At 40.8% G+C, this 57,671-nt stretch carries 55 protein-coding genes, 4 tRNA genes and 1 other annotated feature (2 of these 60 running past the window's edge); of the genes, 16 read left to right on the forward strand and 43 right to left on the reverse strand.

Annotation, left to right across the window (positions count from 1 at the left end; genetic code table 11):
- From ACSBQP_RS13255 to ACSBQP_RS13265, 3 genes are all read right to left on the reverse strand, one after another.
- A protein-coding gene (locus tag ACSBQP_RS13255; protein ID WP_081114786.1) for a TerD family protein crosses the window boundary here: on the reverse strand, positions 1–180 show its 5' end (the start). It extends 1,056 nt beyond the left edge of the window; 180 of the gene's 1,236 nt are visible here — the first part of the coding sequence; its start codon is at positions 178–180; its stop codon lies off the left edge, out of view.
- 373 nt (positions 181–553) lie between these two features.
- Positions 554–1,993 (reverse strand): 6-phospho-beta-glucosidase BglA, encoded by a 1,440-nt coding sequence (gene bglA / locus ACSBQP_RS13260; protein WP_236810509.1) that lies wholly within the window; start codon positions 1,991–1,993, stop codon positions 554–556.
- A 9-nt stretch (positions 1,994–2,002) separates the two neighbouring features.
- The gene (locus tag ACSBQP_RS13265) at positions 2,003–3,901 is read right to left on the reverse strand and encodes a beta-glucoside-specific PTS transporter subunit IIABC (protein WP_435028486.1); all 1,899 of its coding nucleotides are present in this window, start codon (positions 3,899–3,901) and stop codon (positions 2,003–2,005) included.
- 155 nt (positions 3,902–4,056) lie between these two features.
- On the opposite strand from ACSBQP_RS13265, the gene ACSBQP_RS13270 reads away from it, so the two are divergent.
- Positions 4,057–4,767 (forward strand): GntR family transcriptional regulator, encoded by a 711-nt coding sequence (locus tag ACSBQP_RS13270; RefSeq protein WP_017359955.1) that lies wholly within the window; start codon positions 4,057–4,059, stop codon positions 4,765–4,767.
- Between the two features lie 39 nt (positions 4,768–4,806).
- Here the strand turns inward: ACSBQP_RS13270 and ACSBQP_RS13275 are convergent, their stop codons facing one another.
- Positions 4,807–5,370, reverse strand: a complete 564-nt coding sequence (locus ACSBQP_RS13275; protein WP_081114789.1) for an Imm64 family immunity protein — start codon at positions 5,368–5,370, stop codon at positions 4,807–4,809.
- A 251-nt stretch (positions 5,371–5,621) separates the two neighbouring features.
- On the opposite strand from ACSBQP_RS13275, the gene ACSBQP_RS13280 reads away from it, so the two are divergent.
- Positions 5,622–6,518: a PhzF family phenazine biosynthesis protein gene (locus ACSBQP_RS13280; RefSeq protein ID WP_435028487.1), complete on the forward strand. Its 897-nt coding sequence runs from the start codon at positions 5,622–5,624 to the stop codon at positions 6,516–6,518.
- Between the two features lie 39 nt (positions 6,519–6,557).
- Here ACSBQP_RS13280 and ACSBQP_RS13285 read toward each other — a convergent pair whose 3' ends face one another.
- The 5 genes from ACSBQP_RS13285 to ACSBQP_RS13305 all read right to left on the reverse strand — a co-directional run bounded on the left by ACSBQP_RS13285 (position 6,558) and on the right by ACSBQP_RS13305 (position 9,569).
- Positions 6,558–7,418 (reverse strand): LysR family transcriptional regulator, encoded by an 861-nt coding sequence (locus ACSBQP_RS13285; protein ID WP_435028488.1) that lies wholly within the window; start codon positions 7,416–7,418, stop codon positions 6,558–6,560.
- A 13-nt stretch (positions 7,419–7,431) separates the two neighbouring features.
- Positions 7,432–7,938 carry a hypothetical protein gene (locus tag ACSBQP_RS13290; protein ID WP_393920258.1) on the reverse strand — a complete coding sequence of 169 codons (507 nt, stop codon included), beginning with the start codon at positions 7,936–7,938 and terminating at the stop codon, positions 7,432–7,434.
- A gap of 15 nt (positions 7,939–7,953) precedes the next feature.
- The gene (locus tag ACSBQP_RS13295; RefSeq protein ID WP_007497338.1) at positions 7,954–8,460 is read right to left on the reverse strand and encodes an LURP-one-related/scramblase family protein; all 507 of its coding nucleotides are present in this window, start codon (positions 8,458–8,460) and stop codon (positions 7,954–7,956) included.
- 108 nt (positions 8,461–8,568) lie between these two features.
- On the reverse strand, positions 8,569–8,907 hold the full coding sequence (locus ACSBQP_RS13300) for a darcynin family protein (RefSeq protein ID WP_039962871.1): 339 nt from the start codon (positions 8,905–8,907) through the stop codon (positions 8,569–8,571).
- 71 nt (positions 8,908–8,978) lie between these two features.
- On the reverse strand, positions 8,979–9,569 hold the full coding sequence (locus ACSBQP_RS13305) for a Crp/Fnr family transcriptional regulator (RefSeq protein WP_007497342.1): 591 nt from the start codon (positions 9,567–9,569) through the stop codon (positions 8,979–8,981).
- Positions 9,570–9,669: 100 nt separating this feature from the next.
- Between ACSBQP_RS13305 and ACSBQP_RS13310 the strand changes: the two genes are divergently transcribed.
- Positions 9,670–9,918, forward strand: coding sequence for a hypothetical protein (locus ACSBQP_RS13310; protein WP_039962873.1), 249 nt, complete (start codon positions 9,670–9,672; stop codon positions 9,916–9,918).
- 14 nt (positions 9,919–9,932) lie between these two features.
- Entirely contained in the window at positions 9,933–10,175 is a 243-nt protein-coding gene (locus tag ACSBQP_RS13315) for a hypothetical protein (protein WP_017359963.1), read from the forward strand.
- 69 nt (positions 10,176–10,244) lie between these two features.
- On the opposite strand, the gene ACSBQP_RS13320 is transcribed toward ACSBQP_RS13315, so the two are convergent.
- From ACSBQP_RS13320 to ACSBQP_RS13375, 12 genes are all read right to left on the reverse strand, one after another.
- Complete coding sequence (locus tag ACSBQP_RS13320) at positions 10,245–11,093, reverse strand: MBL fold metallo-hydrolase (protein ID WP_017359964.1); 849 nt, start codon at positions 11,091–11,093, stop codon at positions 10,245–10,247.
- Between the two features lie 157 nt (positions 11,094–11,250).
- On the reverse strand, positions 11,251–12,993 hold the full coding sequence (locus ACSBQP_RS13325; protein WP_008347458.1) for a DNA cytosine methyltransferase: 1,743 nt from the start codon (positions 12,991–12,993) through the stop codon (positions 11,251–11,253).
- Positions 12,994–13,426: 433 nt separating this feature from the next.
- Entirely contained in the window at positions 13,427–15,238 is a 1,812-nt protein-coding gene (locus ACSBQP_RS13330; protein ID WP_017359965.1) for an AIPR family protein, read from the reverse strand.
- Between the two features lie 3 nt (positions 15,239–15,241).
- Positions 15,242–16,267 (reverse strand): PD-(D/E)XK motif protein, encoded by a 1,026-nt coding sequence (locus ACSBQP_RS13335; RefSeq protein ID WP_008347462.1) that lies wholly within the window; start codon positions 16,265–16,267, stop codon positions 15,242–15,244.
- A 22-nt stretch (positions 16,268–16,289) separates the two neighbouring features.
- Positions 16,290–18,941, reverse strand: coding sequence for a Z1 domain-containing protein (locus ACSBQP_RS13340; RefSeq protein WP_017359967.1), 2,652 nt, complete (start codon positions 18,939–18,941; stop codon positions 16,290–16,292).
- Positions 18,928–20,406: an ATP-binding protein gene (locus tag ACSBQP_RS13345; protein ID WP_008347465.1), complete on the reverse strand. Its 1,479-nt coding sequence runs from the start codon at positions 20,404–20,406 to the stop codon at positions 18,928–18,930. The genes ACSBQP_RS13340 and ACSBQP_RS13345 overlap by 14 nt, the downstream gene beginning before the upstream one ends.
- A 124-nt stretch (positions 20,407–20,530) precedes the next feature.
- The gene (gene rlmH / locus ACSBQP_RS13350) at positions 20,531–21,010 is read right to left on the reverse strand and encodes a 23S rRNA (pseudouridine(1915)-N(3))-methyltransferase RlmH (RefSeq protein WP_035390089.1); all 480 of its coding nucleotides are present in this window, start codon (positions 21,008–21,010) and stop codon (positions 20,531–20,533) included.
- Between the two features lie 80 nt (positions 21,011–21,090).
- Positions 21,091–21,261 carry a CxxH/CxxC protein gene (locus ACSBQP_RS13355; RefSeq protein ID WP_008360116.1) on the reverse strand — a complete coding sequence of 57 codons (171 nt, stop codon included), beginning with the start codon at positions 21,259–21,261 and terminating at the stop codon, positions 21,091–21,093.
- A gap of 161 nt (positions 21,262–21,422) precedes the next feature.
- Positions 21,423–22,253, reverse strand: a complete 831-nt coding sequence (locus tag ACSBQP_RS13360; RefSeq protein ID WP_081114433.1) for an energy-coupling factor transporter transmembrane component T family protein — start codon at positions 22,251–22,253, stop codon at positions 21,423–21,425.
- Positions 22,244–23,959 (reverse strand): ABC transporter ATP-binding protein, encoded by a 1,716-nt coding sequence (locus tag ACSBQP_RS13365; protein WP_435028489.1) that lies wholly within the window; start codon positions 23,957–23,959, stop codon positions 22,244–22,246. Before ACSBQP_RS13365 ends, ACSBQP_RS13360 begins: the two co-directional genes overlap by 10 nt.
- Before the next feature lie 19 nt (positions 23,960–23,978).
- On the reverse strand, positions 23,979–24,536 hold the full coding sequence (locus ACSBQP_RS13370) for an ECF-type riboflavin transporter substrate-binding protein (protein ID WP_024718471.1): 558 nt from the start codon (positions 24,534–24,536) through the stop codon (positions 23,979–23,981).
- A gap of 14 nt (positions 24,537–24,550) precedes the next feature.
- Positions 24,551–25,411: an SAM hydrolase/SAM-dependent halogenase family protein gene (locus ACSBQP_RS13375; RefSeq protein ID WP_435028490.1), complete on the reverse strand. Its 861-nt coding sequence runs from the start codon at positions 25,409–25,411 to the stop codon at positions 24,551–24,553.
- A gap of 111 nt (positions 25,412–25,522) precedes the next feature.
- Positions 25,523–25,793: a binding site (T-box leader), on the reverse strand.
- 192 nt (positions 25,794–25,985) lie between these two features.
- On the opposite strand from ACSBQP_RS13375, the gene ACSBQP_RS13380 reads away from it, so the two are divergent.
- Positions 25,986–26,675, forward strand: a complete 690-nt coding sequence (locus tag ACSBQP_RS13380) for an ABC transporter permease (protein ID WP_008347476.1) — start codon at positions 25,986–25,988, stop codon at positions 26,673–26,675.
- Positions 26,676–27,557 carry an ABC transporter ATP-binding protein gene (locus ACSBQP_RS13385; RefSeq protein WP_435028491.1) on the forward strand — a complete coding sequence of 294 codons (882 nt, stop codon included), beginning with the start codon at positions 26,676–26,678 and terminating at the stop codon, positions 27,555–27,557.
- A 38-nt stretch (positions 27,558–27,595) separates the two neighbouring features.
- Here ACSBQP_RS13385 and ACSBQP_RS13390 read toward each other — a convergent pair whose 3' ends face one another.
- From ACSBQP_RS13390 to ACSBQP_RS13440, 11 genes are all read right to left on the reverse strand, one after another.
- Positions 27,596–28,060, reverse strand: coding sequence for a GNAT family N-acetyltransferase (locus ACSBQP_RS13390; RefSeq protein ID WP_282900649.1), 465 nt, complete (start codon positions 28,058–28,060; stop codon positions 27,596–27,598).
- 68 nt (positions 28,061–28,128) lie between these two features.
- Positions 28,129–29,316 carry a S1C family serine protease gene (locus ACSBQP_RS13395; RefSeq protein WP_025208320.1) on the reverse strand — a complete coding sequence of 396 codons (1,188 nt, stop codon included), beginning with the start codon at positions 29,314–29,316 and terminating at the stop codon, positions 28,129–28,131.
- A gap of 81 nt (positions 29,317–29,397) precedes the next feature.
- Positions 29,398–30,192: an MBL fold metallo-hydrolase gene (locus ACSBQP_RS13400; protein WP_007497388.1), complete on the reverse strand. Its 795-nt coding sequence runs from the start codon at positions 30,190–30,192 to the stop codon at positions 29,398–29,400.
- 6 nt (positions 30,193–30,198) lie between these two features.
- Positions 30,199–31,062: a two-component system regulatory protein YycI gene (locus tag ACSBQP_RS13405; RefSeq protein ID WP_024718467.1), complete on the reverse strand. Its 864-nt coding sequence runs from the start codon at positions 31,060–31,062 to the stop codon at positions 30,199–30,201.
- On the reverse strand, positions 31,049–32,428 hold the full coding sequence (yycH, locus tag ACSBQP_RS13410) for a two-component system activity regulator YycH (RefSeq protein WP_008347488.1): 1,380 nt from the start codon (positions 32,426–32,428) through the stop codon (positions 31,049–31,051). The genes ACSBQP_RS13405 and yycH overlap by 14 nt, the downstream gene beginning before the upstream one ends.
- Complete coding sequence (walK, locus tag ACSBQP_RS13415) at positions 32,418–34,256, reverse strand: cell wall metabolism sensor histidine kinase WalK (protein ID WP_007497390.1); 1,839 nt, start codon at positions 34,254–34,256, stop codon at positions 32,418–32,420. Before walK ends, yycH begins: the two co-directional genes overlap by 11 nt.
- Before the next feature lie 7 nt (positions 34,257–34,263).
- Complete coding sequence (yycF, locus tag ACSBQP_RS13420) at positions 34,264–34,971, reverse strand: response regulator YycF (protein ID WP_017359978.1); 708 nt, start codon at positions 34,969–34,971, stop codon at positions 34,264–34,266.
- 347 nt (positions 34,972–35,318) lie between these two features.
- Positions 35,319–35,391, reverse strand: a tRNA-Phe gene (locus ACSBQP_RS13425).
- 26 nt (positions 35,392–35,417) lie between these two features.
- Positions 35,418–35,494, reverse strand: a tRNA-Asp gene (locus ACSBQP_RS13430).
- An 81-nt stretch (positions 35,495–35,575) separates the two neighbouring features.
- Positions 35,576–35,647 (reverse strand) — tRNA-Glu (locus tag ACSBQP_RS13435).
- 6 nt (positions 35,648–35,653) lie between these two features.
- Positions 35,654–35,729: transfer RNA gene (locus tag ACSBQP_RS13440), tRNA-Lys, on the reverse strand.
- Positions 35,730–36,061: 332 nt separating this feature from the next.
- Here ACSBQP_RS13440 and ACSBQP_RS13445 point away from each other — a divergent pair.
- Entirely contained in the window at positions 36,062–36,586 is a 525-nt protein-coding gene (locus ACSBQP_RS13445) for a peroxiredoxin family protein (RefSeq protein ID WP_008347497.1), read from the forward strand.
- Positions 36,587–36,616: 30 nt separating this feature from the next.
- On the opposite strand, the gene ACSBQP_RS13450 is transcribed toward ACSBQP_RS13445, so the two are convergent.
- The 4 genes from ACSBQP_RS13450 to ACSBQP_RS13465 all read right to left on the reverse strand — a co-directional run bounded on the left by ACSBQP_RS13450 (position 36,617) and on the right by ACSBQP_RS13465 (position 40,201).
- The gene (locus ACSBQP_RS13450) at positions 36,617–36,826 is read right to left on the reverse strand and encodes a hypothetical protein (RefSeq protein ID WP_024718463.1); all 210 of its coding nucleotides are present in this window, start codon (positions 36,824–36,826) and stop codon (positions 36,617–36,619) included.
- A gap of 15 nt (positions 36,827–36,841) precedes the next feature.
- Positions 36,842–37,975 (reverse strand): DUF418 domain-containing protein, encoded by a 1,134-nt coding sequence (locus tag ACSBQP_RS13455; protein WP_435028492.1) that lies wholly within the window; start codon positions 37,973–37,975, stop codon positions 36,842–36,844.
- Positions 37,976–38,107: 132 nt separating this feature from the next.
- Positions 38,108–39,403 carry an adenylosuccinate synthase gene (locus ACSBQP_RS13460; protein WP_007497400.1) on the reverse strand — a complete coding sequence of 432 codons (1,296 nt, stop codon included), beginning with the start codon at positions 39,401–39,403 and terminating at the stop codon, positions 38,108–38,110.
- A 216-nt stretch (positions 39,404–39,619) separates the two neighbouring features.
- Positions 39,620–40,201, reverse strand: coding sequence for a TetR/AcrR family transcriptional regulator (locus ACSBQP_RS13465; RefSeq protein WP_285891435.1), 582 nt, complete (start codon positions 40,199–40,201; stop codon positions 39,620–39,622).
- Positions 40,202–40,338: 137 nt separating this feature from the next.
- Between ACSBQP_RS13465 and ACSBQP_RS13470 the strand changes: the two genes are divergently transcribed.
- Entirely contained in the window at positions 40,339–41,544 is a 1,206-nt protein-coding gene (locus ACSBQP_RS13470; protein ID WP_017368448.1) for a cytochrome P450, read from the forward strand.
- A 32-nt stretch (positions 41,545–41,576) separates the two neighbouring features.
- Here the strand turns inward: ACSBQP_RS13470 and ACSBQP_RS13475 are convergent, their stop codons facing one another.
- The 3 genes from ACSBQP_RS13475 to ACSBQP_RS13485 form a co-directional block, all read right to left on the reverse strand.
- On the reverse strand, positions 41,577–41,990 hold the full coding sequence (locus ACSBQP_RS13475) for a VOC family protein (protein WP_008347509.1): 414 nt from the start codon (positions 41,988–41,990) through the stop codon (positions 41,577–41,579).
- 128 nt (positions 41,991–42,118) lie between these two features.
- Positions 42,119–43,483: a replicative DNA helicase gene (dnaB, locus tag ACSBQP_RS13480; RefSeq protein WP_003214779.1), complete on the reverse strand. Its 1,365-nt coding sequence runs from the start codon at positions 43,481–43,483 to the stop codon at positions 42,119–42,121.
- A gap of 282 nt (positions 43,484–43,765) precedes the next feature.
- Positions 43,766–44,722, reverse strand: coding sequence for a DUF4885 family protein (locus tag ACSBQP_RS13485; protein ID WP_435028493.1), 957 nt, complete (start codon positions 44,720–44,722; stop codon positions 43,766–43,768).
- A gap of 109 nt (positions 44,723–44,831) precedes the next feature.
- Here ACSBQP_RS13485 and ACSBQP_RS13490 point away from each other — a divergent pair, with 109 nt between their 5' ends.
- The 7 genes from ACSBQP_RS13490 to ACSBQP_RS13520 all read left to right on the forward strand — a co-directional run bounded on the left by ACSBQP_RS13490 (position 44,832) and on the right by ACSBQP_RS13520 (position 52,245).
- Entirely contained in the window at positions 44,832–45,689 is an 858-nt protein-coding gene (locus ACSBQP_RS13490) for a hypothetical protein (protein ID WP_019743428.1), read from the forward strand.
- Between the two features lie 498 nt (positions 45,690–46,187).
- Complete coding sequence (locus ACSBQP_RS13495; protein ID WP_035390120.1) at positions 46,188–47,069, forward strand: alpha/beta hydrolase; 882 nt, start codon at positions 46,188–46,190, stop codon at positions 47,067–47,069.
- A 209-nt stretch (positions 47,070–47,278) separates the two neighbouring features.
- Complete coding sequence (locus ACSBQP_RS13500) at positions 47,279–48,904, forward strand: AraC family transcriptional regulator (protein WP_017359888.1); 1,626 nt, start codon at positions 47,279–47,281, stop codon at positions 48,902–48,904.
- Positions 48,905–49,002: 98 nt separating this feature from the next.
- Positions 49,003–49,968 (forward strand): iron-hydroxamate ABC transporter substrate-binding protein, encoded by a 966-nt coding sequence (locus ACSBQP_RS13505; RefSeq protein ID WP_017359887.1) that lies wholly within the window; start codon positions 49,003–49,005, stop codon positions 49,966–49,968.
- An 89-nt stretch (positions 49,969–50,057) separates the two neighbouring features.
- Positions 50,058–50,846, forward strand: coding sequence for an alpha/beta hydrolase (locus ACSBQP_RS13510; RefSeq protein ID WP_435028494.1), 789 nt, complete (start codon positions 50,058–50,060; stop codon positions 50,844–50,846).
- Positions 50,847–50,864: 18 nt separating this feature from the next.
- Entirely contained in the window at positions 50,865–51,008 is a 144-nt protein-coding gene (locus ACSBQP_RS13515) for a YycC family protein (protein WP_008347524.1), read from the forward strand.
- 22 nt (positions 51,009–51,030) lie between these two features.
- A complete protein-coding gene (locus tag ACSBQP_RS13520; protein WP_017359885.1) occupies positions 51,031–52,245 on the forward strand; it encodes a CynX/NimT family MFS transporter in 1,215 nt (404 codons plus the stop codon).
- Between the two features lie 40 nt (positions 52,246–52,285).
- Here ACSBQP_RS13520 and rplI read toward each other — a convergent pair whose 3' ends face one another.
- From rplI to ACSBQP_RS13535, 3 genes are read right to left on the reverse strand one after another with little or no spacing between them, the layout of a single operon-like run.
- Positions 52,286–52,735: a 50S ribosomal protein L9 gene (gene rplI, locus ACSBQP_RS13525; protein ID WP_007497423.1), complete on the reverse strand. Its 450-nt coding sequence runs from the start codon at positions 52,733–52,735 to the stop codon at positions 52,286–52,288.
- The gene (locus ACSBQP_RS13530; RefSeq protein WP_017359884.1) at positions 52,732–54,711 is read right to left on the reverse strand and encodes a DHH family phosphoesterase; all 1,980 of its coding nucleotides are present in this window, start codon (positions 54,709–54,711) and stop codon (positions 52,732–52,734) included. The genes rplI and ACSBQP_RS13530 overlap by 4 nt, the downstream gene beginning before the upstream one ends.
- Positions 54,712–54,731: 20 nt before the next feature.
- Positions 54,732–55,679, reverse strand: a complete 948-nt coding sequence (locus tag ACSBQP_RS13535) for a YybS family protein (RefSeq protein ID WP_025208334.1) — start codon at positions 55,677–55,679, stop codon at positions 54,732–54,734.
- A gap of 303 nt (positions 55,680–55,982) precedes the next feature.
- On the opposite strand from ACSBQP_RS13535, the gene ACSBQP_RS13540 reads away from it, so the two are divergent.
- Positions 55,983–56,912 (forward strand): manganese-dependent inorganic pyrophosphatase, encoded by a 930-nt coding sequence (locus ACSBQP_RS13540; protein WP_024718447.1) that lies wholly within the window; start codon positions 55,983–55,985, stop codon positions 56,910–56,912.
- Between the two features lie 44 nt (positions 56,913–56,956).
- On the opposite strand, the gene ACSBQP_RS13545 is transcribed toward ACSBQP_RS13540, so the two are convergent.
- Positions 56,957–57,671, reverse strand: partial view of a DUF3298 and DUF4163 domain-containing protein gene (locus ACSBQP_RS13545; protein ID WP_057078787.1) — the 3' portion only. It continues 143 nt past the right edge of the window; the window shows 715 of its 858 coding nt (coding positions 144–858); its start codon lies off the right edge, out of view; the stop codon is at positions 56,957–56,959.

Consider the following 57,671-nt stretch of genomic DNA (forward strand, 5'->3'; position numbering starts at 1 on the left):
AGCACTCTCCGGCTGATTGTAAAAAATAATGCCATTATCTCCTTGAACTAGATCTGAATCTGTTAAGAGAAACGCCGTTAAAGAAATATCAATTGCAGATGACACTTCATAACTGATGAATAATTGCCCCTTTGGAGAGTTTAATACGGTATTGGCACCCATTTGCAGAGTTTGATTCATTTCAACAACTCCTATTCTTTATCTACCATTTATCGTTTTTATAGACCAATTATACCAAATAGTGCAATAGAACCTATTAATATCTTTCTCTCTTTTCATCTCTGCAATGATATGAGACAATGCCACCTAAAAACAAACTACTCTCGAAAGGAGAATCAATGTGTATAAAAAAATCATCCCAGCTGTTACAGTGATATTCGGTTTTTGGATTCTTCTTCAATTAGCATTTAGTATCAATGTCTTCCACAATCCAATGAATTATTTTATTGTGATCACTCTCTTTTTTCTTTGTATTCAGGCTACATTGAAGCATAGGAAATAAAAAAAACCGAACAAGCGCATCCAACGCTCATCCGGGCCAGTCATTTCTTTATTACACTTCTTCACCATTCGTTGCGATGACGTTTTGATACCAAGTAAACGAATCTTTTTTAAGACGCTTCATTGAACCTTTACCTTCGTTATCACGGTCAACATAAATCATGCCGTAGCGTTTTTTCATTTCACCGGTTGTGAATGACACGATATCAATGATGCCCCAAGGTGTGTAGCCGATGAGGTCCACACCGTCATATTCAACCGCTTTTTTCAGTGCTTGAATATGAGAAGCGAGATATTGAATTCGCTCTGGGTCATGAATAGAACCGTCTTCTTCCACTTGATCAATGGCACCAAAGCCATTTTCCACAATGAATAGCGGGATTTGATAGCGATCGTAAAAACGATTCAATGTATACCTTAAACCTGTCGGATCAATGGACCAGCCCCAGTCACTTGATTTGATATACGGATTTTCTACACCATGTGGCAGTGCTCCATTGACAATGTCTCCTTTGTGATCAGATACTGCATCGCTTTTGACCGTTGTTGACATATAATAGCTAAAGCCAAGATAATCTACTTTTCCTTTTCTTAAACTTTCTTCATCGCCTTCTTCAAATGGAATGTGATAGCCTTCGCGCTCAAATTCTTTTAACGCGTAGCTTGGATAGTAGCCACGCACTTGGACATCTGGGAAGAAATAGCGCTGTCTCATATATTCTTCTGCCAGCATGACATCCTCTGGGTTTGAGGAATATGGATAAATTGGCACGTGGGACACCATCGCTCCAATTTGAAAGGACGGATTGATCTCTTTTCCTTTTGCCACTGCCCATGCACTTGCAAGCAATTCATGGTGGCCCGCTTGATACATGACTTCTTTGGCATTTTCGCCTTCTTTGACAGATACCCCTGAATTTGTCCAAAGGAACAACGGGTTGTTGACGTCCATTTTGTTATTGATTTCATTAAATGTCATCCAGTACGTGACCTTGTTCTTGTAACGATTGAAGCATACTTCCGCGAATTTCGCGAAATATTCAGCGACTTTTCTGCTTCGGAATCCGCCGTATTCTCTTGCCAAATGAAGGGGCATTTCAAAGTGAGACAACGTAATGACAGGCTCGATTCCATGTTTAATCAGTTCATCAAACACATCATCATAAAACTGTAAGCCTGCTTCATTCGGCTCTTGTTCATCCCCTTTAGGGAAAATTCGGCTCCAGCCGATCGATGTTCGCAAGCATTTTAATCCCATTTCAGCAAACATGGCGATATCTTCTTTGTAACGATGGTAGAAATCAATGGCTTCATGGTTTGGATAAAAAGTTCCTTCTTCTATCGTTTCCGTGATCTGTCTTGGAACACCATGAGCACCTGCTGTCATGACATCTACAACACTCGGCCCTTTGCCAGCTGCATTCCATCCACCTTCGAATTGATGAGCGGCTAATGCCCCGCCCCATAAGAAATCTTTTGGTAAAGTCATTATCTATTCCTCCTATTTCACAATTGTCATCATGACGTCAGTTGGCTGACATGTCGAACGTTTCTCTACAATCACATCTTCGTATGCTTGAGTATTGGTAATGATAACAGGTGTGATTGTTTGTAATCCTTTGCTTTCAATTGCTTCCTGATCAAATGTCATCAACAATTCACCCTTTTTCACCTTGTCGCCTTCTTTGATATTGAGTGTAAATGCCGATCCATCTAGAGAGACCGTATCAATTCCTACATGAACAAGTAACTCCACACCAAATTCAGAACGCAGACCAATCGCATGTTTTGTTGGTGCAAGCATGACGACACTGCCATCAAACGGTGCAAACAGTTTGTTATCGGTCGGATGAATGGCAAAGCCTTTCCCCATCGCTCCAGAGCTAAATACGGCATCTGGCACTTCAGATAACGAAAGCACCTTTCCTGTAAGTGGAGCCGTAATCATTTCTTCATTGTTCATAGAAGTATTTGCCGTTTCTCCGTCTTGATCTTTAAGAGGTGTTTCACCAGCTGACTGTTCTACTGTATCTTCTCCATATCCGAACATTTGAATAAGCACAACTGGTAAAATCAGCGCAATGGCCACACCAATCAAAATACCAATGATAGACGTTGGATAATCTGCACTGATTCCGTTCACAATGGTCAGCGGGCCAGGTAGTCCTGCATATGCAAAGTAATAAGGCGTAAAGAAGCTGGCTACAACGGCACCGACCGCTCCTGAAATACACCCGAAAATAAACGGCTTTTTAAAACGTAAGGTGACACCGTAAATCGCAGGCTCCGTAATACCGAAGAGTCCTGTGATTCCAGCTGAAACCCCAACTTTCCGTGTTTCCCGATTTCTTGCTTTTAAAATAACTCCCAGCACCGCACCGACTTGAGCGATAACAGCGATGGTTTGATATGCCTGAAAAGAGTCACGTCCATATTGTTCAAAGTTCGCAAGTACCATTGGCGTGATGCCCCAGTGAACACCGAAAATCACGAGTACTTGCCAGAAACCGCCGATAATGGCCCCTGCCAGAGCTGGTACATTTTCAGCTAAGACATTGTATCCGTTTGCAATCCCATTTGCACCTGCTGTCGAAAGAGGACCGATTAATAGTATGGTTAACGGAACCATGACGACCATACATAGAAATGGGACAAATAGCGGTTTGACGACTTCATGAATTCGTTTGTTTAAGAATTTTTCTACATAGGAAAGAATCCATACTAAGAAAAGCGGTGGCAAGACGGATGATGTATAAACCGTTTCAGATAACGCAATTCCTAAAAAGGTCACACCTTCCCCTGATGCTACACGTCCAGCAATCTCTGTCCAAGAAGGACTGACAAGCGCAGCTGTACAAGCAACCGCGATATACATATTCGTTTTGAAATGCTTGGCTGCAGTTATCGCAATAAAAATAGGCAGGAACGTAAACGGTGCCCAAGAAATAAAGCTAAACACTTCATAAGTTCCTGTTTTCGAGAAGCTTGGAAATATCAAATTTATTAAGATAAGTGCACCTTGCAAAATACCAGCTGCGGCTAAAATATACACAAATGGCGCAAACACAGCGGACATGGTCGCAATGACCCGATTCAGTATCGTTCCTTTGTTTTCATTCGGCTGATCATCATCCGACGTTTGGAGCTGAACAAGGTTGGAAAAATGCTCATATACCTCACCTACATGCTGACCGATCACAACCTGAAACTGACCACCGTTTTCCACCACTGTAATGATTCCAGGCATGGCGTTGACTGCTTCTTTTGCCTTTGGATTAGAACGCTTCAACACCAAACGCAGCCTCGTGGCGCATCTTGCGGCACTCACCACATTTTCTTCTCCGCCAACTGCTTCTAAGATGTCTTCTGCAAGCTTTTGATAATCCCTCACTTTTGACATATAAAACCCCCCTTTATCACTACTAGTATATGTACATTATAATTATACCGGTACAATTTATCAATACATATATAATTTGAGTTTGCATATCAAAGAGAAATCGGGATGTGCTATAATACAAAGACAATAAATCGTGAAAACAAAGAGGAATGGCTATGTTAAAGTATCAACAAATTGCGAGCGATATTGAAAAATATATTGTCACACATGAGCTACAGCAAGGAGACAAACTTCCTGTGCTTGAGACGCTCATGAATCAATTTGCTGTGAGCAAAAGTACAATTATCAAATCATTAGATTTACTCGAAAGAAAAGGGATTGTCTATCAGGTGAGGGGCAGCGGCATCTTTGTGAGAAGGCACAGGCGCAAAGGCTATATCAGCCTTTTATCCAACCAAGGGTTCAAAAAAGATTTAGAGGAATTTCAACTGACATCAGAAGTTCTCACGTTAGATACCGTCAAACCGCCAGAAGAAGCTGCGCTGAATTTAAACATTGAACCAGATGAGGATGTTTTCTACCTTAAACGCATTCGTTACATCAATGGACAAACTTTATGTTTAGAAGAGTCCTATTACCGGAAAACCATTATTCCTTACCTCAACACAGAAATTGCAGCCGATTCTGTATTTAAATTCATTAGTGAAGGCCTTGGTCTTAAAGTGGGCTTTTCTGACATGTACCTGCAAGTTGGCAAACTAAACGAAACTGAAGCGAAGCACCTCGGACTTAAACAAGACGATCCTGCCCTCCGCGTCGAGACCGTTTTCCATCTCACAAACGGACAGCCCTTCGACTTCTCGAAAATCACGTATAACTACATGCAATCCCAATTTTTTATTCAGGCGAATAATTATTATGGGTGATGGATGGAAAAAGCCTCCTGAGACATTCAGGAGGCTTTTCTACTGTTCTCTTTTAACCTTTAAATATTTCTTCCCTCTCTCTTGAGTAGTTAGCCCGTCAATGGCAGTATCACCATAAAAAGTGACTAAATAATCCCCTTTACCTATAAGAACAACTGGAAAAGCATGATGTTCTTGCAGACTCTTTTCAACATCATCTGGATGAATCTCGACTTCCATTTCATGACCAATGAATGCATACTCAAACGGAAGAGTATGATAAAGTTCTACAAGACACTGTACGATCTCCTGTTGAATACGAACGACATCATGTGAAACAACCTCTGTCCACTTTAAATATAGAACGAATCCCACAAAACCAGCTTCTTTTTGTATGTTCATGGTTGTATGTTTTAGACATGTTCCCTCCAATTCAAATTCTGTATAAAAACCTTCCAAGTAATTGTTTTTGATTTTAATCTCTTTTACATCATGTTCGATCCATGCTTCGCCATTAGCATCTTGACTAAACTTTACTTTCGTTATTGAAATGCCTTTCTTTGTTAAATAGACAATCAGTTGGTGGAAAGTGGTTGTTAAATGAATGTCATCATAGAATACCAATCCAATATTGATATATCCTCCTAAAGCGATGCTGACCCCCTCGCTTTCTTTTTGTTTTGTTCAAGCATACTACAAAAATCAGATTCTCTTTGAACTGCCTTTTGAACTTTCATTATTTTTTTCAGCCTTACCGCCTAGTTGTTTAATATTACATGAACAATTCCAATTCATCACATTCAAAAGATTCATTTTACGAATACATCCTACACATTTATGATGAACATAACAACATGGTTAGGAGGATTCGTCAGATGAAAGATATTAGGGTGTATCATGTTGATGCGTTTACAACTGAGAAGTTTGGAGGTAATGCCGCTGGGGTGGTGTTGGATGGGGAATGGTTAACGGAGGATGAGATGCAGAATATCGCCAAGGAGTTGAACTTACCCGAGTCCGTTTTCTTGCTGCCGGCACATGATGAGAAAGCCGATTATCGAGTGAAATATTTCACTCCAACGGAAGAGGTCAATTTCTGCGGGCATGCGACGGTTGGAGTGACTTGGCTTTTAGCGACGGAGCTAGGGATGGCTAAAGAAAAATCAGGGGTTGTGTTAGAAACAAAGATCGGCCATGTTCCCGTTATATGGCACGAGGAAAATGGCAAAGTTGTGGATGTGGAGATGACACAGGTCACGCCAAAGACGCGAGATTTTATCATCGATGTAGAAGAGCTTAGTGACATGCTCGGTATAAGCAGTGACAGGATTGATCCATCCTATCCTATAAAATTAGCAAACACCGGAAACTGGCATCTCCTGATTCCGCTGAAACACCAGAATGACATTGATCAAGCAGCACCAAACTTAGCATCTTTAGGGAAAATGAATAAAGCGCAGGATATCACAACGACTCATCTTTATACGTTTCAATCCATAAAGGACTGTGATCTTTATACAAGGGATTTTGCACCTGGCATTGGCATACCCGAAGATCCTGTAACGGGAGCAGCAAACGGGGCATTGGCCGGATATCTGTATTTGGAAGGGATCATTTCTCAGCAAGAAACCACTCATCTGCGCATTGCTCAAGGTGATGCCATCGGCAGACCAGGATTGCTTCGTATCACGGTCATTCCGAATGAAGCAAAGCCGGTCATTAAAGTAGCAGGAGCAGCGGTTATTACCATTCGCGGGGTGGTCACGCTATAAATTGATCAGCTTGAATAGAGACTCTCGTTCAAGATGAATCTATTTAAAATGATCTTTGACCGTTTCAATCCATCTTTTAGTAGAAGGAGAGACTGCGTTAAAAGATTTAAACGCCATACTGATTTCGCGATAAACACGGGTCTCAAGTGGAATTACGTTCGCATGAGGCACCTGAGGCGGCAACATCAACTTTGGAATGATCGTGAGCCCAAGGCCCTCCTGAACCATAGAGATGAGCGTATTGTTGTCCCCAATCTCAAATAAAACATGGGGTTTTACGCCGCTTTCTTTTAATAATTTCTTAATGAGTTGATCACAGCCCGCTTTTGGCATAATAAATGGTTCATCTTGGAACGAAGCCACTTCCATCACCTTCTTTGTATGGAAACGATGACTCTCTTGCATGAGCACCACCAATTCATCTTGAAACAGTGGAACAGTTTCCAAATCTCTAGATGGCTGTGTTAAAAATCCAAGATCAACTGTGCCCGACGCGATCCACTCTTCAATCTCTTCATAGCCGCCTTCGTATAACTCCAATTGGATATTGGGATAACTTTTCGTAAAACGATGAATGAGCTGCGGAAGCATTTTTGAAGAAAAACTAGAGAACGTGCCGATCTTAATACTCCCCACTTCCATCCCTTGAATCAACGCCGCCTCCTGCTCAAGCAATGACGCATGATGAATGATTTGGCGAATATGGGGCATCACTCGCTCACCTGCATCTGTCAGCGACAGCCCGTTTCGATTCCGATGAAGCAGCACAATCCCAAGCTCTGACTCAAGCTTCGCCATATTATGACTCACCCCAGACTGCGTCAGCCCAAGCTTCTCACCGGCTTTTGTAAAACTGCCGCATTCGACGACTGTTTGAAATACTTTGTATGGGAATGTCATTCGTTTGCTCACCTCACTTTAGATCTTGGCAAAACCTACTGCTAGATATGTCTTTGATTTTTCGATTTAATTGTTGTTCGACCAATTGAAAACATGCCTGCTGAATCCATAAACGTTTAAATGTATAGAGTTGTTCTTTTTCATCGCCATGCATCTCTTCATCTTCTTCTAACTGAAAATCTGTTAATTCGATTTTGTCATGAACATGCATATGAATAAAAACATGCGCATTGTGAAAATCATGCATATGCTCTACTAAAGCTGAGATATTGGTGATAAAGTCATCAAATATATCTTCTTCTAGCGTTTTCTTGAGATCTAGATGGCTGTGCACATCCATTGATATGTAATTATCTCTTTCATCCAGTTCTTCTTGAGTAGCCAGAGGGTTATCATGAATCGTTGCTTTTCTATTTAAATCTGTAATCGAGAAATAAACGATGATGTCTTTATTATCGAGAAATTCATACGCCCATATCTCTGCATCTCTTAATCTTAAAATGCGGGTGAGGTTGTCCAACTTTAAACCCTCCAATTAATTATTCATTGTCGTCGACGAAGACCTAGACGCCGCTTCATCCGCTTTCACACAATCAATCGCAACAACCAATGCAATCATCACAGGCTCCATCTCTTCTTTCAAAATATCAACCTTATAGCTGTCACCCCAAGTAAACCATTCCTTCTTCACCTGGCCGATCACTTCGCCGCTTTGCAGCACTTGGAAATTCATATCCCACCAGTTCCCTTGTACTTCGATACCAGCAGCATCAATTGAATATTTGGCTTTGAAGAACGTAAACTCTTTTTTGATCGTCAATACCTCTTGTCCACCGACTTCTACTAAAAACTTCGGTAAAAAGCTAAACATTTTCTTCGTAATTACAGCGATGACGTCTCGTTCTGTATTCAAAATGGTGAACGTCTTTGGCACCTTCATAAAGCTGCCTTCGACCTCATATACATCATTCTCCTGTTGGTCCTTTACCGTAAATCTGCCGCTCAGACTAAATACCTTTTGCTTCATATACAGCTGCTTCATAAGTACCTCCGATTCAGTTCAAAAATTTATCCGTTCTTACCTTACCCCTGATTATACCAAAAAATAGAATGTGCAAAAAACCACCTGATAGCAGGTGGTTTTCGATTACTAATCCATTTTCAAAGATTCTTTTTCATATGTTTGAAAAGCATCTTCCATTCCCATGATGACCTCTTTAATTTTGACATAACCACTTGTGTAAGGAATAGAATCTCTAATCTCTTCCCACATAAAATGATAGAACTTCAGGTCATCCGTTTCACACATCACAAAATCTGTGTAATCCTTACCTGGAAGAGCTTCAGCATCAAAAAAGCGCACCGTCACATGTTCCTCATATTTCTGCATCAATTCTTGCAGCGAAGCCGCATGGGTTCTGCGCTCCTCTCGTGGTAAAGCAAGCCAAGATGGATAGAACTCTAATAAAACAACCATCATATATTTCATCATCAAGCCCCTCGATTCTTCTATGATGTGATGATTGTACGCCAGTTCTAGAGAATGTGCATTAACATAGGTTAATGTTCAGCAGGATGCAGCAGCCTGCTCAGCGAAACTGGGGAAATACCGATATATGAGGCAATATGATATTGAGCGATACGTTGATGTAACCCGGGATATTTCAATAAAAACGCCTGATATCGCTCAATGGCTGGCAAATAGAGCAGTTCCCTCTCACGCTCTTCCTTTCTCGTATACAGCCTTTCTACACTCACCCGAACAAACCGCTCCCACATATGACTGCTGTCCATCAACATTTGAAGTAGATCATACGGAATTTCAATAACGATAGAATCCTCCATCGCTTCAATAGAATAAGGAGAAGGCTGCCCGTTGATCATACTTGCATAAGAAGTAGCAAAATCATCTTCCAACGTAAAAGCCACGTTGTACTCTCTTCCATCCGGTAACAAATAGAAGAGACGGAAGAGACCTGTTATGCAGAAATAGGCATACTTCACTGGATCGTCAGCCTTGATCATGCATGTACCCGCTTTTAATGGTTTAATCGTTGTTCCATCTTTGAAGGCTTGCCAATGATTTTGTTCAATTGGATATTTCGATATTTTGGTTTTGAACGTGTCGTATGGGTTAGTTATTTTGTCCATTTGTAAGTTACCTCTCTAGTAATGGAAGACTTGATATAAAATAGTGTCAGAAAACACGCAAGTTATAATGGAAATATAAGCGATGATGAGAGGAGAAACAATGAAAAACATCACTTTTTTTGACTGGACCATCCATTTACAAGCAGACTTAACAGCGATTACCGATCATCATGAAAAGAAAATGGTCATTTTAGAGCCATCTATTGAACTAAATAGCATCATCTGGTTGGATGACAACAACGAGCTACAAATCAAACCTACTTGGGATTGTGTCATTTCAATTGATCCAACCAATAAATCACTGACAATCCGGCAAACAAAAGAAGTATTCGGAGATGTGTACGAATGAAAATAGGAGGAACTATGAAGAAAACCGCTTTTTATGATTGGACGATTCACTATCCTGAACATTTAACAGCAGTCAAAGATGATACAGAAAAGAAAATGGTTTTTCTAGAACAAACGGTTGAATTTAAAGGAATGATCCGTATTGATGAGAATGATGAACTGCAAATAAAGCCCACTTGGGATTGTGTCATTATTATTAATGCAAAACAGATGTCTGTCACAGTTCGTGATGCAGAAGACTTTGTAGGTTTACCATAGAAATAAAAAAGTCTCGTTTGAGGAAAATCACTCAAATGAGACTTTTTCTGTTTTAGTCACCATAATTATTTAATAACCATTTACAAAATAAGCGATCGTCTCTAACTCATCTTCTTTTAGCTCTCTGTTCACATGTGTTTGATATTCACTCTTGATTCTCTCCTGATCTCCACCATAAAGACCAGTGTATTTCGCAATCGTTCGAAGCTTGTCTGTTTCCTGACGAAACTCCTCTTTTGTCCATGGTCTTTGGTGTGAAGGAATATACGTCTCCGCATCAAATGCATCTAACTCATCTAAAAGACGCAAAATTTCTTTCACCGTATAATGTACTTTTTCTGCATACATTTTCGGATAAATGCAATCAGCAAGAAAAAGAATTTTTTCCTCTTTCACATACACGATCACTGAATCTGCGGCATGATCGCCTCCAACATGCTGCACAACACAAGTCACCCCGCCAAGATCAATCTCCATCCGACGATCAAACATCACATCCGGTAAAACGACCTGAATTTCTCGATGATTCTTATATTCTTCTTTGATGGCCTTCGCGCAAAACTCAATCTCCGTTCCTTCCCTCACCCGCTCATCAATCGCCTCATCTGACCAAGAAAACGGAAGAAGCTTCTCCATTTCCTTTCTGGTTTTTGCAGAAGCAATTGAAACCGCATGGGGCAGCGCAGGCAGACCAAAAATATGATCCCAATGCCAATGCGTGAGGACCACCATATCCGGCGTGGCGTTCTCTTGTTTTAAGGTCTTTTGGATAAAATAGTTCGCATGATCTTCTGAATTACCGGCATCGATCATTAATGTTTTGTTATTGCCTACGACCATGCCTAGGATGGGGCGGTCGGTGAGTGATACTGGTGTGATGTAGGAGAAGGTTTTGCCTATTTTTTTGATTGTGTGCATGGTGTGTTTCCTACCTTATGATTTCTCTTTGGATTTTTTACCCTAACTTAATTCCAGAGAGTAATTTTTTAATTTTAATTATGTTTCACTTTAAAATTTACAAGTTATGTAATGGGAGTATATAAAAAGTTTAAAGGCAAAAGTCTATATCAGACCTTTACCTGCGAACTTTCATTCCAGAATATACACAATTTTCAACAACATGTTTAGGCAAAAGTATTTCTCTAATATTCCCCTCAACCTCTTCACCTAAAGATTGCAAAATTCCCTCTGCAACAGCCCTAGCAAGCAATGGGGGAACCGCATTCCCTATTTGTTGATACTGCGAGTCTTTTGACCCACAGAATTTATATGAATCCTGGAATGATTGTAACCTAGCTGCTTCTCTAATACTGATAGCTCTGTCTATAACTGGATGAACCCACATTGATTTTCTAGCATTAAGTACAGTATCTGAAGGCTCATTATATGCAAGTCTTCTATAAATCGTATTTTGTGTTCTGCTATGATCTGTGTAGGTAGTTTTCAAAGATTCATCCAGATTATGAAAATTCTGACCTTCTTTTAAAGCCTTAAACCTTTTTTGAGCTACTTCACCAGATTCAGTTCTAACATGGTTATATACCTTATCTATATTATTAAGGTAATCATTAAGAGGACTATTGAGTAGCGGTTGATGGGAAGTCTTATCAAGTTCATCATCTTTTACATTTACACCGGGTGATATGTTTTCTAAATCGCCTATTGCATCATAGATTTTGTTATACTCTTTCCTATTATGAAAAAGTGGCTCAGGCGTTTTAACTGCTTCCTTTTTTAAAGAAGTTTCTTTGATGCCCATTAAAATTAATCTGCTTCTTTCCTGCGCCACGCCATAATGAGCAGCATTAAAAATATACTTATCCTCATTTAATGCGTAACCTAACTTGGTAAACTTTCTTTTAATATAATCAAACACATTGAATGATTTAATGATAATCTCAATATCATCATTATTTACTTCTATATCGAATAACAAAACTTTATTTTTAATTACTTCTGAAATCTTGCGTATTACCTTCTGTGCCTCAAGAATGTTTTCAAGGCTATCTGTATATGAAGTGAGATTTTCAGTTGTTTTGTCTAAAAGGTTCTTCAGCTTTTCTCCCAAGTCAGTCCAATCTAATTGGTATAGGCTATTCCAATATTCACAATGCTGACTATGCCATTGCTTGTTTATTACCTTCATAAAAAATTTATAGTTTGCTTCTTTTTCTATAAAGTTCAATAAATCCATAGGCGATTTCTTTTTAGCATGTTTTAAAAGTGTATTTAATTTAGAAAAGAGTTCGTTACTTATTATAAAAGGGGTTAGATCTTTCCGCTGTTTGTAGGCATCCATAAGGAAATTTCTTAAGTTAACAGAATAAAGTGTACTTCTGCCGATCTTAATATGTTCTTCCACAGGCTCAATTTCCAGCTTATCAAGCTCAACTTCGTCCCCTTCACTCAAAAAAAACTTATGCTTTTCTGACTCCATGCTTTTCACGTTTTCCATCACAAAAGCTATGGGACGAATTTCTTCAATCGCCCGCAAATATTCCTTAACAAGATTATTATTCGAAGAAATTAATGTATTCTGTTGCCGATTTGCATTGGAAAATCCTTGACATGGTGGTCCACCTATCACCACATCAATATCACGGAATTCACCAATCTTTTCTCCATTTTTGTCTGTATATTGAAGCTTTGTAATATCCTCATGTAAAATGACGTCATTACGATGGTTTATTTTAAAGGTTTTACGTGCGTTCTCATTAATTTCGACAGCGACTTTCACTTCGAACCTGCCTGTCTGTTCAAAGCCGTTGCTGAGACCACCTGCCCCTGCAAAAAGATCCATTACTTTAAATTTTTTCATTATAAAACCTCACTTCATTAAGAAGTAATCTTTCATATTATATTTTAATAAAAGAACATAAGTTCGTAAATTTGTTTTTTAATTAACTTTTCAATTATATCATAATTATATTTATATCAAATGGTTTATTGTTGGTTTCTCAAGGGAGATTTCAGAGTTTGCAAAAGCCGATTTTTTTATAAGGTATAAAGTATAACAAACCTACAGTGTTCCAATCCATGTCTAATAATGTCTCACTAAGACTCTCTAAAATGACTGCAAAGACCAGCGAGTGAATATAAAAGACTAGTATGTAATAAAGTTAATTTTCATTAAGGAAAATGAATTTATGCATGGCTTTTGACACTCAGTTAATCATATTCACATATTTATAAAACACTATACTTAAATGAAAAACACCCTGAATCTCTGTAGAAGGATTAGGGTGATAATACTAAATCAAGTTTTTTAATTCTTGTGAGCAGGTCTCTTTATACTGAATCCAACATGCTTCTTGCTTCGCCCATTGTGTAACGTTTCGCTCTCCCGCAGATTCCCTAAGATAGGACAATGTCTTTTCTGCGATTATTCGAATGATATCATCCCATTTTTCGGACAAGGATTGTTCTTCCCACACTTTAATTAAATCTATCTGTTCACTATATATTTGATGAAACATCGCAGTTGTATAATAAAGGACATTTGCTTTGTAACCTCTTAGCTTCATTTCATCAACAATTTTCTTTACCCTAAGATTAATAATAGCTCGCGCAATTAGTTTTTGATAGACAGATAATGTTATTTTATCGAGGGTATTTCCGCTCCAAAAGCTCTTATTTAACTCCATGAATTTCTTAAAAGCTTCCTCCCCGCCTTTACTGGAAACATGAGGATAGCCTTCCCATGACATGAAATATTTAGCCATATCAACTTTTGTGAGGACTTTATTTTTCGGATATTGTTTCTTGAAGTCAGTCTGTTCTTTGCCTCTTTTTCGCCTGTTAATATCAACCATATACTGCCCTCTGGCACGTTCAAAGTACCATTTGCTTTCGGACCTTCTTCCATCTATTCCAGGAATCCAGATATTTCTCGAAAATTTTTCAAGGTCAGACATGAAACGTGTATTGGCTAATAAATCTGATTTATTAATCTTGTTTTGGGTATTGGCATATTGTGAAATGCGTGAAATCATCTCATCTTCGATCTGGTGCTGATCTTTTTCAGTAAATTCATTAACCTGTAGGATAGTAAGTTTTGCCTGGACATAGACATCTTTCAAGCTGATCCCATCCTTGTAAGCTTTATGAATGGAAGCTGTCGTTTGACCTCCGTTAACAATCTGCCAGCCACTTAATCCCTTAATCTTAAATTGGTTTACTCCTTCTTTTACTGGTTCAAAGTTACCAGTACGGGCTACTGTTGATATACCATTGTTATAGGCAACAAACATTTTACGCTGAAAAGGGTCCTTTAATGTATCGCGAATGCCTTTGTTGGTTCCGCCCCTTGCTTGAAGGAATGATCGAACATTTCGCTCAACAAGCTTTTGTCCCCATTCATCATATGCTTTAGCTAGTAACTCAGCAGAAATATAACCTATATAACATTCAAAATCCTTCACACCACTTGAGGGGTCCGGGACAAACATCATCTCAAATGTTTCACCGTAGTCCTGTTCAAAATCTATGTAGTCTGTTTCAATAGCTTGCTCAGAAGTGATCAGTTGCTGAACTCGATCAATATCCCATACTTGAACATTAACAGTTTCAATTCCAGGGATGGTTATTTCTACAGGCTTATTGGAAGTATAATACATGTTTGTTATAACAAAAATATTAATCTCATTTAAACTATTCATTACTTCATTGATGATTTTAGCAAGATCGTAGGCTTCCAATGAATGATCAATCGTCTGAAGGAGACTTTTTGAATTTGTAATAAATCGTTTTACCCTATTGGCTACTTCAGTGACAGCAGTCATGTTGATGGAAAGTAAATCTTTTTCATTCTGCTCAAAGTTATAATCAACAACGTAAACATCTAATACTTGATTCTCTTCGTCATAAGAATAGGCATTTACAGCAATATTTTTTCCAGAATCCCTAAAAGGAGGCAACAGAATTTCAGGTTCATCTGGTCTATCCATAAAGGAGATCATTTTTTCCAGGAAAGGAACCTGGTAACTACCAGATTCTATCGCTTTTTCCTCTAACTCTTCTGTAAAATCGAGCAGGAATTCTTTTCTTTGTCTTGTTTCTATCATCTTTTATCCTTCCACTCTAAACATTTGATATATAGTTTCCAGTTGCTTCTCATATGCTGCACAATGAGTCAGATCAATATTATAACTTACATGTGAAATTCCTTTTGGCAGATGTTCCTTTAATAAGCGAGGAAAATTTTTACCAGCCTCATACACCTCTGTTTTTTCCATAAAATAAAGCACATCTTCGTATTCTTCTTCTCTAAACCCCAGATCAGTCAATAAATCGCTATAAATGAGTGCAATTCTTTCAGATCTTTCTGCAAGCTTGATACGAACCTGACCTGCCAGTTCTTGAAGAGAAAGCCCATGTGTACGGCTTTGTTCTAGAAAACATACATAGAGATAAATTGAAGATACAGCTTCATTCAGCTTAAGCTGATTTTCATTTGATATTTTAATCGTTTTTGATAATTTTTCATTAATTGTTTTGATTTCAATTCCACATTTGTTTCCTTTAAAATCAATGCGACCTTTCGTCGGTCCTTCCCAATGTTCAATTATAAGAGGCGGTTGGCCAGGATGCCTTTCCAGCCATTCATTAATAAACCATAATTCCCCAAACAACCCACGCTGTTGCTCTTCTGAAAGCCGCTTAAATCCTCCTCGCTGAAAGAAAGTCCTCCATCGATCAAGTACTTTATAGACTGTTGAAAAAAGAGAAACTTCTTCTTCAGCTACTGCCAGGTGATCAGCGAGATTCTGCAGAACAAATTCAAAGATTTCTGGGCTTTGTTCATCCTCTTGTCGGATAACAAGAAAATAATGTTCCTTTAAGAGGGATAGTTTTTCAAAGTATTCCACCTTAACGGACATTCCCCTCCATTTGGGCAATGCTTTTTCCTGATCCTTGTCCCATCCTTCTGTGCCCAAATCAATGTACAGCTGCCGATGATGATTAGCAGGGTCGATCCCTGCAAACATAATTGGATTCTCATAAGTCAAAACATTCAATTTATATACTTCACTTTCATCCTGGCTTCGAAGTTCTTGTATCATATCATCAAACTCTATTTTTAGGTTCAACACATATACTCTCCTTAAATAAAGGTTATTTAGATATCGTTTTATTTGTCTGATAGACGCCATTCTCTTCAATTTCCGTCGCCGGGAAAGAAAACGCAATTCCAATTGGCACTAGTTTCGAGGAGAATTTCACATCTAAACTCTTAAAGATAGGAACTTCTGGATGCAAAGGATATATTAACATTAGGCCATTTTCCTTTGAACGCACTCCTCGTTTATCTTTACGCTCTTTAATTTCTTTAATTTTATCGAAGTCCAAATCCATATCCTCATGGTTAGGAGACACAATAGCCCCAATGTCTCTAATTTGATACATGTTCTCAGGCGCTTTGACCTTATTTCCAAGTGCAGAAGCAGATTTCAAACTGATTTTTCCTAATTCAACCGGGTATTCTGATAGGCCAAGAGAAGATTTGCGCTGACCTTCTACTATTGAAACAGTCCAATTTAATAATTCTCCTTCTTTGTTCACTCTGTCAATATAGTCAGCAATTAGTGCAGAATTTACAATATTACTGTCAGCCGTTCGATATTCTGACAGAAATCCTTTGATGTGTTCTGCGTGCACACCAGATGTCGAGTAGAAGTTGGTCTTTTTGTATGTTGTCTTTGTTAAAGGAAGTATTTTAACGAGCTTAACAGTCGCATCCATGTTTCCTTTCATTACATCTTCACTTGGATCAAACAGTCTTGTCTGTTGTAGGGTACCAGCATAAATGACATTTGAAGAAACTGCATTTCTCATTTTCAAAGGACTCGTAAGCTTCATTGTTGGATGGCTTAGCATTTTGATCGCATATTCAGATGGTGTCTTCTTCATTGCAGCCAGACGGTCGAATTCCTGTCGAAGTTGAATCATCGCAATAGACAGATGTTCAAAATTTGAAGCAATCTCATTAGAAGTATAAATGCGGCATATATCCATATAACCCTTTTTATAGCCAAACCAGCGTCCCATCTGCATGAGAGTGTCGTACATAAGCGTATTACGGAAATAATAGGTGATACTTAAGCCTTCTAATGTTAATCCTCTGGACAATTTGTCTCCACCTACTGCAATAACATTTAATCCTTCTTCTTTATATTGATGGTAATCTAATGCATCCCGGCTGTTACCATTTATCTCGAAAACTTGGATACTTTCACAGCAATTCATCAATTCTTTATATACTTCATTCCAGCTAAATTCTGGGTGATTTTCATTCGGCCAATCTTTACTTGTTGGGAGAATATCATTATCATAAAGTTCTTGTAGTTCTGCAATCACAGTGCTTTCTGCATTATACTGTAATTGCTTTGATATAGCATCAAACGCCCGCTCAACTGCGTCTTTTACACTTGACTGGACATCTTTAAAACGAGAAGTATGTATGAGCATTGAATTATGTTTATTTCTTTGTCCTCTCAGATTGCGAATAGCAATCACAAGCAGGAATTCAAGTATTGCTTCACGCATTTGAGGAGGAACTTCTTCGAATTTATTTGCGTCAGATTTCTTTTTAATTTTTGTAAATACATCGAGGTCTTCTTGACGCAAATGGCGGATCAGACTCGGGCGAGTATCTTCTGCGTCCTCTTCCACATTAAAATATTCCTCAGGTCCGCAATATTCCTTCGGCTTTGGTAGGCCGACAAGAAAATCTTTTGGATACAGGTCATCTCCTTCTTCATTTGTATTTCCTTCATTGCTGATTAGAAGATTTGCAAAAGGTGTTGCAGTATATCCGACAAAAGCTTTTCGATTAAAAATTTCAAGGATTTGCCTGATCAAGCGATTGATCGTTTTCGGATCTTCATTTTTATCAGGATTGGAAGTATCAACAGATGCCTGATCTGCTTCATCGTCAACAATTAAGACGGGAATATCCAAATTATATATATCCCGATGATAAATTAACTGATCTCGAAGCGATTCTAGTACGGTTTTATTTTTCTTAACGACCATTAATGTTGGTGAGTTTAGGTTAAAAGTACCCCTTTGGCTTGATTTGATATCATGGTCTTCTGTTGTCCAAGAAGAAATGATATGATCAGCTGTATTTGCGCTTATTTGAGCAACTCCTATTGGGTTTCCATCTTTGTCTGTTCGGTTCCCGATTACCTCTTCATTCAAACGGATTTGTGTCTGAGTTCTTAAATCATTATGAATACCTGATAGCACAATTATTAGCATATAGCCAACATCAAAAGCTTTATTGATTAAGCCAGTGAAATTAGCTGTTTTACCTGACTGAACATAACCTAATACAAGCCCACGTTTATCGAATGGGTCTATCGAGCTTGGATTTCCTATAGATGCCATTATCTGATTCGTTGTTTCATCTATTGCAGTAACTGCCTCAAGAGGCCAGTTTTTCGAAGTGGAGAGATATCTACGGTACCTGGACCAGAAAAATCCGCTAGCTACCATCTTAGGCTCAAACCAGCTTTTTTCTTTGGACTCTCTCATTACATAATTCTTTGGAACTTCCAAACCAATTTTGTACTTCATGTACATTTCAAGTGACCACTTTTGAAATGTTGGATCGTCAATAGGGCTCTCGGCCGACGCTAATCCTCTTGCTGATTCCAAGGCTTTTTCTGCTGCCTCTTCCTGATTTTTATAAACTGTTTTTAGGTAATAATAGGTATTTAAAAAGTTCTGTTCAAAAAAATCTTTCAAATCAATTGCTGACATTCAAATTCGCCTCCAATAAAATTACTTTTAAAGTTGCACGGTTTAATTCATCAAATGCAGGTTGCGTTAACAAAATATTCAAAAGCTGTTCTTCGTTTTCAGCTACATTTAACTGCATCATAGAAGAAGCAAATTGGACTACCAATTCTTTCTTGCTGTCTGAAACCTTTTGCAATTCTTCTTCTGGAACTTTAGGAGCATCTATAATATTACTTGGCGAGCCAAGCTGTACAAATTTCAAATATAAGTTTAAGAGTTTTGCATGTTCATCATCCAAATTTTTAAGCAACTCAGAAAGGATCGGATGATTTCGATTTAAAATAAATTGAGGACCATCCTCGTTTCCTGACTGCTCCCATGTATTTAAACTTCCCTTAATCGAAGGATTTCTAGGACCAGACTGTGTCCGAAAATAAAAAATATCCCTTGAAACTTTTCGTGCAATGGATGAAATGGTTTCTAGTCTTCTTTTGGCGTCTTCAGGCAAATTAATGCCCGATTTTTTTATATCAACCTGCCAGTCTGAGTCAGCTGAATTCGGGAGATCGATGCGCACCCTGGCCAGCTGTGAAGCTGCATCCTTGGGAAACAGCCCCATCCAATCACCAAAATATAAAAGACGATTTTCTCTATAGATATATAATCCCTGATGATCACGCCAGCCTTTGTAACCGCCCGCCTTCTTATATTCAGACTCTGTTAAATGGGAGGCATGAGGCAAAATAAAATACTGCACTTTGATTCTATTATCATTAATTTTAAGAATCTGCATTTCGCCTTCCAGTGTATTCGGATGACTCCTCATAAAAGGATCCCATGGATCTATCTCTTTACCGTTGATAAACAGACTTACTTCTTTTTTCTCCAGTATAGAGTGAAATACAAATTCCAGGTGTCTATTAATACGAGAAACTTTATTATAGAAACTTGTTTCTTTTAATTTGCGCTTTCGTCCAACCCCCATAAATCGGTCAAGCTTGTCAATACAGACGATTGTGCCGTTTTCCCCCTTTATATCGTCTAGTTGCAATTTTATTTCTTCAGGAATTTTGGTGAAGAGTTGCCATTCATTACATTCTGATACATGATCAAGATCCCAACATCTCTCAAAATATACTCCATCTTTTTTTGTCAAAACACTCAATCGCTTTCCAAGTGAAAAAGAAGCCGTTTTCAATCCCATACCAAAACGACCGAGCTCGTTTGTTCTTCTACGCTCTCTTGGGTCTTTAGAACCAATGCTCATAGCGATTTGAAGCATATATTCAGTCATACCCAAACCATTATCATTTATGGTAATCATTCCATCTGTATCATTATAGGTAAAATTCACTTTAATAGTTGATGCCTTAGCATCTAGACTGTTATCTACAAGGTCAGCAATGGCTGTACTAGCATTATATCCAATAGAACGAAGCGCCTGAATCACAGGTGCTGCTGATGGTCTTGTCAGAACTATATTCATCTATTAAACCCCGTTTCGCAGCAATATTTATACTAATTATAGCAAATAACTAAAATAAATAAATTTTAGGTAATAGTTTTTCCTTAGGTTTACAAATAGATGAAAAGTTATAAATAGATTTTATCTACTTATGATAAGGCTCCCCCCGAACAATCCGAAACGCCCGATAAATCTGCTCCACCAACACCAGCCTCATCAACTGATGCGGAAACGTCATTTTCGAAAACGACAGTTTCTCATTCGCACGCTGCATGACAGCATCGCTTAAGCCGAGGGATCCGCCTATGACAAAACACACTTTACTTTTTCCGTATGTTGCCAGCTTATCTATTGTATCGGCTAATTCTTCGGAACTTTTCATTTTTCCTTCGATGGCGAGGGCGATGACGTGGGCGTCTGGGTTGATTTTGCTTAGGATCCGTTCGCCTTCTTTGTCTTTGATGATTTTCATGTCTTGCTCGCTGAGATTCTCGGGTGCTTTTTCGTCTGCGAGCTCAATGATCTCGATTTTTGCGTATGCCTGTAATCGTTTTGTGTATTCGGCTATGCCTTGCTTTAAATATTTCTCTTTTAATTTTCCTACTGTGATAATTGATATATTCACAGGTCATCCCCACCTTAAGAACAAGTTATTCATATAAGTTATCAACAATTGTGGATAAAATTTGTGTATTTTGTGTCCGATCATTCGTTCCCCACTATATATATTGCAGGTTCATCGCACAATTCACAGGTTGTGGATAAGCTGTGTGTATGTTCGATTTTTCTGAATTCTGGCGGTGTTTCGTGATCATCTATGTACATGTCTAGTACGGTTTCTATATGTTCTGCACAAGCATAAAGTGATTTGTTCATAAGTTTCTAATTCCTCCAATATATTGTCTGGTTATTCACAAGTGTTTCGCTCATTGTTCAATATAACCGATTTATTCACATGTTAATAGTCTTTTACCATTTTCCACACCTTTTATCCACAAACCAAATAAAAAAGCCTCCACTCCTGTGAAGGCTCCTTCCTATAAAAATGGATTATAAAATCTCGTTCCTCTAACAAATGTAATCACTAGCGACACAATCAGTACCGCTCCAACAAAGATTAACGCCACATAATCTGCTTTTTGAAATTCTTTCGCCGTAAACCATGTGCGCTTTTTATGCTTTCCAAACCCGCGAAGCTCCATCGCATTGCTGATCGTTTCAATCCGCTCTAGGCTGGAGAAAATCAGCGGCATTACAATCGACAGCGCATTTTTAATCCGTTTCCCCAGTTTTTCATTCTTCGATAAATCAATGCCTCTTGCTTGCTGAGAAATGGCAATCGTTCGAAAATCACGCTGAATATCTGGGATGTAGCGCAGAGCAATCGCTACCGCATACGAAATCCGGTAGCTGACCCCAATTCGGCTGAGCGATGAGGCGAATTCACTTGGATTTGTTGTCACGATAAATAAAAGCGCTGCTGGCATCACGGTCACGTATTTTAGTGTAATGTTCAATTGATAGAAAAGCTGTTCAAGTGTGACATTGTACCAGCCTGCAATGTGAAACAGCTCGTGCTTCGCTCCATAGATGGCGACACCTTGCTGAGGCGCAAAGACGTAAATGGCGATGTTATTGATGACAAGAAAAATCGCCAAGACAATCACTACGAAAGAGATATCACGAAATCGCACATTCGACAGTTGAAAGAACACGATACTGGCAACTAGCATAAACACTAATACGCCTGTATCATACGTGAGCATCGCTGCGGATGACCAGAGGATAAAGCAAATGAGTTTGGTTGCACCTGTCAGCCGGTGAATCGGCGACGGGCGGTCGATATAGGACAGCATGTCTACAGCCATGTCATTCGTTCCTTTCTGTCAACCTCAATGAAGCGATCCACGAGTTCATTTGGATTTGGCCAGTCTGCTTTTAGCGCCAGTTCATACAGCGACGTTTCTTTTAAGCTCGCCTTTTGGACTAGCAGCTGATCTGTCAGCACTTTGGCTGGTGTATCATCTGCGATTTTTTCTCCATCTGAAATGACGATGGTTCTTGTCGTGTATTCGAGCATGAGATGCATATCATGGGTGATCATCAAAATCGTGACGCCCTGCTGATTTAATTGCTCTAAAAACGTCATCATCTCTGTGTAATGTCTAAAATCCTGTCCGGCCGTTGGCTCATCTAAAATGATGATTTCTGGCTCTAACACAAGAATCGATGCGATGGTGACGCGTTTTTTCTGTCCAAAACTGAGTGCTGAGATCGGCCAATTTCGAAATGGATACAGCCCGCATACTTTTAAAACCCGCTCTACACGATCCTTGATGTCGTCTTCCTTTACGCCTCTTAAAACGAGACCGAGGGCGACTTCATCAAAAATCATTTGTTTCGAAATCATTTGATTTGGGTTTTGCATGACGACACCGATTCGTTCGGAGCGCTGTTTGATGGTGTCTCCTGTGATGTCATCGCCATTTAAAAGGATTGTCCCTTTTGTTGGCTTTTCAAATGCGCAGAGCACCTTGGATAGTGTCGTCTTGCCTGCGCCATTGGCACCGGCGATGCTGATCATTTCTCCTTTTTTGACGGTAAAAGAGATGTTGCTCAGCGTGTTTGGTCTTGTCGGATAATCAAAGCTCAGCTCACGCACTTCTAGTAAATCCGGCGCTTCATTCTGCTCGACTGATGGCTCAGATGCTTCCATCCATTGCTCGATTTTCTCTTTTGCCTCGTCATTTAAGGTGAGATGCTGTAAATTAGCGATCTGATCTCCTGCTGCAATCGGAATACCTGCATATTTCATCGCTTTCACATATAAAGGCTCACGTAAATACGCCGCTTCTAATACATTTGAGGCGAGCAATTCATCTGGTGTCATATCCGCTGCAATCGTGCCGTCATTGACAACGATGATGCGGTCGACATGACGGAAGAGGACGTCTTCCAATCGATGTTCCACCATCACGACCGTTTTTTTCGTTTCTTTTTGCAGACGGTCAATGAGATCGATCACTTCTTTGCCTGTTGCGGGATCAAGGCTTGCCAGTGGTTCATCAAACAGCAAAATGTCGACATCGTTGACAAGTACGCCTGCGATAGCGACACGTTGTTTTTGACCTCCTGACAGCTCATGCACGGATGATGACAGTTTGCCGTCTACCTCTGTTAATTTTGCCGCTTTCTCGACACGTGTTTTCATTTCTTCGCGTGTGACTTGATCATTTTCAAGTGTGAACGCGATATCTTCTCCAACGGTCAGCCCGATAAATTGTCCATCAGGGTCTTGCAGTACCGTTCCGACGAGCTGTGAGAGGGAGAAAATGTTCTCTTTTTCTGCATTTTTCCCGCCGATGTGAAGACTTCCTTCCATAGAACCTTTATAAGACGCAGGAACTAGCCCATTGATACAATGGGCTAGTGTGCTTTTTCCCGATCCAGACGGGCCTGCGATGAGGACTTTTTCTCCTTCATAGATGGTCAGGTTGATATCTTTCAATGTTGGTTCTGCCTGACTGCGATACTTGAATCCGAAATGTTCGAATTGAATCATCGGTTTCTTCATTTATGTGTTCCACCTTGCTTCATGATGTTTCTTTCGATAGACTGCCGCTTTTGCTTCTTGTTTTCGCATAAGCCGCAATGATGATGGTGCCTAGTACACCGACTGTGATGATGTTTGAGATTCCTGCTACGATGCCTTGAACAAACACTTTATTTGCAGGTTCTGCATAGATCACAATGTCGAGTACCGGCGCAATGACAAACCAGCCTAATGCTTGTGCGCCGGCTTGGACGGCGTTGAAGAGCGTGATTTTTTTCCAGCCAAAGTCGCCCTCTTCTACTTTTAAACGGTTCGAAATGAGGCCGATCAATAAACCAACAACACCCGAAACGATAATCCAGCTCCACCAAGGTCCAAATGTGGTCGCATCTTTAATGAGATGACCAATAAATCCAATCAATGCGCCTGCAATAGGACCAAATAGCACGGCCATTAACGCAAGGAACGCGTACGATGTTTCAATTTGTGTATTCGGAATTCCAGTTGGAATGGAGACGAAGCGTCCTAAAATGACAAAGACGGCTGCGCCAATCCCGATGGCAACGACAGTTTTCGTTGAAAGTTGTTTACCTGCCATGATGTTTCCTCCTCTTATTCGTATATAATGCGCGGAGCTTTGCGAATCGAAAGGCGCCAGCCTGTGCCTGTACCGATGTTATAAGCCTTTGCAAATGACCCTTGATTGATCGCCACGCCTAAATGATCGAGTGAATTGACATATACGAGTGGTTCGCCTACCTTTAAATCGGCAAAAGATCGTCCATAGGTCATGATATTTTTATACACATTTTTTGGCCCGTTGGCAATGGTAACTTCTATTGCATCCCCATAATTGATTGAAAGCTGTTCAAATAACGTATGATGAATGTTTGTCCATAGGTTTCCGAACCGCACATCTAAAATATCAATCGTCCCTGTGATCACTTCTTCTTCCGCATAAGCTTGTACGACTGGAAGGTGAATAATGTCGTCTATATTTGCCTTTGGCCCGACCTCTTCAAAAGAAATCACACCTGAAGCAATTCTCGCGCCTGTATAGGCGTAAATGTCTCTACCATGGAATGTATGTGATTTCCCTGACTTCGGCAGACGGTTGATGGTTTCATCTAAATACCGAGCCTCTACGATGCCAATATCCTGTGCGACATGCGTAAGTGTCCCATTATCAGGTGTGATGATGTAGTGTGAGCTTGTTGTTTTGACGACAAGGCTCTTTCGCTCTGATCCAACGCCTGGATCAACAACGGAGACAAATACCGTTTCTTCCGGCCAATATGTGACCGTCTGAAGCAAGCGATAAGACGCTTCCCAAATGTCATATTGGGGAATGTTGTGAGTTAAATCAAAAATGCGGATGCCGCTGCTCACTGTATTGGCTACGCCGTACATTGCGCTGACCGCTCCATCATCAATACCGAAATCTGATTGTAAAACCAATGCATGTTCACTCATGTTAATCTCCCTTTCATTTGAAAAAATGGTTGTGGTGTTTCACGTGGAACATTTGAACATTTGTATGAAAAAAAGTGGACAATAAAAAATACCCCATCCTTATCTATGAATCATAAGGACGAGGTATTTGTCTCGTGGTACCACCTTTATTTACTGTTTGCTCGCGCTAAACAGCCTCTACAAGTACAAAGCTCCAATTTGGCTCATATACTGTGGTTTTGATAACGAGTACCAACTCTCGTCGTCACCTACTAATATCATGGATATGTTCAGCACGAGGCTCAGAGACCATTTTTCGAATCATTATTTTTGCTTCTTTTCAGCTGCCGAAGCTCTCTGTGGAAAAATTGATGATTGTACTTTCTCTCGTCATTGCCTGTTTAACTATCTTGAATTAAAGCTATCATACATGATGTTTTTTGATAAATCAAGATATTTTTCTGAACATTTTTAAAAATGAGTTAACTGTTCTGGAAGAGTCTTCTTTTTTATAAAATTTAAGCAAATGTTAAAGAGCGAGATATGGTGTCTTTCTTTTCTAGCGGTATAATAAAGATGAAGGGAGGTACAGTGTGTGTGGACCATCTGTATGAATGAATTTAAGCAGCTCTTCAAAAGCACAAAATCCATCTTAACTATTGTTATTATTTTCATTTTATCTACTTTTGTATCAAGTCTTCCATTTATAGCTGCTTATCAAGGGAAGTGGGAACAGGCAAAGGACCCTTATTCCATTGGGAATGAACTAGTGATTTCGTTATTTGGTTTCTTCCTTATTTTTTTATTATCTCATGATATTTTGAGCCGCGAAATTCATTTGAAAACCATTCGTTTTCTCGTCAGCAAAACGACCCGTTTAAACATTGTCATCGGGAAATATCTTGGGCTGATGCTGTTTTGGCTCAGTTGCATTATGACCACATATATATTAAATATGGTGATTTCACATCGTTTTCTGTTCTCTGATGCCTTAAAAATATTAACGTTTATCAGTGTCGGCATCTCCTGTGCTTTGTTTTTGTCCATGCTCTTTCCAACACCACAGAAATCGATGTTTGTTGGCATGTTGTTTTCCTTTCTATTTCCAATCATGAGCATGATGTCTGTTCTTTCTTCAGAACGGTTGATTCACTGGTTCCAATACGTGACGCCTTATTATTATGCGCGCTGGAGTGAACCGCTGACCTATGTGCTGATGAATGCCGCATTGACTGTTGTCTTACTCGTTGGAACGGCACTACTGTTTCAGAGGAGGGATGTCTAAGTGCTTCACACAAAAGGGCTGACAAAAAAATATCGGACAAAAGTCGCAATAGATCATATTGATCTTGATATCCATCAAGGGGATATCTTCGGCCTCATTGGACCGAAGGGTGCTGGTAAGACGACCTTTTTTAATATCATTACAGGGATCTCCCGCCCCACCTCTGGCACGTTTATCATGATGAACATGACGTCGTTAAAAAAAGTACGTCATCATATCGGTGTTCTGCCTGAATATACAGATTTATATGAAGGGCTGACTGCTATTGAGCATATTGCCTATTTATCGAAAATTACGGGTACTCGCCAGAAAACGAGCTATTATGAAGAATTACTCGAATTTGTTGGCTTACATCGTTATCATCAAGAGAAAGTCGGTGCCTTTACATCTGGGATGAAGAAGCGGCTCGGAATGGCTCAGGCCATCGCTCATCAGCCTGACTTTATTTTACTCGATGAGCCTTTTGCGGATATTGATGCAGATTCTATCTTACATATCCAGCGGGTGATTGAATCGTTAAAATTTGAAGGAAAAACCGTCTTTTTAACAGCAGACGAGCCAAGGTTCACCCAGCCTATTTGTACCAAAACAGCTTTCATATCTGAAGGAAAAATCGTGTCCTCAAGTACTCATCCTCAAGAGAAAACCATCACGTCCTCAACCATTCGTGCCACCTTCAAGCATGCATGGATTGATGATGAGGTGAAGCCTGTTCTCACGCAGTACTTACAAAGTGTGGGAACAGACCTTGTGATCAGAGATGACGAGACCTCATTGTTGATTCGTTCAGAAGCTCAAGTCCCAGCCATCATCCGTGCGTTTGTGAAATGCAAAGTCGATCTATACCGAGTCACGGCGCAAGATGCCATCATGTCCACGTAAAAAGTACCGTACGCTCACTGCACGGTACTTCTCTTTTTTTATAAAGGCTTGCTCATGTAAATCCCAGTCTCAGCAAATCCCGTTTTCTCATAAAGTGAGCGGGCGATTTGATTATGGGCAAAGACATGCAGCGATAGTTTCTTCACACCTAATGACTTTGCCTGCTCTTCTAATGCCGTCATGGCCTGTTTTGCCAACCCTTTTCCTCGATACGCTTCAAACAAAATAAAATTATAAATAAAGCCTTCATGTTGGGGATGATCTGGATCATAGCAAAGCCATACCCATCCGATGGCTTCTTCTCCATGTAAGATGTTCCACAACTCATGATCCTCTGTCTGAAGGCCTTCAGGAAGCAGCCGGTCAAATTGTTCCTCTGCGTTCTTTTGCGCTTCTTCCTGATTCCACGTCCCTGCGAGTACCTTTTCTTCTGCGTACCGCTTAATGGCCGCCGCTATCAAGACGTCATAATCCGTTTGTGACATTGGCTGTAATGTGACCAATCGTATCTCCCCCTTTTCTTTATCATATGCCGGGCATATAAAAAAAGCCAGTCCCTTATAGGAACTGGCTAGCCACCGAACCGATCGGTTTGGGAGAGTTTGATCTCGACTGATTTTTTCTTTCCGCTTCGGTAAAATTGCACCTTTACCTTGTCGCCGACTTTCTTTTGATAAAGATATTTACGCAGATCGACGATATTTTGTACTTCCTTGCCGTCAAACGATGTCACGACATCCAGCTCTTTTAGCCCCGCTTTTCCTGCTGGAGACAAAGGCTCGACACTCATCACGACGACTCCGGTTGTGACCTTTGATGGCAGTTTTAACGTTTCCTGCCAATGATAGCTCGCAATATCTGCTAGTGATTTCATCCCAACACCAAGGTACGGACGCTTCACCTCTCCATAGCGCTCTAAATCCTCTATGACAGGGATCACCAGATTCGCAGGAATAGACAGCCCAATCCCTTCCACCTCTGACTCAGCAATCTTCATTGAATTGATGCCGATCACTTTGCCGTCCATATTGATCAAGGCTCCGCCGCTGTTCCCAGGATTAATGGCGGCATCCGTTTGCAAAACTTCCGCATTCCAATCCGTCTGTCCATCACCATTAGAATCAACAGGGATCGCACGCTCCGTTCCAGAAATCACACCTTGTGTGACGGAGCCAGCAAATTCAAGACCTAATGGATTTCCAATGGCGATGACAGGCTCACCTGGTTTGACATGGTCTGAATTGCCGAAGGCGGCGGTTTTCTTGATCTTATCACTTTTGACCGTGAGTACCGCTAAATCCATAAGCTGATCACTGCCGACAAGATTTGCCCCGATCCTTGTCCCGTCCTGAAGGCTCACTTCAAGCTGGTTTGCGCCTTTGATGACATGATGGTTGGTCACGATATAAAAGGTGTCACCCTTTTTTTTATAAATCACACCTGACCCGCTGCCTGCTTCACCGCCTTCTTCCCAGAAACTCGACTTTTGAATGTTAATGACGCCGACAACTGTATCTGACATACTCGATACCACTTTTGTGACCGCATCATTCACGTTCACATTGACGGTCTTTAAAGGGCCATCTGATGCCTGCTGATCTCCAGCTGACTGCCATCCAAAGGGGCTGCCGCTCTGTCCAGACACATAGGGGAAAAAGAATCCCATTAAAAAAGCTCCTACCAATACACCGATCAGACCAGATAGGAAATATCCTTTTCTGCTTCGTCTCGGCTTCCACTCTACATCGCGATAATCCACTATGTTTCCTTCCTTTCAGTGAATAGATGATGTATATAGTGTTGGTAAGAAGCTCTTATCTTAATCATATGATTGTAAAAATCATACGGCGCAAAGCGGGGTTGCTTTTTTCGGGTCCGTATCATATAAATCAAAGCCATCCCCTACAACAAAGCCCTTCATTTCAAGCGTCTGCTGGACCGCCATACGGGCTAAGTCCTTCATGTTGTTGTCTTGACTCAAGTGGGCCAAATAAATGCGTGAGGTGGCGTCTCCAATCACGTCTGTCATAGCAAGAGCCGCATCTTCATTGGATACGTGTCCGACATCGCTCAAAATTCTGCGTTTGATACTCCATGGGTAACGCCCCATTTGCAGCATGCCGACATCATGGTTGCTCTCAAATACGAACGTATTGGCTGATTTAATAATCCCTTTCATCCGGTCACTCACATAGCCTGTATCCGTCATAAGGGCAAGTTTACGCCCGCCATAATGGAATACGTAAAACATGGGCTCTGCCGCATCATGTGATACGCCAAATGATTCAACATCGAGACCGCCAAATGATTGAACCGTCTCCATATCAAAGTGGAATTTCTGCTCCGTATCCACTTTCCCAATATGTGACTCCATCGCCTTCCATGTTTTCGCATTTGCATAGACAGGAAGCTTGTACTTTCTTGCCATCACACCGAGTCCTTTAATATGATCTGAGTGCTCGTGTGTGACAAAAATTCCGTCCAAGTCTTCCGGCTTGCGATCGATTTGACCAAGCAGCTCTACCATCTGTTTGCCGCTTAAGCCCGCATCTACTAAAAAAGCATGCTCGTCTGTTTCTAAATAAAAAGCGTTCCCCGTACTTCCGCTCGCTAGTACACTGAACTGCAAGCTCATGTTCTCTCACTCCAATGAAGATTTGTCTTCTTTCTCTATATGATCAAGTGTTGAGCCATCAATGGCATTGATCAAATATTCTTCCTCTGTCTTTTTCTTTGAACCAGTTGCCACGCCTTCAATCTCTACTCGCCATACAGGAACCATGACTTGAGTGCTTGCACCTGGGTATTGCGTGTAGTAGCCAAGCTCCACTTTTTTCACTGTCGTGTTTTGGCTCAGCATATTTTGTGTATATAGATCCTTCACCGTTTCAAGCGCCGGGACAAGGGTTTCTTTTCTCACTTCATTAATCGATGTCACCATCGACTGCCGATACGAGACGACCTCGTTTTGATCGTTCACATCCAATGTGATCTTCCCAATAGTTTCGGTGTCATCAAGACCTTCTTGGAAGATGTATTTTCCTTTATACGTTTGGAAAAAGACGATTTCACCTGTTTCTTCATCGATGCTCCAGAGCTTATAATTCTTGCCATCCAGTAAACGCTGGCTCACAAGATTGGTCGCTGCTGTTTTCATATCTTTTTTCGGCAATGCAACTGGTTTATTGAAGGTCATTTCAAGCAGGGTGACAGGATCATCTTTCTCGGTTTTCGGGAATGTGCTTTTCGTCTTTTGATCAGCTAATCCGTCGACATCCTTTTTCGTATATTGCTTTTTCTCAGCTGTAATGCGGTATCCAATCTTCGCTTCATCTGATAGATTGCCATATTTGATTCCGTCTGCCTTCATTTCTTCCAGCGTATCTGTTTTTTCGATAATCGCAAAATGATCGGTCGATCGCTTTTCAAAGTATTGAAAACCTAGAAAGATATCGAGAACGAGAAAGGCTAGGATAAAGATCGTTTTGGTCTTATTCCACTCCATGATTCTCGCTCCCCTCTGTCAGCAAATCATTCGTTAAAATGACGGTTTTTCCGTTATATTTCATACACCATACCGGCTCTAGCCAGACAAACATCGCTTGATCCTGATCTGATGCCGTGGATGTCGCTTGATAGGCAGGGAAAATCTGTTCAATTTTCTCTAAATCATCATACTTCGTCTGCTTGATGATCAAGTTTTTCAGCTCTGTCCCATTCATCAGTTTGACCTGTTCACTCTGACTCGCTTTGTTGCCGAGAATGTAGTTTGGACGCTTATAACTCAAGATGTCATCATTCGCCCATTGTACTTCAAGTGATGTCATACCAAATGGATGTTTTGTGCTGTTGACGATCGGCAGTCCATCCATAAACATATTAAAGGACAGCTGCTGGTTGCTGTTAATGCCGAAGTATTGATAATTATCGGTAAAACTTCCGGTATCATTGAAATACTTCACGCTTCGCTTGATCAAATCCCCCGTTTGGAATACGGTACTAGAATTGATATTACGATGCTGGTATTGGATGCGGTGGTCTTTTTGATTTGCTTCAAGACGACTCGTTCCATCTGTATATACCGTCCGGTTTAAATTAGACTCCTCCCCAACTAGACTTGGGTCTGTAAACAAAGCGTCCTTGAATTTGCTTGTCTTAATCGTTTCGATAAAGAACATTTTCGCTTCAAGCTGCTTTTGCTTCTGCGGCAGAAGGAAATCTCGTTTTGAATTCGTAGAGAAAGTATATAGATCATAGCGCGGCATCTCGTTTTGAGCGGCTGCAATACTATCCATCAGATTACGATAGTTGGCAGATTCAATCGTTAGCTCAAGCACCGATTCCTTGCTGTATGAAACCAAATAGACTTTCTTATTGGCCTTATCCGGCTGAGCGAACGGCACAATCATCCGGTCAAACGAGTTGTATTCAATGGATTTATTCGGCCATTTAAACAGCGCTTGGAAAATATCAATCGGAATCGGATCATTGAACACAAGATCCAATGTTTTGCCTTGCCCCTCGCGTCCATAGAAGAAATTCTTAAATTTCTGCTCGGAATATTGGTCCGACACATCAGCAATCTCTTTGACATCCCACAGGCTCACATCATTCCAAAAGTTTTGGAAGAGTTCCTTTTGATCCACTTTGAAATGCTCTCCATTGGAATGGATGAACATCTCACGCGGCTTCACGACATCAATGAGACTCCGAGGCTCGTCGCTTGAAATCTTCTTCGTTTCCACGACCTGTGTGCCGGCATCCGCCTGATCCTGCATGACAGGCTGGAACATCCAAATATTCCACGTAAACACAAGACTGATCGCAATTAGGATTGTCAATATAATGGTTTTAAAGGTCTCACGCTTCATCCCAATCATCCTCTTGTTCTTCATTGTACGGAAGGGTAAAGGTTACCGTTGTTCCTTTTCCTTCAATGCTGTCAGCCCAAATATCTCCGCCATGAGCCTGAACCATTTCTTTTGCAATCGCAAGGCCTAGGCCGGTTCCGCCAAGCTTTCTTGTTCTTGCCTTATCCACTCGATAAAAACGTTCAAAGATTTTATCCATATCCTTCTTCGGAATACCGATTCCTTCATCTTTGACACTGAATAACACAAGACCTTGCTCCTCATCCAAATCGACAGTGAACGTAATGTGTCCACCCTCTGGCGAGTATTTCATGGCATTGGAAATGATATTATCGAGCACCTGAGTGATTTTATCTTGATCAATTTCCACATATATTTCACGCTGCGGCAAGTTGCGGATGAAATCGACATGCTGCTCCTTCGTCATTTCAAAACGATCAATGACGAGCGAGATAAACCTGATAAAATTCGTCCACTCACGATTGAATTGATAATCCTTGCTGTCGAACTTAGACAGCTGGAGCAGGTCATTCACAAGTCTAATCATGCGCTCTGTTTCATTTTGCGTGACACTGAGGAACCTTGGCGCAAGCTCTTTATCACCAATCGCACCTTCAGCGAGAGCCTCCAGATAGCTTCGCATCGTCGTAAGCGGTGTGCGCAGCTCATGCGATACGTTCGCCACGAATTCACGACGTTCCGCATCAATTTTTTCCTGCTCGGTTACGTCATAAATGACTGCAATTAAACCATCAATCTTCCCATGCTCTTTCTGAATCACTGAGAAATTCACACGCAAAACAGACAACTGATCTTCACGTTCAATTTCTAGCAGCATGGAGTCTTGATTTTCGACTAAATCTTCAAATGTATGAGTTTCTTCTAAGCCAAGCAAGGATGTGATCGGCATCTCTAGAGCTGTTTCACGTGAAACATTCAAAAGCTCTAGTGCCGGGCTGTTTAATAGAATAATGGCCCCGTTTTGATTTGTGGCAATGACGCCATCGGTCATATAGGCGATAACAGAAGAAAGCTTTTTCCTCTCACCCTCTGTCATCAGCTGCGCTTCCTCCAGCTCTCTCGTCAGATGGTTAAATGTCGTCGCTAGCTGACCAATCTCATCATGTCCATACTTTCGGACCTTTCTGGAAAAGTTCCCTTTGGCGAGCTCGATCGCTTGCTTTCTCATATCCGAAATTGGGTGTGTAATGGTTCTGAATATGAATATACCAAGTAGAGCGGTCGTCCCAAGTGCGATGAGTGTACCCGTCGCCAAAATGGTGTTGATCGTTCGCATTTGGTTAAAAACACTTTCCATGGATGAGACCACATAAATGACACCAACGGTTTCTTGGTTCTCATTTTTCACGGCTGTCGCTGATATGCGGACTCGTTTATTCGATTCTGGGTCATAGAATTTTTTCTCGTAGTCTTTGCCAACCGCGAAAATACGGCTAATGATTTGATCTGTGATTTTTTTCCCGGCAATCTCTTGACTGCCGTTATTCACAGAGGCAATGACCTCTCTGCTTTCGTCAATATAGCTGACTTCAGAAATTTCATTAGACTCATCTTTGTTGTTAAAATCGTTTAAGATCTTTTGAGCATCCTCTTTTAATTCTGCCTTGCTTTTCGATGAATCTTGTTCTAGGTAATACGATAACGAGTAGATTCGCTGATTCAAGGAATTATCATAGGAATTAATTAAGGACTGCTCTAGCTGCTTCACAAAGTACACGCCAATGATCTGCATGGCGACAATGATCAGCAGCACATAAATCAAGGTCAATTTAAAGTGAATCGAGCGAAAAAAACCTACTTTACTCATAAGAATCTTAGTCCTGCTCTGGGTTTCTTAAATAGTAGCCGACGCCTCGTCTTGTTACGATCCAGCTCGGGTGGCTAGGGTTGTCTTCAATTTTTTCACGAAGACGGCGGACTGTCACGTCTACTGTCCGGACATCTCCGAAGTAATCGTAGCCCCAAACCGTTTGCAGTAAGTGCTCACGTGTCATGACTTGTCCAATATGTTTCGCTAAGTAATGAAGCAATTCGAACTCACGATGCGTTAGCTCAATCGTTTCGTCACGCTTAGACACGACATACGCATCTGGGTAGATCACAAGTGAACCAATCTCGATATCATTTGATTCAGATTCTTCCTCTGATTGCGGAGCAGCCGTCTGTCTTCTTAAATTTGCTTTTACACGTGCAAGCAGCTCGCGTGTACTGAATGGCTTTGTGACATAATCGTCCGCGCCAAGCTCAAGACCAATGACTTTATCGATTTCAGAGTCTTTTGCTGTCAGCATGATAATCGGCATATCATATTTCTTTCTCACTTCACGGCATACTTCAACGCCATCTTTATTCGGCAGCATAATGTCGAGCAAAATAATGTCTGGCTTAATTTCTTCTACCATTTCAAGGGCTTCATTTCCATCATACGCACAATGAACCTCGTAGCCCTCTTTTCTTAAGTTAAATTCCAATATATCCGCAATCGGCTTTTCATCATCTACGACAAGAATCTTTTTTTCCATTGTGATTTCCTCCTGCATTTTTAGCATCTATGTCATTCCATTTTGCATGTCTCATTACGCCTTTTTCATTTACGAAAAAAAGGCTCACTGTCTATTATAACGTTTTACGAGGCAAAGATAAAAATAATAACGGCTTTCTTTGCTAGTAAACGTTGGATAGAAGAACTTCACCCAAAAGATTTGATGACTTTTTCCTTTTTTATTGAAACTTTTCCAGTCACCAAACGTCTATATACATGTAACGTCTTCTTCTTATGGAGCCGGGCCCTACCTAGGTCCGGCTTCTCCCTTTTTATGCCTTCTTTTCATAATAAAAACGCACCTGCGATTGCAGATGCGTTTGGAAGTGGCTCGGGACGGAATCGAACCGCCGACACACGGATTTTCAGTCCGTTGCTCTACCAACTGAGCTACCGAGCCATCATCAAAAGATGAATATGTATAAATGGCGGTCCGGACGGGACTCGAACCCGCGACCTCCTGCGTGACAGGCAGGCATTCTAACCAACTGAACTACCGGACCTCAGTAACTTGCCCGAAAAAGCAATCGTGGTGCTCCTTCAAGCAAGTGAGGAAAAATTAGCTTAACGCTAAAGTAAATCAATGACCCGTACGGGATTCGAACCCGTGTTACCGCCGTGAAAGGGCGGTGTCTTAACCGCTTGACCAACGGGCCAAAACATGGTGAGCCATGAAGGACTCGAACCTTCGACCCTCTGATTAAAAGTCAGATGCTCTACCAACTGAGCTAATGGCTCTCGGTTTGTGAAAAGTGAATCTGAAGAAGCTGTATTGCGTCAAACCAATCGCTTTAAAAGCTGGAAAATCGCATCTTAACAAGTTTCAGAGACCTTTGCAACAACGAGATTTATAATATCATAGAGTAATTACATATGGCAATACGTTTTTCGACATTTTTTTAAAAAAAGTGTCGGATTTGATATCTTCTGTTAAACCGCCTAATCCTGCAAGCGCCTTCATTCAATCAATGGCTACTGCCCAATCCAGCACACAGAAACGTTTGATTCCGACCAATATTGGTTATACAAGAAACAAACAGCATGGTGATTGAAAAAGGAGGAAGCATAGGATGAGTTCATTTAAATTAGGAGATAAAATGCCCGATTTTTCACTGCCAACAGTGCAGGGCGATCACATTGAGTTTTACAAACATTTAGAGGAGCATCAAAGCTGGCACCTCCTCGTTTTCTTTAGAGGATCATGGTGCCCAGTATGTGTCGAGGAATTAAAAGAGCTGGAAAAACAGCAATCCTATTTTCAAGAAAAGGATATTCACTTAATGACGATTTCAACGGATAACCCTGAAGACTTGAAAGAATTTGCAGACAAAGAGGGACTTTCTTTCCCCATCATGTCTGACCAAAACCTCACATCATTGAAAGCCTATGAAGTCTTCTATCACGGGGAAGATGCCCCATACGAAGACCACGGGGTGCACGGAGAACCTGCCTATTTCTTATTAAATGAAAAAGGCCAAGTCCTCTATCAGCAAAGACAAACAAGTCCATTTGGCAGACCACATGCCAACGAACTGCGCAAAATCATTCAATACATTCGTAAAAATTTAAAAGGCCAATATAAAAGCCTAAAATAAAAAAGAAGCTCTCATCAGAGGGCTTCTTTTTTATGAATGTTTTTTGTTGTATAGCCAATCTGCGGTGAAAAACACAAGAAGACCTGTCATTAAAATCACAAAAGTCACAGGTGTACTCTCACCTTGAAAAAAAGCGTAAGACGCATGTCCTCCTAATGCTAGAAGATAAAAAACAAACGCCGATCCTGCTGCTTTTTGTGCATTGGCTTGTTCTCTTTTCGTCGTTTTTTTGAAAAACATTGTATCTATTCCCCTTTAAGATGCTTTCTTCATTGTCACACGGCGAAGTGCCCGTGATCGGATATACTCCATTGGCCCAATTCGCCAGACGTGTAAGCAAAGGGCTGAAATGGCAATTTGCAGAAGTGAAATGAACAGCCATGACAAGACGATAAGGGGGGCGTTGATTTGACCGCCAAGACCCAATCCCCAGCTGTAAAAAAGAAGCGAGCAGATGACATTTTGCAGGATATAGCAGCTAAGCGCCATTTTCCCTACATATTCAAACCAAGTCCACATGAACCATGACTCCGTGCGTGCTAGAAGCTTCGCCACGACAGCAATATAGAAAATAGAGAGGAATGGTGAAAACACATAGCGCACCACGAATTCTACTATGTCATTTGGTACGAAGACGAGCGCATTCAGCGGCAGTCCAATCCACAAACCCATTCTGAATAATGTTTTCCGCAGAGTTTGCCCACGCTCATTTGCATAAAATACACCGGCTCTCATCATCCGCACACCTAATAAAAACAAAAAGGTATTCATTGGGATAATAAAGATTGCTTCTTCTCGGTACATCAAAAAGTGCTGTAATCGGTCTTGAACTTGAGATATCCATGTCTCCGGCAGTTGTTCTTCGTACGTTGGTTCACTGCTCCCGTCATAGGATTCAGTTTCCAATTCAGAGAAAGAAAATACAACGAGAAAAGCCGTCACCAACAAATGAATGACACCCGAGACAATCATGCCTTTTTTGATGCGCCGACTTCCTCCACGGACAATAAATGCCACAAGCAAACCCGTGATGGCGTAACTCATGAGCACATCATATTCCATCACTAGCGCAAAATGGACAAAGCCTTCAATAAATAAAAATAAAAGAATCCATAAATATGTACCCGGCCAAGTCATATTTTTTCTTTTCGCCTGCTGGTATTTCAGCTCTAGCCCTACGCCAAACATGATTGTGAGCAGCGATAGCATTTTGCCATAAACGAACATAGAGACAAGACTTTCAAGAAAACTGCCATTTTCATATTCATCCGCAATCTGATCTGTCGCAAAGGTATCCCCTGCGTATGCAAAAAACCAGACGTTTGTACCCAATGTACCTAATATCGCAAAACCTCGTAAAATATCTAATAATCGTATTCTTTCTTTCACTAGAACGCTCCTTCCCTTTTATACAGTTATCATATTTTGGTAATATCGGGAAGTCAGTTCCGTAGAAATTAAGGAATATTTAAACAAAAAAAACACCAGTAAAATGTGTAATTTTACTGGTGTCTGATCAGTCTATAATGATGGACGGTACACGCTGCGGACAACGTTCGTTTGGGAACGGTCTGGTCCGACTGAGAAAATAGAAAGTGGAATACCTGTTAATTGTGAAATGCGCTCTAAGTAATGACGGGCATTTGCAGGCAGTTCACTTAAATTCTTCACGCCTGTAATATCCTCTGTCCAACCTGGCATTTCTTCGTAGACAGGTTCACATTTCGCTAATTCATTTAGACTTGCTGGGAATTCTTCAGTGATTTCTCCGTTCAATTTATAAGCAACACAGATTTTCAATTTCTCAATCCCTGTTAGTACATCGATGGAGTTAAGAGATAAATCTGTAATTCCGCTCACACGGCGCGCATGACGGACAACAACACTGTCAAACCAACCAACACGGCGCGGGCGGCCAGTTGTCGTACCGTATTCACGGCCAACTTCACGGATTTGATCGCCAATTTCATCATGGAGTTCTGTCGGGAATGGGCCATCACCTACACGAGTTGTGTAAGCTTTTGATACGCCGACCACATGTTGAATTTTCGTAGGACCTACACCAGAACCAATCGTCACGCCTCCAGCCACTGGGTTAGATGACGTCACGAACGGATATGTCCCTTGATCGATATCAAGCATAACGCCTTGTGCCCCTTCAAAAAGAACACGGCGGCCTTCATCTAGAGCATCGTTCAATACAACAGATGTGTCCACGACATATTTTTTCACTTGCTGACCATATTCATAATACTCATCTAAAATATCTTCAATTTTGAAGCCTTCTGTGTCGTACATTTTCTCTAAAAGACGATTTTTCTCTTCTAGATTACGGGCAAGCTTCTCTTCAAATACTTCACGATCTAATAAATCTGCGATACGGATTCCGACGCGGGCAGCTTTGTCCATATAAGCTGGTCCGATTCCTTTTTTCGTCGTACCGATCTTGTTAGCCCCTTTCCGCTCTTCTTCTACCTCGTCCAATTTTAAGTGATAAGGCAGAATGACATGGGCTCTATTGCTGATTCTGAGGTTATCTGTACTCACATTCCGTTCGTGAAGATACGCAAGCTCAGTGACCAACGCTTTAGGATCAACCACCATTCCATTACCGATGACACAAGTTTTCTCTTTGTAAAAAATACCGGACGGAATGAGGTGTAGCTTGTAAGTCACTCCATCAAATTTGATTGTGTGACCTGCATTGTTTCCCCCTTGATAACGGGCAATCACCTCTGCATTTTCTGAAAGGAAATCGGTAATTTTCCCTTTCCCTTCGTCACCCCACTGCGTACCTACTACGACTACTGAAGACATATCGTGCACCTCCGTTAACCTTTCAAAACGTTATCTCTTTCAAACACATTTATTTTATCAATGGACAATGAAAAAGTCAACGTGAAATCCGAACATTAATATCTTGAAATCAAATTTTGTTCGTTTTACATGTGAGGAAAAGCGCTTTAATTGCTCATTCTACGCTTAAACAAGGAGATTTCGATCAAAATTACTGTTTTTCTCATTTCCGTTTGTTCAGTGATTTTCAATCAATTGAATCATCGAACTTGCCATAAAGTCGGGTGAATATGGTCTACCTTTTCTCAGCCACCACTCAGCTGTTCCAACATAAGCAGAAATGACAAATTGCTTCTGCATTTCGAGAGGAACGTGTTGTGGATCAGGTGGTGAACCTGTAACTTCTTCGAGCCCCAAAGTAAAGCTTTCTTCAAAAAAAGCACTGGCTGTCTGATGAATATTAAGCTCTCTTCCCCTTTTCAAGAGAATCTGATACTCCTCTTCATGTTCCTGCAAATGCTGATAAAAGCGGTAAATATACACATATGCTGCATGATCGCTCTTCCACTCATTTTCATGTACAGGAGCAAAAATAGCGGTTTTCATGACATCAAACATCTCATCCATGACCTGCTGAGCTAAGTCAAACTTATCCTCATAATGCTGATAGAAGGTGGTGCGATGGATTCCTGCCTTGTTCGTCAAATCTTGTACAGAAATCTTCCCCCATTCCTTCTCCTTTAATAACTGAAATAACGCTTTTCTTAATTGTTGCTTTGATTCAGTTGCGCGCTTATCCCCTCTGTAGCAGTCCGCCACAAGCCGCTCTCCCCTTCCCATTTTCTTCAACAGATTTCGCTTTTCTGTTGGTTGAATCCTTTCTCCTGATGAATTACCTTTAAATCTAACACAGTGAAAAAAAGGAATCATCTGACAACCCATAAGGAGTGATGATCATGGAAACAACAACACCTAGTGCCGTTCAAAAAGCGTTATTAAGAGGGAAAAATAAGCAGGACCCGTATCACCCATTTGATTGGTACGCCAAAATGCGTCAAGAATCTCCTGTTCATTTTGATGAACACAGCCAAACATGGAGTGTCTTCACCTATGAAGAAGCAAAGCGCGTCACCATCGATAAAGATACCTTTTCTAGTCAACCTCCTCAAGACCACCGGAAACATTCACTGATGAAAACAATGGTCATGATGGACCCGCCAAAACATACACGAATCCGTTCCATTGTGAGCAAAGCCTTTACACCCCGGGTGATGAAATTGTGGGAACCACGCATTCAAGAGTTAATGGATGATCTCATTGCACAAATAGAAGGTAAGGAAGAGATTGATCTTGTTCAAGACATCTCCTATCCGCTTCCTGTCATAGTCATTGCAGAGCTTTTAGGTGTGCCAACAGAACATAAACAATCCTTTAAAGAATGGTCCGATATTCTCGTCAGCATGCCTAAAAGTGAACATGAAAAAGATGTCGTTGAATGGCAAAAAACACGGGATCAAAGCGAAGCGGACATGATGGCGTTTTTTGCTGACATCATTGAAGAGAAGCGGCAGAACCTTAGTGAGGATTTGATTTCGCTTTTAATCCAAGCGGAGGAAGATGGAGATAAGCTGTCCGCAGACGAATTAATTCCTTTCTGCAATCTTCTCCTGTTAGCAGGCAACGAAACGACCACCAACCTGATCTCCAATATGATCTTTAGTTTGTTAGAAAATCCGGGGTCGTATGAAGCGCTCGCTCAATCACCTGACCTCATTCCTCGAGCTGTGGAGGAGGCTGTCCGTTTTCGTGCCCCTGCGCCTACCATCGTCCGGTATGTCACAGAAGACACCGAACTTGGAGGAAAAGTCTTGAAAAAGGGAGACAGTGTGATTGTCTTTCTTGCTTCTGCGAACCGGGATGAGCGTCAATTTCCAAACGCACATGAGTACGATATACACAGGCACCCTAATCCCCATATTGGCTTTGGCCACGGCATTCATTTCTGCCTAGGCGCACCACTTGCTCGCCTGGAAGCCTGCACTGCCATCAAAGCCATACAGTCACGATATGAATCACTAGAGCTTCTCTCTTACGTCCCAATGACAAGCAGCGGTATGTATGGACTAAAAGCACTGAAGCTCCGTGTCACGCCTCGTTGCTAACAAAAAAGGCTCCCACGAGATGGGAGTCTTTCTTAATCAGGTGTAATTCCTTCTGTATTCATGAGCACCACTCGATATCCATCTGGATCTTCAATCGTCACGCCTCCTCGATCCCAGTACGGGTTCGTAGAGGTGACATGCCGTCCACCAAATGCGATCAGTCTCTTTTTCATCTGCTGAAATTCTTCTTCATTCGGAATATAGAATACAAGCAGCTGCTCTGGGTGGGGAACAGGCAAGCTTTCGTCTTCTTCATGTTTGGTGATTTCCAGATGAACATGCTGGTGAGGAAGCCCAAGCATGACCCCATCATACCCTTCATGCTGATCAAATGAGCCAATTCGTTTCAGCCCTAAACCTTCTTCATAAAAAGAAACAACCTCTTTCATGTTGACGGTCGGACGTGCGATGCGTAATTGAGCGGCTTCGAATTGTTGAAACTTCATCAGTCATCACTCCTTTTCTCCCTTTAGTATACGATCTGTATTTCTGTCTCTCCTCCTCATTTCGAATGTTTTTCAGTCATTCTTTCGATGTAGATGGATCAAAAAAGCCCAGCTTCTTGAGCTGGGCTTTAAGCACCGGGCGGAACACCCGCATCGTCAAATCTTCTTTCTAAATTGACGAATTTGTTATATTCTTTCACGAAAGCCAGTGATACCGTTCCAACTGGACCGTTACGCTGTTTCGCAATAATAATTTCAATAATGTTCTTATTCTCTGATTCTTTGTCATAGTAATCATCACGATAAAGGAACGCCACAATATCGGCATCCTGCTCAATACTTCCTGATTCACGAATATCAGACATCATCGGACGTTTGTCCTGACGCTGCTCTACCCCACGAGAAAGCTGTGATAAGGCAATGACCGGCACTTCAAGTTCTCTTGCTAGTGACTTTAAAGCCCTAGAAATTTCAGATACCTCTTGCTGACGGTTATCGCTTGATCGTCCACTCCCTTGGATGAGCTGTAAGTAGTCAATCAGGATCATGCCAAGCCCGTTTTCTTGCTTCAAACGGCGGCATTTCGAGCGAATTTCACTGACTCTAATGCCAGGTGTATCATCAATGAAAATCCCACTGTTTGATAGCGAACCCATCGCCATTGTCAGCTTACCCCAGTCCTCTTCTGTGAGGTTACCGGTTCTTAGGTTTTGTGCATTGATATTTCCCTCGGCACAAAGCATACGCATGACCAGCTGCTCAGCGCCCATCTCTAAACTAAAGATGGCGACACTTTCATCTGTCTTGGTCGCGACGTTTTGTGCAATATTTAACGCAAAGGCTGTTTTCCCTACGGACGGACGAGCCGCTACAATAATCAAGTCATTTCGCTGGAAGCCAGCTGTCATCCGGTCAAGCTCTGAGAAACCCGTTGGAATCCCAGTGATATCACCTTTTCGATTATGAAGCTGTTCAATATTATCATATGTCTGAACAAGAACGTCTTTAATGTTTTGGAAAGCTCCTGAGTTTTTACGCTGAGCCACTTCCATAATGGTTTTTTCAGCATCACTCAATAGATCTTCTACTTCATCCTCACGCGTATATCCATCCTGTGCAATGGTTGTCGCTGTACGGATCAGACGTCTTAAAATAGATTTTTCTTCCACAATTTTTGCATAATATTCAATGTTTGCGGCAGTTGGGACAGAGTTCGCAATATCTGTTAAATACGAAATCCCACCTACCTCTTCTAGTAAATCTGTATTGGCAAGTTCTGATGTCACCGTGACAAGGTCAACCGGTTCCCCTCTATCACCAAGTACAAGCATCGCATTGTAAATCTTTTGATGCGACATTCTATAGAAATCCTCTGGAATTAATACTTCAGAAGCGAGCGTTAGCGCAGATGGTTCTAAAAAAACAGCACCTAATACGGCCTGCTCGGCTTCTATATTTTGCGGCGGCAGCCGGTCATCGAGAAGTTCCGTCATGCCAAGCACCGTCCTTTCATAAAAAAATACGCTACTCATCATTTTAACATTTTCAGCAATAAAAAAGTGAAAAACATCAACTATAGTCAAAATTACCATGTCGATGTTTTGTTGAACAGCGAAACAACACACTTCAAATAGAAAAGACTCTGTAACATAAATTGTTATAGAGTCCTTTGTATCGCTAATGGAATTTGTAGCTGTTGTTCACACATGTGATCGATACTCCAACATGGCATGAACACGCACATGATCAAATATTGAAAATATCAGGTGCGTTTTTTAATCTATCGTTTTCTTAACTCCATAATTCACCTGTTGCCCAATGTCTTGTAAGGAGCCATTTTGATAACTAATAGATAATACCAAATCGGGAATAGAATCAAATCCATTTTTGGCTAAGTCAAAGAGCTGTGCACCATAATGTGATGCAGCAATTCGGGCATTTTCTGCTGTGTATGGGTTTTTCAGAAGTTCTTCTTTGTAGATATCAAAAATGTTCGCTCCGGTATCCGTTACAAATTGACCGTTTACAATGCTTAAATCTTTTAAGTCGTAGCCTGTCACCGTTTTGATTTGATTGACAAGGTGGAACTTTGCAAGTGAATCCGGCGTGAATTGAGTCGAATCATCATTTCTACTTTTCATAATATGAAAAAATAGTTCTCTTGTATTGTTGCTTGTATTTAATATGTCTTCTATTTGTTTGACCAGCGACTCGTCAGTTGTTCCACTCACCACTAATTTAAAATGATTTGGGTCAATGGTAAAAGTTAAATTAGCATTTTTAGGAATGTTCAAACCATTGGTAGAAAACAAAGCTTGCAGTTGTTCGTTCACCTTCTGACGATTTAATAGTTTCTTTTCTACACTTTCTTGGGTAGGATCGTACCGTTTTTCATTACGGAAAATAGCATCATTGAAGTCATATTGTCCACCTTTATTATTCCTTGCCCAACTCATTTCCATCGTATAAGCAGCTTCTCTCTCCACTTTAGTTAGATCACTTCTGAAATAAGAAGAGTATGGATTTCGATACTTATCATATATATGACTCTGAGGATCTTTGAATCGTTTATTTTGTTCATTTATTTTTTCGTATTTTTCATCTAATATTTTCATTCGTCTATCAGATTCGGTCATCACTTCGTTTGTACTTTTAATAGCTGATTGACCTTTAGAGTTTATTTGGTTCAAATTGTTCGAAGAACTGGCTGTATACGACGTATTAATATTCATTTTGATTCTCCTTTTTTAAGAAAATAGTGATTATTAAATATATCGGCAATTCAGTTAAAATTTGTTAGTTTAATGTCGATATAGTAATTATTACAAGGAGGGTTAATATATGACAAATACTATCTTTAAACGTTTATTATTACCAGCATTATTATTGGCGCTTGTTGCTAGTTTTTTTGCACCTACTTCAGCGGAAGCAGCTATTACAGGGAATAACAGTCCTAACACTGCAAGTTCAATGGGATATTGGAAAAACAGTCGTTCAGACACGACAATCTTACCTGAAGGTGAAAATGAAGCGTATTATCAGTTTACGATCAATAAAGGGGAAAGAGTTTATGTCAGAAGTTCGTATAATAAGCAATATACAGGGATGAATATCGAGGTGTATAATTCGAAATATTCTAGGACAGGATCCGAAGTTATAAATCCTGATTCAGTAACGCCTTTTATTTTTGCAAATACTGGTGACGTGACTTCAACTTCAGAAACTTATTTTGTGAAAGTAACCCGTGGTACATATACCGGTAACATGTATTTTACTGTTTCCATTCAAGATCGTATTAAATCTGGAAATGGGACATTCAATTTTACAGGGACTGCTACGAACTTGGGGAATTCTTCTTTAAATTTTTTAGGAGTTGACTCTTCAGTCATTACAATGGATTTAACGAATAATTCCACAGTGCCTAAACGCGCTGTAGTTAAATCCATTACGACAACTAGCACTCAAACACCCAACCAAGGGAATGTCACACACAAACTGATGGCTAGTGATAGTAACATTTGGTATCAATCACTTTTCTCCTCTGCAACAAGTGGTTCTTATCGTATATCTCTGGATGATCAATTAAGAGTCGCTCAAAAATGGAGCTTTAAGTACAACGCAAAAGCTACCGCGAGATCTACTATGAGCAATGTCAAAGCCGATATCCGTTACGAATATGATGTCACAGATGGATTTTAAGTGAATGATGTTAACAGATATGTACACCAATTGATCAAAAAGTAAGGGCACATCCCTTACTTTTTTTATTGCCTCATTTTTGATGTTATATGTTATTTCGCCACTTTTAAAACAGCCCCTCCTCTTTCAACACGCTCTCTAGCAGAACCCCGACTGACCATTTCATTTTGTTATGAATGAAAATGTTAAAAAGAAGAGTAGTGTATTTTTGTATGAAAGGACGGTGCTTGGTATGGCAGAACTTCTCGATGACCGGCTGCCGACGCAAAATATAGAAGCAGAGCAGGCCGCACCAATGAATTGGGCAAAATTAACATTTATATAACTTTATGAACATTTGACTTTATAATTAATAACTATTATTATTTGGTGTGCTCACATGATAATTGAGAATCATTTTCATTTGAAGTTTTCAAGTAATACTCTCATCCAACCAATATTCACAAGTGTGCTTTTATCACCATATGAGGATCATTTTGAGGAAGGGAATTTTTATATATGTTGAAACACCCTGAAGGAATGGGTACTGAGAATTCACTTTTCGGAGAAAGCCGCCCCTTTTTTATACCTGGGACGGAGCAACTGGATATCACAGCACACCCATACAGACTTTTTATATTTAAACCGAATGCTACTCCTCCAGCGGCTGGTTTTCCAGTCATGTACGTACTTGATGGAAATTCGCTTTTTGGCACAATGGTCGAAGCCATTCGTTTACAGTCAAGAAGACCTGAAAAAACAGGAATCATACCTGCCATCATTGTGGGAATTGGCTATCAAACAGAAGAATCCTATCATCCGCTTAGGCATTATGATCTCACTCTTACCGCCCCTGATGCTTCCATTGGGAGGAAAAGAAAGGACTTCTCCAACCATACATATGGCGGCGCTTCTACTTTCTTTTCTTTTTTAGAAATGACGGTAAAGCCCTATATCGAACAACGCTTTCCGATCAACCAAAGTCGTCAAACACTGTTTGGGCATTCTCTTGGCGGTCTTTTTGTATTACACACACTATTTGAGCACCCTGATGCTTATCAGACATATATTGCAGGGAGCCCTTCTATCCACTGGAACAAAAAATTATTTCTAGAAAAAGAACACCAATTCACCAACTATATACGTCAGGTGCCTATGGATGTCAGGCTGCTTGTAGGTGTAGGTGAGTTAGAAAAACATCATCCATGTCAAATGAATGATCATGCCAATTCACTAGCAAATCGTATGTTGCCTTTATCGTCATACGGCTTGCATACTGCCTATCACGAGTTCCCTGAAGAAGGACATACGTCCGTTTTGCCGGTGCTGATGAATTATGCTTTTCGTTTTGCACTCTATCATGATGATCCTTTAACAACCACAGACATGAAAAAAAGCTAGTGAACACACGAAATATAGTGATCTATCTCAAAAGATTGCCCTTATCACAGGCGCAGGACGGACAACGAATGCAAGTATTTCTCTACACCCTACGCACCCTGATCTCCATCAGGGTGCTTTTTTGACAGAATAAACACACCATTTTCCAGCTCTTTCTGATACAATTCAATTGAGAATATTTATCAATTAATAAGAGATCAGGTGGTTTTATGGGAAACAATCATCAATTATGTACAAAGGTAAATGCTGAACAATGCATTTATCGATTAACATATACTGAAAAAATAAATAATGCAGATCTTCCACATACGGAGCAGCAGTTTTCAGATACTTTCTGCCTCCTCTTTAACATAAGCGGCAGCGGTTTACTTACATTGAATGATCAAAGATGGCGATTGAAAAATCTGACACTCTATACGATGATGCCTGGGGAAACATTTATGTTGAAAACAGAGCCACATCAAAAACACGAGCTCTATCTGTTTCGCTTTCAGATGTACACGCCACAAGGTCAAAGCATAGAAGAAGTATCAACTGAACAAGCCCGATCTTTACTGAATGTATGGCAATTTATCGATATTAGCTCGATTGAACACATTCATTCTTTACTGTCCGACATGACAGCAAAATGGCAAAAACCTGAATCCATTAGCTTTTTTAGAAGCCAAACCCTTTTTCAACAGCTCATCCTGCAGCTTTTCACACTGCATAAAGAAGACATTTGTGACACAACACACGCCCTTTTCAAAACAAAACAATATATCGATCAACATTCCGAAGAACCTCTCAGCCTTACAAGTCTATCTCATATGGCTGGTATCAGCGCCAATCATTACAGCGAGCTATTTAAAAAGCATTTTGATGTGAGTGTCACTGATTATATCACCAAGAAAAGACTGGCTAGAGCCAAACAGTTCATGGCGAAAGGTCATGCAAAACTCAAAGACATTGCACAGGACATCGGCTATCAAGACCCCTATTACTTTAGCCGTATCTTTAAGAAAAAAACGGGTATCACTCCTTCTGCTTATATGAAAAGCCGTCAACGGAAAATGGCTGCCTATGGCCATTCCATACTCGGTCAGCTCACACCCATTCATATCATCCCATATGCTGCCCCTCTTCACCCTAAATGGACAGCACATGATTTTGAGCATTATGCAGAAGAAATTCCGATTCATCTGAGTGCACATCGTATCAACGAGCACGCTGAAGCCAATTTACAGCAATTGAAGGAAGCACAACCTGAGCTGATCATTGCCAATGATCATGTGACAGAGGAAGAAAAACAAGCGTTGAAAACCATCTGTCCTGTTCACTTTGTTCCATTCACACAATTGGATTGGCGCGCTCAATTCAGACAAACAGCTCTGTTCTTAAACGAAACGAGGGAAGCAGAAGAATGGCTGCTTCATTACGAAGAACTCGTCATTCAAGCGAAAAAGGCATGCCTTATTGATCATCCACCAAGAACCGTCCTGCCTCTTCGTATCTTTCAAGATCAGCTCTACTTATCTGTCAATCGCACCATGTCAGAAGTAATTTTTCATGACATTGGCCTTCTACCAGCTTTTCAGAATGATGGACAGCTAATAGAAAAAAAAATCAGCATTCAATCTATACAGCAGTTAGACCCAGATGCCATCTTCCTCTTGTTGCATAAAGAACCAAAAACCATTGCTTTTTATCAAAAGTTAAAGCAACAGGAGGCTTGGCAAAATCTCAAGGCTGTGACGCAACAAGCCGTCTATCCACTCGCTTCTGACCCTTGGCGTGAATACTCAGCAGCCAGTCATCAACGAGTCATTCAGGACCTTTTATCTTTTTTTCCGTAAAAAGTCCATCACTAGACAGATCATTGTCTATGGATAAAAGGACGAATGACTACTACAATCTTTAATTGAGAACAATTATCAGTTAAAGGAGAAAACAAATGAAAAAATGGTTCGCATTGCTTATCCTTTGTATCATGACGATCACCGCAGCAGCCTGTGGTGCTGCAGAAAATAAACCGGCTTCAAACACAACCAAAAGCAAGTCAGCTGAAGCAGCAGAAACAAACATCAAATATTTAGATCAAACGTACAAACTCAAAACACCAGTGAAAAGAGTCGTCATTGCTGGAAGCCTAGAATCGATGGAAGATGCAAAACTACTTGGTATCGAGCCTATTGGTGCTTCTACTGTCGGCGGCACTTTCCCTGAATTATTTAAAGACATTACAGCAAAAACAGAAGGCATTGGGGAAAAAACAGAACCGAACCTAGAAAAAATCTTAAAACTAAAACCAGACGTGATACTCGGATCAACCAAGTTCCCGCCTGCAACAATTAAAAAACTAGATAAAGTTCAAACGACGATCCCAGTATCACATGTCTCTTCCGACTGGGAAAGCAACCTTTTATTACTCGGTGAACTGACTGGAAAAAGTGAAGAAGCGAAAAGCATCATTTCTGATTATCAGAAAGATCTCAAACAAGCGAAAGAAACCCTGAAAGACAAAAGCAACAACAAAACAGCTGTCATTTTACGCATTAGACAGGGCGACCTGTACGTGTACCCTGAAGACGTATACTTCAACTCTACTTTATATGGGGACTTAGGATTTACAGCACCAAGTGATATCAAAAAAGCCAAAGCACAAGCAATGATTTCATTGGAACGCCTAGGTGAACTCAATCCTGATTATATCTTTGTTCAATTCTCCCAAGAGGAAAACTCATCGAATCCAAATGCATTGAAGGACTTAGAGGGAAATAAAATTTGGAACAGCCTAAAAGCTGTGAAAAATGGACACATCAATGAAAATGTCGTTGATCCTATGCTTCAGGGAGGAACAGCACTAAGCAAAACCACCTTCCTTGATCAGGCTGTCAAATGGCTAGATCAAACCAACTAAAAAGATGCGCATCTTGACAAAGGGCTAAACATTTTAGTCCTTTGTTCTTCTTTTCAGCGGAGCTTGAAAACTTGAAGGAGAGAATACACATGAACGGAACGTTTCTATATGACGAATTGAACGGGCGTCAGCTTGATATTTACCTTCCACCAGACACCTCTATTGATGTTCCAGCTGTCTTTGTACAAGATGGCTCTTCTTTGTTTAGAACCCACCTGCTAGAGATCGAAAGCATGATTGAAGCCAAAACCATCTCGCCAATCATCATCGTCGGTATACACCCCTTCAATCGACTTGACGAATATACACCATGGAAAGCATCATCACTGCATTCTGGATTCCCTGACTTTAAAGGTGAGGCACAGACATATGTGTCATTTTTAGCAAATGACTTGCTTCCATATATCAAAAGAGAATACCCAGTTAAACAGACCGGTCATGAACATAGCCACGTAGGTGCTTCATTAGGTGGACTATTTGTTATTTATACCCTATTGATGCACCCTACCCTTTTTCAACATATCGCATCTATCTCTGGGTCATTTTGGTATCAAGATTTTCTACCGTTTGCTAAACAACAAAGCATTCAGTCTGTGGACCACCTTGTCTATTTGTCTGTAGGCAGTGAAGAAGGGAAAGGCAAAACATCGGCCCAACAGCACATGCCTTTATTCAACAAACAACTCCATGATCTTTTATTACAGAAAGGGATGCAGGAACGAAAGCTTCACTTTCACCTTGAACAAGGAGAGGGCCACCATCTGAAACAATTTCAAAAAAATTTCTTATCGGCCATCAAGTGGTTTTATAAAAGAAAACCCAAATTTTTTATCAGCAAGTCACAAAGTCGATATGGTATATTGGAACGTATAGATTGAAAGAGGAGGGATTTGCGCATGAGACCTTTACAAATCTCAGCCGATACCGCACAAAAGCTTGCTGCATCACTCAATGTACCGTTAGAGCAAATCATGCATATGCCGCAGCACATCTTATTAGCTAAATTAGCGGAGCTTGAACAGAAGAAAGATCGTTCTTAAAGAAATAAAGGAGTTTACATTCATGGAACAACAACTAGAAAAATCAACATTTCATCCCCGCAGTACAGGGCAAACCATTTTGCTGATTGCTGGGATTTTACTCATTGCCTTTAACCTGAGGCCAGCCATTACGTCTGTTGGTCCTGTGATCGGTGCCATTCGTTCTGATTTACAGCTTTCAAATGGACTTGCTGGTTTCCTCACGACATTACCACTGCTCTCATTCGCATTGCTATCTCCCATTGCACCTAAAATCGGAAAACGTCTTGGGAATGAACGAACACTTTGGCTTGGGCTTGCTGTCCTGCTCTTTGGGATTGTCATTCGTTCATTTGGCAGCATCACCTTTTTAATGATAGGAACGGCGCTAGTCGGCGTCGGGATTGCGATTTGTAATGTGCTTTTACCTGGACTTGTGAAACATAAATTCCCTGCACATGCTGGATTAATGACAAGCGTGTATACGACATCGATGTCCGTTTTTGCTGCACTTGCATCTGGTGTCAGCGTTCCGCTCAGTCATGCAATGCCTGGCGGCTGGAATACATCATTCCTTGTCTGGGCCGGACTTGCCCTTCTTGCGATGATGGTGTGGGCGCCGCAGCTTCTTCATCAGAACACAGCGGCTGTCAAAAGCATTTCGCTCAAAGAGCAGCCAATATGGCGTTCACGTGTCGCATGGCAGGTGACCTTTTTTATGGGCTTGCAATCATTCCTTTTCTACAGCAGTATCGCATGGTTTCCTGATATTTTGACATCACATGGCATGAACCTAGCGACAGCGGGATGGATGCTATCCATTATGCAGTTCACTGGTCTGCCATCGACCTTCTTAACGCCCGTTTTTGCAGAAAAATTAAAAACGCAAAGACCGCTTGTCGTCGGCCTTGTCCTTGTGTATTTACTCGGCATGATTGGTCTCCTCCTCGGAGGGTCGACGCCTATTCTTGTCATCTCTGTGCTATTCATCGGCGTCGGACAAGGGGCCAGTATCAGTCTTGCCCTCACATTTATCGGATTACGAACAACCAATATGGAACAAGCAGCTGCCCTTTCTGGAATGGCGCAGTCACTCGGTTATTTATTAGCCGCTGTTGGTCCATTCATGATCGGTATCCTTTTTGATGTGACACATACATGGACGCCAGCCATTATCATCTTTATCATCGTCCTATTTTTCATGTTTATATCCGGTATGCGTGCTGGACGAAGCGTCTATATTTCAGATCCATCATAAACAAAGAACCCGCCTCACGAGGAGACGGGTTCTTTTCTGTTTATGCTTGTTCTGTGACGTGCACCTTTAATGTTGCTTGTACTTCTGGGTGAAGCTTCACCGGTACATTTGTGTATCCTAGCGCACGGATGGCATCATTCAACTCGATTTTACGCTTATCGAGTTTGATTTGATGTTCTTTTTGCAATTTATCAGCGATCTGTTTGCTTGTGATCGATCCAAATAGACGACCGCCTTCACCTGATTTAGCAGTGAGTTCCACTGTCAGCGCCTCAAGTGTTTCTTTTAATTGTTTCGCTTGCTCAAGCTCTTGGATGGCATTCTTTTTCTCTTTGTTTTTCTGCCCTTCCAATGCACTTAGGTTCGTTGGAGTTGCTTCAACAGCTAACCCTTGTTTGATGAGAAAGTTGTGAGCGTATCCGTCAGCTACATTTTTGACTTCGCCTTTTTTCCCTTTGCCTTTTACGTCTTTTAGAAAGATGACTTTCATCTTTGAACCCCTCCTTCGAAATATTCGTCTATGGCAGCTTTTAACTTCTCTACCGCTTCTTCAATGGTTATACCATAAATCTGGGTCGCAGCGTTAGTTAAATGACCGCCACCATCTAATGCTTCCATAATAATTTGAACGTTGATATCCCCTAACGATCTTGCACTAATACAAACCGTATCGTCATCTCGCCTTGCGACAGCAAATGATGCTTCAACCTCACTCATCGACAAGAGAGAATCAGCCGTCTGTGCGATCGTAATTTGATCATAATACTCAGATCTGTCAGACGGCAAGGAAGCAATCGCTACCTGATTTTGATACAGCTCTGTATGCTGAATGAGCTTTGCCCGTTTGATGTAATGATCGACTGTCTCTTTCAAAAACTTTTGCACAAGGACAGGATCTGCCCCTTTTGCACGAAGGTAGGATGCTGCATCGAACGTTCTTGACCCCGTTCTGAGGGAGAAACTCTTCGTATCCACGATGATCCCAGCAAGGAGTGCTGTGGCTTCAATCATGTTAATCCGCAATTTCTTCGGCTGATACTCTAACAGCTCTGTCACAAGTTCTGCTGTAGATGAAGCATACGGCTCCATATAGACAAGTAAAGGATCACGGATAAATTCCTCACCACGTCTATGGTGGTCAATGACAACGACGTTTTCGATCTTATTTAGCAGTCGTTCTTCCATCACAAGCGACGGTTTATGTGTATCTACGACCACAAGCAATGTGTCATCCTTTGCAAGCTCCATCGCTTCCTCAGGCGTGATAAAACGGGACCAAAGTTCTTCATAATTCTTAATTTCACTAATTAAGCGTTGAACGCTGTCCCCAATCTGGTTGGCATCAATGACGATGTAACCTTCTTTTCCATTCGCCTGAGCAACCTTTAAAATCCCGATCGAGGCACCGATAGAATCCATGTCGGGGAACTTATGCCCCATGATCATGACATTACCGCTTTCAGATACAATTTCTTTTAAAGCATGTGAAATGACCCGTGCGCGTACTCGTGTCCGTTTTTCCATTGGATTGGTTTTCCCACCGTAGAATTTCACTTTCCCATTCGGCTGTTTAATCGCTACCTGATCTCCGCCCCGTCCGAGGGCAAGGTCAAGACTCGACTGCGCAAGTGCGCCAAGTTCTTTTAAAGAAGGAACAGACGCACCGATTCCAATACTAAGGGTAAGCGTGGCGCTATGTGCCCCTGTTTTCTCACGAACCTCGTCTAAAATGGAAAACTTCGACGCTTCAAGCTCTGCTAAGATGCTCTCGTTTAATACCGCCATAAATCGTTCAGATGAAATTCTTTTTAAGAAAATGCCGTATTCTTGTGCCCAATTGTTTAACAGCGATGTGACTTCACTATTTATCGCGCTGCGCACCTGATCATCGAGACCTTGTGTGACATCATCATAATTGTCTAAAAAGATATAAGATAACACCGTTCGTTCATTTTCATACTGTCTTTCAATCTGCACTTGTTCCGTGACATCAAAGAAATATAAAAGGCGCTCTGACCGTTTAATAATGACTTTGAATTTCCGGTCATTCAGCGTCACATTTTCTGTCTCAACCTCTTGTTTAATAAGAGGCACAATGGATTCAAATGTATCATACAAGGATCTGCCGACAAGTGTGCTTTCATGGAAGCACGAAGCGAGAAATGGATTGGTCCATTCGATATAATACTGGTCATTAAACAGCATAATACCAATTGGCATCTCCATTAATGCTTCTTCTCCAACCTTTTTGACTCGATAGGATAATGTTGAAATATATGAATCAATCTCTTTTTGCACCTGCGTATCTGCCCACTTTAAAAAGTAGAGCACACCCGCAAGGACTAAAAGACCAACCGCTCCTATGATCCAATTAAAATAAAGGTTGAGGAGGACTGTGATCACCGCAAGAACAATTAACGCGAAGATCGGATACTTGATGACAGGTTTTCGATAGAAGCTTGGCACTGATATCAACTCCTCAACATTCAGAGTGAATTATTTGTTTTTACTTTTTCTCTTAAATCAAAGCCTATGTCAGCAATCCCTATAATACGCACAATCACACCGATTGGCGGAAAGAGAATCGTCAATACGACGGCAAAAATGGGTACCACTTTTGAGATGTTTTTTTCGTGGCAATAATAGAAGATAAAAGAAAAGCCCTGAATAAGCACCAGTATAAATAAAATTTGAAAAGCACTCGTTTGCACGAGCGATAAAAAGCTGCCTTTCTCCGGCTGAATCAGCATCAAAAGCAGTGTGAGTAAATAATACCATACCATGCTTTTTGGCAGTCGCATATCCTTAAATTTCTTAAGAGCTGGCATGTCTGGAACAAACCGTTTGATCAACGGCCGCACAAACCAATGATTGACGAAAGACATCAGCGTGACAAAAATCAAAAGCGCTACAGGTAAAGAATTTAATGCCGTATCCTGCATCTCTCTAAACTGCTTGAGTTGTTTTGCTATGTCCTGATCAGAAGCGCCTGATTGTTTTAAGGTACTCTCTACCATCGGCATGATTTGGTCAATTGATTCCTTTGCGACACCCAGTATATCTACTTGAAACAGCTGGACACTGACAACAAAGTAAATGAGAAAACTGAATAAGTAGATCAGCGCACCCGTAATAATCGCCTGACCTGGCTGCCTCCTGCTGTAGAAAACACCCATACCTACTCCAACAGCAATCAGCATTGGCGCACTTAACAGCCCATTAATAGACCCAATTAAAAAGCTGATCACTATGCCAATAGCGCCAGCCGCAATTCCTTTTTTCAAGCCATGCCTGATTGTATAGAGAATGATCGGAATTGGAGCAGCCATGAAGAAAATAATGGATAAAAGTGGCACATACAAATAAAACAGCGTCATCACCGCAAAAATACTGATCATGATAGCGCCTTCTACTAACGCTTTTGTTTGTTTCACACCTTCACCTCAATCCAATCATTTTTCTATATCTTGCTCAATGTGTACTTCTATGTATACGTACGATGTACGCTCCGTCATATCTTGACCCAACCTTTATTTTACCATAGCCGCAAATCGCAAGTAAAATGCAGGCTATTCCAAGAGCGTTTCACGTGGAACAACTTAGATCGTCTTGTACATGCAACTTTTCAGACAGCATGTTACAATTTTTTAGATTATTCTTAGCTATAAACCCTGAATTCAAGGTCAAAAGCTGTTAGAATAGAAACATCATCAATAAAAGTAAGAAGGAGAATTCACATGGGAAAAACACTCGTATTCGGACACAAAAACCCTGACACAGACACGATTTGCTCTGCTATCGCTTACGCTGATCTGAAAAACAAAATTGGCGTTCAAGCAGAAGCTGTCAGACTTGGAGAAATCAATGGAGAAACACAATACGCATTAGATTTCTTTAAACAAGAAGCACCTCGTTTCATTGAAACGGCTGCAAACGAAACAAAACAAGTCATTCTTGTCGATCATAACGAATTCCAACAAAGTGTAAGCGATATTGATCAAGTACAAGTGACAGAGGTCATTGACCATCACCGTATTGCAAACTTTGAAACAAGTGAACCTCTTTACTATCGTGCTGAGCCAGTTGGCTGCACAGCAACGATCTTAAACAAAATGTACAAAGAGCACCAAGTCACAATTGAAAAAGAAATCGCTGGTTTGCTTTTGTCTGCGATCATTTCTGATTCCTTGCTATTCAAATCCCCAACATGCACACAGCAGGATGTTGATGCTGCGCATGAACTGGCAAAAATCGCAGGAGTAGACCCTGAAGTATATGGTTTAGATATGCTGAAAGCAGGAGCTGACCTAAGCCAAAAAACAGTTCAAGAATTAATCACACTGGATGCAAAAGAATTTGCACTAGGTAACAGCAAAGTCGAAATTGCACAAGTTAATACAGTTGATATTGCTGAAGTAACAGCAAGACAAGCTGACATCGAAGCAAAAATCAATGAAGTTATCGCAGCGAAAGGTCTTGATCTATTTGTTTTAGTGATCACAGACATTCTAGAAAATGACTCTCTTACGCTTGCACTTGGTGCTGAAGCAGCAAAAGTAGAAAAAGCATTTAATGTCACACTTGAAAACAACACTGCTTTACTCAAAGGTGTCGTATCAAGAAAGAAACAAGTCGTGCCTGCACTAACAGACGCACTTTCTTCATAAACTCAAAAAGACTGCTGACATCTTCAGCAGTCTTTTTTCTTCTTTTAGTGAATGTACATATTGCTGACAAGAACATCCTTTAGCACACTTGTTGGAATCGTGAATTCAACTACACCCATGTAACCAGGCGCCACATCATATTCGTTGAAGGAAATCACCAGTTTGCCTTTTGAATTGATATAGAAGCTTTGATCTGGCTGAATCTTCTTAAACGGGTCAACCGTATCTTGCTTCGTCATCCAGTAAATCTTATTTGAATCCTCTTTCATCTGTTTCTTCATTTGTTCTTTAATATTTTCACTAATCACATCAATATAACGGTCATCTTTAAACAGACTTGGTAATGTAATGAGTACATGGTTTTTCTTATCCACCGTATCATATGTCATTTCCTCTGCCGCAGAAGCCTGAGTTGTCACCTTGTATCGACCTAGTGAAAGAATTTGATCATTATTTGTTCTTACTTCATATCCGCTCTCTACACTCAAATGACCATTTTTATAACCCTTTGTTTCCTTTTCAAAATCTTGATACAGCTTTTTGTTTTCAGCTAAATATTTTTGATTCAGGCTGTCTTGTAATTTTCCGTCCCCAAGCCCTGAAACGTGTGGTGTTTTGAGATCAATATTTGTTCCCTGATCGCTCTTTTTAAATTCTGTGAACGTCACGACTTTCACCAGCTCTCCAATGACGGGTACTTCTGAAATCGCTCTTGCTGCCTGCGGACTGACATTTACAGTGGTGACAAATAAAGCAGCC

It is taken from the genome of Bacillus sp. G402, assembly GCF_051172515.1.
Classification (GTDB): domain Bacteria; phylum Bacillota; class Bacilli; order Bacillales; family Bacillaceae; genus Bacillus; species Bacillus altitudinis.

Excerpts from the sequence above, each read along its gene's own strand:
- ACSBQP_RS13265 (WP_435028486.1), bottom strand. The coding sequence starts at position 3,901 with ATGTCAAAAGTGAGGGATTATCAAAAGCTTGCAGAAGACATCTTAGAA.
- ACSBQP_RS13270 (WP_017359955.1), top strand. The coding sequence starts at position 4,057 with ATGTTAAAGTATCAACAAATTGCGAGCGATATTGAAAAATATATTGTC.
- ACSBQP_RS13280 (WP_435028487.1), top strand. The coding sequence starts at position 5,622 with ATGAAAGATATTAGGGTGTATCATGTTGATGCGTTTACAACTGAGAAG.
- ACSBQP_RS13285 (WP_435028488.1), bottom strand. The coding sequence starts at position 7,418 with ATGACATTCCCATACAAAGTATTTCAAACAGTCGTCGAATGCGGCAGT.
- ACSBQP_RS13295 (WP_007497338.1), bottom strand. The coding sequence starts at position 8,460 with ATGAAGCAGCTGTATATGAAGCAAAAGGTATTTAGTCTGAGCGGCAGA.
- ACSBQP_RS13300 (WP_039962871.1), bottom strand. The coding sequence starts at position 8,907 with ATGAAATATATGATGGTTGTTTTATTAGAGTTCTATCCATCTTGGCTT.
- ACSBQP_RS13305 (WP_007497342.1), bottom strand. The coding sequence starts at position 9,569 with ATGGACAAAATAACTAACCCATACGACACGTTCAAAACCAAAATATCG.
- ACSBQP_RS13310 (WP_039962873.1), top strand. The coding sequence starts at position 9,670 with ATGAAAAACATCACTTTTTTTGACTGGACCATCCATTTACAAGCAGAC.
- ACSBQP_RS13315 (WP_017359963.1), top strand. The coding sequence starts at position 9,933 with ATGAAGAAAACCGCTTTTTATGATTGGACGATTCACTATCCTGAACAT.
- ACSBQP_RS13320 (WP_017359964.1), bottom strand. The coding sequence starts at position 11,093 with ATGCACACAATCAAAAAAATAGGCAAAACCTTCTCCTACATCACACCA.
- ACSBQP_RS13325 (WP_008347458.1), bottom strand. The coding sequence starts at position 12,993 with ATGAAAAAATTTAAAGTAATGGATCTTTTTGCAGGGGCAGGTGGTCTC.
- ACSBQP_RS13330 (WP_017359965.1), bottom strand. The coding sequence starts at position 15,238 with ATGATAGAAACAAGACAAAGAAAAGAATTCCTGCTCGATTTTACAGAA.
- ACSBQP_RS13340 (WP_017359967.1), bottom strand. The coding sequence starts at position 18,941 with ATGTCAGCAATTGATTTGAAAGATTTTTTTGAACAGAACTTTTTAAAT.
- ACSBQP_RS13345 (WP_008347465.1), bottom strand. The coding sequence starts at position 20,406 with ATGAATATAGTTCTGACAAGACCATCAGCAGCACCTGTGATTCAGGCG.
- ACSBQP_RS13355 (WP_008360116.1), bottom strand. The coding sequence starts at position 21,261 with ATGAACAAATCACTTTATGCTTGTGCAGAACATATAGAAACCGTACTA.
- ACSBQP_RS13360 (WP_081114433.1), bottom strand. The coding sequence starts at position 22,253 with ATGGCTGTAGACATGCTGTCCTATATCGACCGCCCGTCGCCGATTCAC.
- ACSBQP_RS13365 (WP_435028489.1), bottom strand. The coding sequence starts at position 23,959 with ATGAAGAAACCGATGATTCAATTCGAACATTTCGGATTCAAGTATCGC.
- ACSBQP_RS13370 (WP_024718471.1), bottom strand. The coding sequence starts at position 24,536 with ATGGCAGGTAAACAACTTTCAACGAAAACTGTCGTTGCCATCGGGATT.
- ACSBQP_RS13375 (WP_435028490.1), bottom strand. The coding sequence starts at position 25,411 with ATGAGTGAACATGCATTGGTTTTACAATCAGATTTCGGTATTGATGAT.
- ACSBQP_RS13400 (WP_007497388.1), bottom strand. The coding sequence starts at position 30,192 with ATGAGCTTGCAGTTCAGTGTACTAGCGAGCGGAAGTACGGGGAACGCT.
- ACSBQP_RS13405 (WP_024718467.1), bottom strand. The coding sequence starts at position 31,062 with ATGGAGTGGAATAAGACCAAAACGATCTTTATCCTAGCCTTTCTCGTT.
- yycH (WP_008347488.1), bottom strand. The coding sequence starts at position 32,428 with ATGAAGCGTGAGACCTTTAAAACCATTATATTGACAATCCTAATTGCG.
- walK (WP_007497390.1), bottom strand. The coding sequence starts at position 34,256 with ATGAGTAAAGTAGGTTTTTTTCGCTCGATTCACTTTAAATTGACCTTG.
- yycF (WP_017359978.1), bottom strand. The coding sequence starts at position 34,971 with ATGGAAAAAAAGATTCTTGTCGTAGATGATGAAAAGCCGATTGCGGAT.
- ACSBQP_RS13445 (WP_008347497.1), top strand. The coding sequence starts at position 36,062 with ATGAGTTCATTTAAATTAGGAGATAAAATGCCCGATTTTTCACTGCCA.
- ACSBQP_RS13450 (WP_024718463.1), bottom strand. The coding sequence starts at position 36,826 with ATGTTTTTCAAAAAAACGACGAAAAGAGAACAAGCCAATGCACAAAAA.
- ACSBQP_RS13460 (WP_007497400.1), bottom strand. The coding sequence starts at position 39,403 with ATGTCTTCAGTAGTCGTAGTAGGTACGCAGTGGGGTGACGAAGGGAAA.
- ACSBQP_RS13470 (WP_017368448.1), top strand. The coding sequence starts at position 40,339 with ATGGAAACAACAACACCTAGTGCCGTTCAAAAAGCGTTATTAAGAGGG.
- ACSBQP_RS13475 (WP_008347509.1), bottom strand. The coding sequence starts at position 41,990 with ATGAAGTTTCAACAATTCGAAGCCGCTCAATTACGCATCGCACGTCCG.
- dnaB (WP_003214779.1), bottom strand. The coding sequence starts at position 43,483 with ATGACGGAACTTCTCGATGACCGGCTGCCGCCGCAAAATATAGAAGCC.
- ACSBQP_RS13485 (WP_435028493.1), bottom strand. The coding sequence starts at position 44,722 with ATGAATATTAATACGTCGTATACAGCCAGTTCTTCGAACAATTTGAAC.
- ACSBQP_RS13490 (WP_019743428.1), top strand. The coding sequence starts at position 44,832 with ATGACAAATACTATCTTTAAACGTTTATTATTACCAGCATTATTATTG.
- ACSBQP_RS13495 (WP_035390120.1), top strand. The coding sequence starts at position 46,188 with ATGTTGAAACACCCTGAAGGAATGGGTACTGAGAATTCACTTTTCGGA.
- ACSBQP_RS13500 (WP_017359888.1), top strand. The coding sequence starts at position 47,279 with ATGGGAAACAATCATCAATTATGTACAAAGGTAAATGCTGAACAATGC.
- ACSBQP_RS13505 (WP_017359887.1), top strand. The coding sequence starts at position 49,003 with ATGAAAAAATGGTTCGCATTGCTTATCCTTTGTATCATGACGATCACC.
- ACSBQP_RS13510 (WP_435028494.1), top strand. The coding sequence starts at position 50,058 with ATGAACGGAACGTTTCTATATGACGAATTGAACGGGCGTCAGCTTGAT.
- ACSBQP_RS13515 (WP_008347524.1), top strand. The coding sequence starts at position 50,865 with ATGAGACCTTTACAAATCTCAGCCGATACCGCACAAAAGCTTGCTGCA.
- ACSBQP_RS13520 (WP_017359885.1), top strand. The coding sequence starts at position 51,031 with ATGGAACAACAACTAGAAAAATCAACATTTCATCCCCGCAGTACAGGG.
- rplI (WP_007497423.1), bottom strand. The coding sequence starts at position 52,735 with ATGAAAGTCATCTTTCTAAAAGACGTAAAAGGCAAAGGGAAAAAAGGC.
- ACSBQP_RS13540 (WP_024718447.1), top strand. The coding sequence starts at position 55,983 with ATGGGAAAAACACTCGTATTCGGACACAAAAACCCTGACACAGACACG.